Genomic DNA, 57,413 nt, shown 5'->3' with positions numbered 1-57,413 from the left:
TGTGGGATGCCATGCCGCAGCGGCCGGTGACGCTCAATCTGACCGCGACGGTCGAGGTGGCGACGCCGAATGTGTATGCCGATCAGATCGAGTACATGCACCGGAATCTGGCGCGGCGGGACAGCGTGATCCTCTCGGTGCATCCGCACAATGATCGCGGAACCGGCGTGGCCTGCGCGGAATTGGCGGTGCTGGCCGGGGCGCAGCGCGTGGAGGGCTGTGTATTCGGCAACGGGGAGCGCACCGGCAATGTGGATCTGGCGACCCTCGCCTTGAATCTGCATGCACAGGGCGTGGATCCGATGATCGACTTCTCCGATATCGACGCCGTGCGCGAGACGGTGGAGTTCTGCACCCGCATGCCCGTGCACGACCGGCATCCGTACGCGGGGGATCTGGTGTACACCGCCTTCTCCGGGACCCATCAGGACGCGATCAAGAAGGGCTTCGCCGCGCATACCGCACGGGCGCGGCAGGCGGGCTTGACGGAGCACGAAATCCCTTGGGAGGTGCCATATCTACCGATCGATCCGGCCGACGTGGAACGCTCGTACGAGGCCGTGATCCGGGTGAACTCGCAGTCCGGCAAGAGCGGCATCGCGTACCTGCTGCAATCGGAGTTCGGGCTGGAGCTGCCGCGCGAGTGGCAGATCGATTTCGCCCGGCGCGTGCAGCGGCACACCGACCGGACCGGCGCGGAAGTGTCGGCGGCGGAGCTGTGGGAGCTGTTCACCACCGCCTACGCATTGGACCGGAATCGGATTACCTTGCGGGAGCTGGGCATTCCCGAGGAGGTGGTGGTCGCGGTGCTGGCGGCGGGCGATCGCACCCGCCCGCTGAGCGCGACCACCGCCTGACCCATCGACGCCGCCGCGCACGCCGATGGCGCGGCGGCGCTCTCGAAATACCTACGCGGGCTTGTCGCCCTTGGACGGCGCATCTCCTTCGGCATAGCCGCCGCCTGCTGCTGACCACCCGCCCACGGCCGACTGCTCACCAATCGCCGACTACTCGCCCGCGGCGGACTGCTCGCCCGCGGTCGGCTTCTCACCCGCGGCGGACTGCTCCCCCTCCGTCGATTTCTCACCCGCGGTCGGTTTCACGCCGCCGCCAGTCGATTGCTCGCTGCCGGTCGGGCCAGAACGCTCGCCCAGTTGCCGCTCGAGGTCGTGGACCCGGTCTTCGAGCAATCGGACCCGTTCGAGCAGCGCGACCACGGCGGCGGAGACCGGTACCTGGTGGGTGTGCTCCGGGGCGCCTTCGGGCGTGATCCCGAGTAGGGCCATGACCTGTGGGCGTAGCCGCTTGGCATCCGCGCCGAGTTTGACCAGCACCTGTGCCGCCACGCCTTCGCCCTCCCGGCTCGCGGCCAGCAGGATGTGTTCCGGGCCGATGTAGTTGTGGCTCAGCGCGATCGCCTCGCGCAGCGACAGTTCCAGGACCTTCTTGGCCCGGGGAGTGAACGGGATATGACCCTCGGGCGCTCTTTCACCACGGCCGATGATCGCCTCGACCTCGGCGCGCACGGTGCCGAGGTCGAGGCCGAGCTCGGTCAGCGCCCGGGTGGCGAGGGTGTCGTCGCGCAGCAGGCCGAGCAGCAGATGTTCGGTGCCGATGTAGTTGTGGGTGAGTCCGCGGGCTTCTTCCTGTGCCAGCACGATCACCCGCCGGGCGGTATCGGTGAACCGTTCGAACATTGAACCCCCTACGGAAACACGGTATTCACGTCCACGGTAGCCCTGTCACGGCCGTCAGGCGGGCAGATCCAAGCGCGGTGCGCGGGGGCTGCGGCGGTACGTCGAGACAGCGGGTGAATCCGGCAGCCACAGCCGCCAGGGACGGTCCGCGGCCAGGCTCACCCCGACACGCGGGCCGACGGAGACGGCGGCCGGATCGGTGATTTCGGGGCCGAGCTCGAGGCGGATGGGCGAGGCCGGGTCGAAGAGTTGAGTTCCGTAGTCGCCCAAGGTGATCGCGAGGGCACTGCCGACATTGCCGGGCCCCTTGCCGAGATCGGCATCGGTCCGTGCGGCGGGCGCGGACTTCGTCGTGGCCCGCGATGATCTCGCCCGCCCGGACGAGTACCGCGCTGGCGATGCCGTCGGGCCCGCTGGTGACATTCACGCAGGTGTGCATGCCGTAACTCTGGTAGACGTACAGCACCCCGGGCGGTCCGAACATGACGGCATTGCGCGCCGTACGGCCGCGACCGGAGTGTGCGGCCGGATCGTGCCAAGGACCGGCCGGGTCACCGCCATAGGCTTCGACCTCGACGATCCGCATGCCGACCGAACCGGACCACAGCGTCGCGCCGAGCAGTCGGCGGGCGGCGGCCAGTGGTTCGACGGCAAGCAATTCGGCACTCACGGGACCCCATTGTTCCGGACGGTGGCGACAGCCCGCCGGAGAGCTAGGAGTCGGCGGGCGGGCGGACACCGCTGAGCTTGTCCGGATTGACCTGGAAGCGAATGTTCTCGATATGGCCGTCGCGAATGTCGTAGGTGAGCGTGCCGACGAGGTAGTCGCCGATGACGCCGATAATGCCGAGTTCGCCATTGATGACGGCCGGTTCCAAACGGATACCGGCGGAGACCGGTTTGGTCATGACGCCGAGCATCCAGCGCGCCACATGGTCGGGACCGTGCAGCGGGCGGCGGGCCGCGGTGACCTTGCCGCCGCCGTCGTTCCACAGCGTGACCTCGGGGGCCAGGATTTCCATGAGCGCGTTGAGGTCGCCGCCGTGGCAGGCGGCCATGAACTTCTCGGTGACCTCCCGGCGCGCGGCGTCGTCCGCGTCGAAGCGCGGGCGGCGGGATTGCACGTGATTGCGGGCGCGGTGCGCGAGCTGGCGAACGGTGGCTTCGGGGCGGTCCAGGAAGCCGCCGATCTCGGCGTGCGAGTAGCCGAATACCTCCCGCAGGACGAAGACGGCCCGATCGACGGGCGTGAGGGTTTCCAGCACCACCAGCATGGCCGTGGAGACGGTATCGGCCATTTCGGTCTCCTCGGCGGCGTTCGGCGCGGTGAGCAGTGGTTCGGGAAGCCAGGGGCCGACGTAGGTTTCGCGGGTGGCCCGGGCGGAGGTGAGGCGGTTGAGGGCGAGGTTGGTGACGGTGCGGACCAGGTAGGACTTGGGGTGCTGGACCGAATCCTGGTCGACGGCATGCCATTTCAGCCAGGCGTCCTGGAGGATGTCCTCGGCATCGGCGACACTGCCCAGCATTTGATAGGCGGTGCTGAAGAGCAGGCGGCGGTGTTCGACGAAGGGGTCGATGGCGTGGGTCTGATCCTGCATGGGATTCATACCTACCGGTATTTCGAGGGTGGTACCACCGAACGGCCGGATCTCCGCTCGGGATGATCCGGCCGCCGGATTCGGCTCACGCGGTGGCAGGGGTGGCCCGGCCGCCATTGGTCAGCTTGACGGGGAGCTTCACGATCTTGCTCATCTTGTAGGCCAGCGGCGGGGTGCTGCTGACCGACTCCTTGTAGGCGACGGCGGCCTTGCCTTTGAGATAGAACCGGGTAGGGCTGTCATCGGCCTCGGTGAACTGGATGACCGCATCCTTGCGACCCAGGCTCACCGGCTGGTGGAAGTAGCCGATGCGGAAGGGCTTGACCCGCTTGCCCTTCAGCAGCCGGGTGACGGTCGCCGCGGCGTAGGCGGCCGAGGCCACCCCGGTCTGGCAGGTGCCGTGGACCTGGCCCCACGCCTGCCGGATGAGCGCCGCATCGCCGACGGCGTGGATCTCCGGGTGCGACACCGAGCGCAGGGTGGGGTCGGTGATGACGAGACCCTGTGCGTCGGTGGCGATTCCGGCCTGCGCGGCCAGCGCGGGGACCTTGACGCCGGTGGTCCACAGGGTCAGATCCGAGGCGACGAGTTCACCGGTGTCCAGGCGCACCGCGTCGGGCAGCACCTTGGCGACCTTCACGCCGATCCTGCGCACCACGCCGAGCCGGTCGAAGACGCGGTGCATATGGGCGCGGGCCTTGTCGCCCATCATCGAACCGGGTTCGCCCGCGCTGATCAGGGTGACGGTCAGGCCCGGGTGCGCCTCGGCGATCTCGGCCGCGGCTTCGATGCCGGTGAGCCCGCCGCCGCAGACAGTCACGGTCCCGCCGTGCGCGGCGATCTCGGTGAGCCGCTGCGAGAAGCGGTGCGCCAGACGGGGATCGTTGAGCGTCCACGCGTGATCGGCCGCGCCGGGAACGAGGCCGGTGTCGGTGGCGCTGCCGAGGGCGTAGATCAGCCGGTCGTAGCGCAGGTCCGCGCCGGTGTCGAGGGTGACGGTGCGGGCGGCGGCGTCGATGGCGGTGGCGGCGGCCTGGCGGAAATCGACGCCCGAACCCTCGAGGAGGGTCGGGATATCGTAATTGGCCAGTTCCTGCCCGGCGGCCACCTGATGCATGCGCAGCCGCTCGGTGAAACGCGGCGAGGGGTTCACCAGGGTGATGCGGGTGTTCATCGTGCGGGTGTCCCGGGCCAGGTAGGTGGCGGCCAGCATGCCGGTGTATCCCGCGCCGAGGATGACGATCTCGTGGGTGTCGGTGGTGTTCATGGTGTGCTCCGAGGGGCTTGTCCCGTTGTGGTCAACCATGGGACAGGACAGCCCCGCCGAACGTGACAACCCACGCTGTGACCTGGAACACGCTGGAATCTTCGATGCTCGTTCGCGGTTGGCATTATCGGCGGCCGCGCCCCGGCCTGCGAAAACTTCCGATTGAACGAGGTGTCATGGCTGTCGAGGTCGAGATCTGGACCGATATCAACTGCCCGTTCTGCTACCTGGGCAAGCGGCGTTTCGAGGAGGCCCTCGCGGCGTTCCCGCATCGCGAGCAGGTGCGGGTGGTGCACAAGTCCTTCGAGCTCGATCCGACCCTGCCCAAGGATCTGAGTGCGCCGGTGACCCCGCATATCGCGGAGAAGTACGGCATCAGCGAGGCGCAGGCCGCGGCCAATGAGCGCGGGCTCGGCGCGCAGGCCGAAGCCATGGGACTGACGTACCAGACTTCCGGGCGCGATTTCGGCAACAGCTTCGATATTCATCGGCTGCTGCACTTCGCGCTGGAGCAGGGCAAGCAGGAAGCCATGCTGGACGCCCTATACGCGGCGAACTTGGCCGAGGAACAGGCGCTGTTCGGTAATGCCGAGCGCCTCGTGCGGGTGGCGGTGAATGCGGGATTCGACGAGGTCGCCGTGCGCGCGGTGCTCGATGATCCGAATGCCTACGCCGATGCCGTCCGCGGCGATGAGGCCGATGCCGCGCGGCTCGGTGCGCGCGGCGTGCCGTTCTTCGTGCTCGACGGGCCGGATGTGGGAGACCTGGACGCCGTTCTTTTCCATGATGCGGGCGCTGAGGTCGATCAGGCCCTGGGTGTTGCTGCGGGCGGGGGATCGTTTCAGGGTGCAGTTGATGAACAGGGCGCGGAGGTCGGAGAAATCTGTCATGGCTTCACAGTTTCTGCTTTCGATGCCGGTCGTGGTGTCGATCGACGGATATTGGCCGCAACGAGCAGCCAGATCACGGCCAGGGCGATGACCAGGCCGGACAGGTAGGGGCGGTCGAGAATGGTGGGGTTGCCGGGGATGGCTCCGGCGCGGCCGAGCACGGGGACCGCGAGGAACAGCAGGGCGACCGTGCACACCGCGCCGCAGGCCACCGAGGCCTGCCACGCGGGCGGGATAAGCCGCCGCGCGGTGACGCCCAGGGCGGCGCACAGTGGTGCGAAAACCGCGTCGTGCACCAGGATTCCGGCCGCCAACCAGAGGGCGACGGACATCAGGTCGCGGGTGCTCATCTCGAGCAGCAGTGTGACGCCGTAACCGGCGAGTCCGACGCCGGATGCGATCAGCAGGATTCGGGCTGTGGTCATGACAGCACCTCGATGGTCGAGAGCCATTTGGTTTGCAGCACACCCGGGCGGTTGGGGGCGATGAGGCGGCAGGGATAGCCGTGGTCGAGATTCAGCTCCTCGCCATTGAGCCGCAGGGCGATGAGGGTGGACGCGTCGACGGCGTGCCGCTGCGGCAGCACCGAGGTGCGATAGAGGCCGCCGGACTCCAGGGATTCGAAACGCACGTCGCCGCCTGGGTATTCGCCGACCGCCGCCAGCAGATCCCTTAGCCGGACCCCGGACCAGCACGCCGTGGCGCTCCACCCTTCGACGCAGGCGATCGGGAGGACGGACTCGGTCTGCGGGAGGGCTGCCAGCTCGGCACGGCTGAATTCCCTTCGCACGTCCCCGATCCGGACGGCGAGACGGTATCCGGCGGCGCGCGCCTTCTCCCCCACCCCGGCATCGGCGGCGGTGCGGTTCACCGGATGACCCTGCGGCCCTTCACCACTGCGGGGCGCCAGTACGGCCGCCCACCGCAGGAACGGCACGGTCTGCCCGGCCACCGCGAGACCGGCCACCGCGGCGGCGAGGCCCGTGGCGGTGAGCACGGCCCGGCGTGAAATACCGTTCCCGGACCCGTGATCGGCAGCCGCGTCCGGCTCCGCCCTGGTCAGAGCGGCGCGCACGATCGGCAGCTTCACGGCCAGGTGAACGGCCAGCGCACCGAAGGCGACATACGCCATGGCGTAATGCGTCGTGGTGAAGAAGAACTTCCACGGGTAGTACTGGGCGATATTGAACAGCCCCGTGACGAGCTGGAAGATCACCGACCCCACCAGCACGGCAATCGATCCCCGCTCCAGCATCCGCAGCGGATTGCCGATCAACGGCTTGGCGAACAACCGCGGATACACCGACCACAGCTTCACCAGCAGCAGCGGAATCGCCACCACACCCGAAATCACATGCGCGCCTTGCGTGACGCGATACAGCCACACCGGACGTGCGGGCCAGACGAACCAGCCCGGCGGATGCTGAATCCAATGACTGATCAAACCGGTCACGAAGCAGATGGCAATGGCGATGCCCAACGCGATACCCACGCGGGCAGCGACAGCGGGACCTCTTGCCGGGGATACTCGCTCGGCAATCGGTGCGGGCAGCATGGTCATGAGGGAACCGGCGTCTTCGTGGCGTGCAACTGGCGGAAGGCGGTGGCGAAGCGACCGTGCGACCGGCCCGCCACGGCCAGGGCATCGTCATAGGTGTCCACATCGCTGAGGATCGGCAGCCGGTGCACCCGGAAACCGCAGCGGCGCACCGCTGCTCGCGTGAGCTCACCGGTGCGAGCGGTCGACATGGGCACCTCGGCGAGCAGCCGGGCAGGACGCGGATCGGTGAGGCCCAACGCCCACCAGCCACCGTCGACCGCGGGCCCGAGCACCGCGTCGCCTGTGGTGAGCAGACGCGAGGCCGAGTGCGCCAGCAGTTCCGGCCCCGCCTGCGGGGTGTCCATGCCGATCTGGAGCACCGGCAATCCGCGGCGGGCGGCGTCTGCATGCGCATTGGCCAGGCGTTCACCGAAGGTGTTCCCGCGCTGGGGAATCACAATGAAGTCACGCAACGCCTCGGCGAGCGCATCGGGCTCCTCGGCATCCGCCAGCTCGCCGGTCCACGCGACTATCCGTTCGGCGGTACCGCTGGCCCGCACCGCCGCCAGAGTGTCCAGCAGCGCCGCGGCGGCGAGGCGGGCGGCATCACGCGGCGAAAGAGGCGGAGTCAACCGGGTTTTCGCGAAACCCGCGATGGGAGCTTTCGCGATCACCAGCAGCGTGGCGGGAAGAACGGTACTCATCGGACGCTCCAGAAGTCTTTGGCGGCCTTGATGGTTCCGCGTAGTGATCCCGAGACCTTGGATGCGCCATGGGTTCTCGGGCGGTAGGTGATGTCGCGTTCGACCAGGCGCCAGCCGGATTTCGCGGCGGCGACCAGCAGTTCCAGGGGGTAGCCGGAGCGGCGGTGGAGGGGGCCCAGGGCCAGGAGGCGGGTGCGGTGGGTGACGCGCATGGCGGCTATGTCGTGGACGGCCAGGCCGTAGTGGCGGCGGAGGCGGGCGGCGGCGGCCGACGACCATGTCGATGTGGGGAGCGAGTTCGGCTACGAGCGCGGGCAATTCGCGGGGGTCCATGGATCCGTCGCCGTCCAGGACCGCCACCACGGTGGTGCGGGCGGCGGCCACACCCGCTTGCACGGCACTGCCGTAGCCGGGGACGGGTTCGGCGACGACGGTGACTCCGGCGGCGCGGGCCACGGCGGCGGTGGCGTCGGCGGAACCGTTGTCCACCACGATCACCCGATAGCCGGGTGGGATTGCCGAAAGTACGCCGGGAAGCGCGCCCGCTTCGTCCCGGCACGGGATGACGACGGTGACTCCGGGTTCCTCGTTCGAATCGGTCACGGTTAGACCGTAGGGCCGGGGCGGCCGGAAAGACCCGTAGCGACCGGTGACGAAAGTATGACGGGAGCTGGACCGACGCTCATTCCGGGCGGGTTCCGGCCGGTCCGCGGCCTAGGCTGGAGCCCGTGCGGAATGCTCCCGTCCTGACCCGTCCGCGCCTCGATCTACGGCGCGCCGACCTGTACTGCGCGGCGGGGGCGGTGGCGCTGCTCGCGACCGCATTCCTGGTGCCGCTAATCATGAGCGAACAGGCCCGGGGCCGGTTGTATGCCGGGGCGGCACCGATATTCGGCGAGTGGCTGCCGCACGCCGGGTGGGGCACCATCCCGGCGTTCGTCATCGCCGTGCTCGTCGTGCGTTTCGGGCCGGAGCTCGCGCGACGGCTGCCCTGGCGGCGGCTGCTGCTCGTCACCTGGCTGACGGCGGTCGCGTGGGCCTTCGCGCTCGCCATGGTGGACGGCTGGCAGCGCGGGTTCGCGGGGCGGCTCATCACCCGCGACGAGTACCTCGCCGAAGTCGGCGGGGTCGCCGACATCGGGGAGATGCTGCACGGATTCTGCGGCCGCATCCTGGATTTCCAGCCGGATTCGTGGACCACGCATGTGTCCGGGCATCCGCCGGGCGCGCTGTTGACCTTCGTGGCGCTGGATCGAATCGGGCTCGGCGGGGGCGCGTGGGCCGGACTGCTCTGCCTGCTGGCCGGATGCAGTGCGGCGGTCGCCGTTGCGGTGGCGGTGCGAGCGCTCGGCGCGGAGGAAAGAGCCCGTGCCGCACTACCTTTCCTCGTGCTGGCACCGGCGGCGATCTGGCTGGCGGTCTCTGCGGACGCGCTGTTCGCGGGTGTGACCGCATGGGCCGTCGCACTGCTGGCACTGGCGACTCGGCTCCGACGGAACTGGGTGGCGCAGGCCCTCGCCTCCGGGCTGCTCTTCGGGTTCGGGCTGTTCCTAAGTTACGGCATGGTACTCATGGCGGTGCCCGCGGCCGCGGTCCTGGTGGCGCGGTCACTGCGACCCGCCGTGCCCGCGCTGATCGGCGTCGCACTGGTCGTGCTGACCTTCAAGGCGGCGGGATTCTGGTGGCTGGATGGGTATCACCTAGTGGTGGAGCGGTACTACCAGGGCATCGCCAGCGAGCGCCCCTACTCGTACTGGGTGTGGGCCAACCTCGCGGCCACACTGTGCGCCGTCGGCCTAGCCGCGGCGGCCGCACTGCACCGGGTCCTCGGCGGCCTACGGTTCGAACTCCTCCGGGAAGCGGCGTGGGGCCTGCGGATTGGCGCGCTGCGTGGAGCGGCGCGAGATACGCCGATGGGCCCACAGTCGCGAGCAGCACACGACACGCCAGTCGGCGCGCAGTTGGGGGCAACGCACGACACGACAGTCAGCGCGCAGTCAGGGGCAGCGCGAGACAGGCCGATCGGCGCGCAATTGCGGGCAGTGCACGACAGACCAGTCAGCGCACAGGCCGGAACAGCGCAGGACGCGACAGTCGGCGCGCGGTTGGGTGCAGCGCGGGACGCGGTGGTTGGCGCGCGGTTGGGGGCGGCGCGGGACGCGGTGGTCGGCGCGGGGTCGCTTGCGATTCACGGTGGGCGTGGGTGGCGGACATGGTTCGTTCGCAGCGGGTTTCGTGGCTGGTCTGGGCTTGCGGAGTGGCGGGGGGCGGTGGATCCGGCTGCGGTGGTGGCCGGGGCGGGGGTCGTGGCGCTGCTGCTGGCGGATCTGAGTGGGCTCAGTAAGGCGGAGACGGAACGGATCTGGTTGCCGTTCGCGGTGTGGGTGCTGGCGGGGACGGGGCTGCTGCCGGGCCGGGCGGTGCGGGGTTGGCTTATGGTGCAGGCGGGTGGGGCATTGCTACTGGTTCATTTCATACTCACGAATTGGTGACTCACATGCGCATTCTGGTGGCCGATGACGATCCGGTGGTCCGTGAGGTGGTGCGGCGGTATCTGGAGCGGGACGGGCTCGAGGTGGTCGAGACCGCTGACGGGCCCGCCACGGCGGCGGTGCTGGAGCGCAATGACATCGCGCTCGCGGTGCTGGATGTGATGATGCCCGCGCCGGACGGGATCGAGTTGTGCCGTCGGGTGCGGTCGGGGCCGCATCCGGATATGCCGATCATTCTGCTCACCGCGCTCGGCGAGGAGGACGATCGGGTGATCGGATTGCAGGCGGGCGCGGACGATTACGTGACCAAGCCGTTCAGTCCGCGGGAGCTTGCGCTGCGGGTCGCCTCGGTGCTGCGTCGGGCGAATCCGGCGGCGGTCACCGCCGAGGAGGTGCTCAGCGGCGGCAGTGTCGAATTGCGCCGGGCCGCGCGGACGGTGACCGTCGCGGGGGCACCGGTGGAGCTGACCGCGCGCGAATTCGATCTGCTGGCCTTCCTGCTGGCCAATCAGCGCCGCGTGTTCAGCCGGGAGGAACTGCTCGCCCAGGTGTGGGGGTGGAGCTTCGGCGATCTGTCGACGGTGACCGTGCACATCAAACGCCTGCGCGCCAAACTGGGCACGGCGCATCGCATCGATACCGTGTGGGGCCGCGGATACGCCTGGGGCCGTACCGATTCCGAGGGCGTCTCCCATGAATGACATCCCGAATCTCATCGGCTACGCGCTGCTCGGCTCGCTGCCAGTGGTGGCGGTGGGGGCAATCCTGCTGCGGTTCACCCGCAACCGGGCGATGACCACGAGTATGCCCGTGCTGGTGCTGATTCCGACCGTGGCCACCCTCACCGGCGTGATCGCGACGAGCGGTCTCATGTTCACCGGCGAATTCGCCAAGATCGCGGTGGTACTGAGCGTGGTCACAGCGGTCACGGTGCCCGCCGCCATCCTGCTTGGCCGGGCGCAGGCACGAAAAACGGTGTGGGAGCGGCGGATGCTGGAGAAGGAGCGCGCCGCCGAACGATCCCGCCGCGAGCTGGTCACCTGGGTCAGCCATGATCTGCGCACCCCGCTCGCCGGTATCCGCGCCATGGGCGAGGCGCTCTCCGACGGCGTGGTCGACAATCCGGAGGATGTGGAGCGCTACGCGAATCAGATTGTGCGGGAGACCAATCGGCTCTCCGATATGGTGGACGACCTGTTCGAGATGTCGAAGATCAACTCCGGCACCATGAGGCTGAAGCTGGAACCCATCGATCTGCGCGAGATCGTCGACGAGGTGCTCGGCGCCTACCGTCCGGCGGCCGACCGCGCGGATATCGCCATTGCCGCCCGCCAGCCCTGGAGCCGAATCCTGGTGTCGGGCAGCGATGCCGCACTGACCCGGGTGCTGACGAATCTGGTGGCGAACGCACTCGCGCACACCCCGCCCGGCGGGCGCATCGACATCTCCACCGGCACCGACAATGACCAGGCCTGGATCCGCGTGGACGACACCGGTCCGGGCATCGCCGAGGTGGACCTGCGCCGAATCTTCGAGGTCGCCTACCGCGGCACCGCGGCCCGCTCCCCCGCCGCCGCGGGCCTGGGCAGCAGCAGCGGAATGGGCCTGGCCATTGCCGCCGGTCTCATGGAGGCCCATCACGGCAGCATCAGCGCCGAGAACCTCACCCAGGGCACGCGATTCCAGATCCGCCTGCCGGTACTGCCGGTCGCGTAGGCGCCGACGGCATCAGCGCCAGGTGGGCGCTCCGGTCGCGACCGCGGCGCGCAATGGGGCGGTGGCGAATTCGGTCAAGCCCTTGGACGGGTCGATCGCGGCCGCGAATCCCAGTTCCCGCCTTGCCTTTTCCGGACTGGCCACGATGTGCCGGACGTCCCCCGCGCGGTATTCGCCGGTGATCACCGGATCCTTGCCCGCGCTCGCCGCCGCCAGGATGACCGCGACCTCGCCGATGGTGATGGGGTCGCCGGAGGCGATGTTCAGCGGCGTGAAAGCATCGAGGGGCTGTTCCAGCGCCGCGATATTGGCGGCCGCGATATCGCGCACATGGACGAAATCCCGCGCCTGGCGGCCGTCCTCGAAGACCCGGGGTGCACGGCCTGCCTCCAGCGCCGAGCGGAAGATGGCGGCCACGCCGGAATATGGTGTGTCCCTGGGCATATCGTCACCATAGACATTGTGATAGCGCAGCGCGGTGACGGTCGAATCGGTGGCGGTGGCCCAGGCCGCGGCGTAATGCTCCTGCGCGACCTTGCTCGCCGCGTAGAGACTGCGGGGTCGCAGCGGCGCGGTCTCGTCGATGGTGGCCCAGCCGAGCGGGTCGCCGGTGGGGCCGCGGTGATCGAAGAGGCCGCGGTCCAGATCCGCGCGCGACCGCGGGCCCGGTACGAAATCCGCTGGTGCGTCCCGGTATCGGCCTTCGCCGTAGACGACCATGGAGGAGGCCAGCACCAGATGGCGGCAGCCCGCGCGATCCATGGCGGCCAGCAGGACCGCGGTGCCCAGATCATTGTGCGAGGCATAGGCGGGCGCATCCTGGGCGCTGACCCCCGCGCCGACCACCGCCGCCTGATGGCAGACCGCGTCGATACCGCGAAGCCGGGCGTCGAGGGCGTCGGGATCGCGGACGTCCACCCGATCCACGCCGTCCGGCGGGCTCGCGTCGGGTCCGTGAGCGGCCGCGAGCATCAGATCCACGGCCAGGACCTCGTGCCCGGCGGCGGCGAGGGCGCGGCGAATGTGGGAGCCGATGAAACCGGCGGCGCCGGTCAGCAGTACGCGCATGGCGTCGATTCTGGGCGCGGTCGCCGTGATTCGCGCGCCTCGCGGCGGCGTGGCGCGCGACCGTCAGACTTTGGTCATCCCTGTGGCCGATATGTCACCCGGTGGGGCGGCGGCCGACGCGGGCCGCGAAGCGGGAGCGGTTGGTGTACCGGCCGCCCTCCCCGGCGCGGATGGTGATCACGTCGTCGGCGATCACGAAGGCGTAGGCGATGACGATCAGGACAGCCAGCTGACCCCAGGCCACCCAGATGACCCCGATGGGCGCCGTGGCCAGGACTGCCAGTGCGGCCACCAGTTTCAGCCAGGCTCGGGGCAGGTTCAGCGACAGCCGGAAGGCGAACTGGCCCAGGAAGTACAGGGCCACGCCGCCGGAGAGGGCCAGAGCGGCCGCGGTGGAGGCGGATTCATTGCCGTGGGCAATGGTCATGCTGATACCCGCGGCGGTCATGACGACTCCCACCAGCAGCACGTAGAGCGAATAGCCGTACGCCAGCACGCTGGGTCGTATCCGATCCGGTACGGACAGCGCCGCCAGGGCGTGTTCGCCGTGTTCGTCGTCGTGGCCGAAATACGCCCACCACAGCACGTAGACCAGCGTGAGCCCCAGGGCGACCATGGCGATCAGACCGACCGTAATCTCCCGGCCCGCCAGCCCCGCGCCGATGGCCACCACCGATTCGCCCAGCGCGACAATGATCACCAGGCCGTGGCGTTCACAGAAATGGCTGACGCGCACCACGAACCCGCCGGTATCGACCAGATACGGCGAGCTGACCTCGACGGCGAAGGCGAGCGTCCACAGCAGGTAGCGCGGCCAGCCGTGAATGAACCCGCCCGCCAGCACCAATCCCGCCGCCAGCGCGTTGGTCGGGCCGATCGCGCGGATCGCCCGGACCGAGGACTCGCCGCCGGACACCGCGAACAGGACCGTGTGCACGGTATTGACCAGGACATAGCCGACACCGAACGCCACACCGGAGCCTTCGAAGGCGCCCGGAATCGCCAAGGCGATGACGAAGAAGCCGAACATGCCGATGAGCAGCAGCGTGCGGCGCATGGAATTGTCCGGCGCCACCTCGTTGGTCAGCCACACATAGCCGGTGTACATCCACCAGATGAGGCCGAACATGAGCGCCACCTGACCGAGGGCGGTCCAGCCGGGGTGGTGGGTGAAGGAGTGCGTCAGCGCCGTCATGGTGAATACGAAGACGAGGTCGAAGAACAGCTCGAGAGTGGAGGCGCGGAGTTGGCCGCCTTCGGCGCGATCATCGGCTTCGCCGGGGGTGTTGCTGGTCACGGAGGTGAGCGTAGAGGTGAATCGGGCAAATCGCGGTACCGAGCGGCCGGTTTCGAGCGAGATTCTCACTGGGCGGAATTTCGTGACACAGGGCTGCCCGCCCGCCGCGACGGAGTCCGGAGGGGGTGCGGCTCAGGGACATCTCGGGGTCGGGGTGGGGTGCGGGATCGGGGCGCTCCTGGATGTGGCGGCGGCCGGTGATTTCCTACCGTTTGCGCCATGGTGGCAGTACGGCGAATAGCGCTGGGTATCACGGTGTTTCTGGTGGCGGCGGGCCTCTTGATCGGCGGCGGCGCGGTGTGGGTGTACAACTCGGCCGAGGTGTCCACGGTCGGCGCGGTGGATTTCACCAACGAGCTGAGCATTCCGCCCTTGGCGGATTCGGTGGTCGAGGCGGACGGCACGCGGGTGTTCCGGCTCGACATGCGTTCGGGGCAGCGGGAATTCCGGCCGGGGCAGGTGACCGAGACCTGGGGGTTCAATGGCGATTACCTCGGGCCGACGCTGCGGGCGCGGCGCGGGGAGAAGGTGCGGGTGCAGATCGGCAATGGTCTCGACGAGGCTTCGACGGTGCACTGGCACGGGATGCACGTGCCCGCGGCCATGGACGGCGGGCCGCATCAGATGGTGGAGCCGGGTGCGACCTGGACTCCGGAATGGACGGTGAACCAACCGGCGGCCAGCCTCTGGTATCACCCGCATCCGCACGGTAAGACCGAAACTCATGTGCAGCGCGGGCTGGCCGGGGTGTTCCTGCTCGACGACGATATCGCCGACGCGTTGCCGCTGCCGCGCACATACGGGGTGGACGATCTGCCGATCATCGTGCAGGACGTGCAGTTTCGCGGTTCGCGATTCGATACCGCGCACAAGATGTTCCGCGATATCGGCTTCCTCGGGGAGCAGACCATGGTCAATGGGACGCTCGCGCCGTATCGGAACGTCGGCGATGAGCTCGTCCGGTTGCGGCTGCTGAATGCTTCTCCCGCAAGGATTTTCAACTTCGGCTTCGCCGATGATCGATCGTTCGCGCTGATCGGCACCGATGGCGGTCTGCTGGACCAGCCGGTTCAGCTCGATCGGCTCCAGCTGTCGCCCGGTGAGCGGGCCGAGATCGTGGTCCGCATGCGGGCCGGTGAGCGAGTGGTGTTGCGCGGCAACCCCATCGACGCGGGAATGGACTTCTGGAATCAGCGGTTCAGCGGCGGTGACGACCGGTTCGACATCCTCGAACTGCGGGCCGCCGATACGCTGCGGCCCTCGCCCGCGCTGCCGTCCGAGCTGGTCGCCTCCGAACTGCCGAAGGCCGCGGATTCAGTGCGCGAGCGCCCGTTCGATCTGCAGTTCGCGCAGATCAACGGTCAGGAAATGGATATGAACCGGATCGACGCCACGATCACGCGGGGCAGTACCGAGACCTGGGTCGTGCGCAACAACGACGGGATGCCGCACAACTTCCACGTGCACGATGTGCAGTCCGCCGTCGCCGAGGTGGACGGCGGGGCGCCGCCGCCGGAATTGCGCGGGCCGAAGGACACCGTGTTCCTGGCGCCGGGCAGCACCGTGCGGCTGGTGGTGCGCTTCGACGGGCCCGCCGATCCGAATACGCCGTACATGTATCACTGTCATCTGCTCTGGCACGAGGACCTGGGCATGATGGGCCAATTCGTGGTCGTGGAACCCGGTGGTCAGGCCGGTACGCCGCCGATGCAGCACGCCGGTCACTGATCGGTTCCGCTCCTCCGACCCGCCGCGTGTGAGGACGACACGCGGCGGGTCTTGCGCTGTGCGCCGCCGAAGCGCAGAATTCATCACGTAGTGAATTCAACACTCGATGAATTGAGGGTGATCGTGACCGCGCCCAGCTCACCGCCCGCCATTGCCATCGACCACCTCGAGGTGCACCGCGGCGGGCGACAGGTTCTGCGAGACATTTCCCTGACCGTGCCGAGAGGCAGCATTACCGGTCTGCTCGGGCCGTCCGGCTGCGGGAAGACCACGCTCATGCGGTGCATGGTCGGCACCCAGCTCATCGAATCGGGCTCGGTGCAGGTGCTCGGCGAAGAGGCCGGAGCACCCGGGCTGCGGCGGCGGGTCGGCTATGTGACCCAGGCGCCCAGCATCTACGACGATCTCACCGTCACCGACAATGTCGCGTATTTCGGTGCGCTGTACGGGTGTTCGTACGAGGATGTCGAAACCGCCATTGCCGCCGTGGGATTGAGCAGCCACGCGGGCAATCGCGGCAACCAGCTCTCCGGCGGGCAGCGCACGCGCGCCTCCCTGGCCTGCGCCTTGGTGGCCGATCCCGAGCTGCTCGTTCTGGACGAGCCGACCGTCGGCCTGGACCCGGTGCTGCGCGCCGATCTGTGGGAGCAGTTCCACGAATTGGCCCGCGGCGGGCGCACTTTGATCGTGTCCAGCCATGTCATGGACGAGGCCGAGCACTGCGACAAGCTCCTGCTCATGCGCGAGGGCCACCTGCTGGCCCAGCTCAGTCCCGACGAATTGCGTTCCGGCACCGGAGAATTCAGCCTGGAGAACGCCTTCCTCGCGCTCATCCGGATGGGAGAAGAACTGTGAGCACCGAGACCCTGACCCGCCCCGCCAGACCGAAGCCGCTGCGCTGCTACGCCGCCACCACCGTGCGCATCCTCAAACAGCTGCGCGCCGACCATCGCACGGTCGCCATGATTCTCGTGGTCCCCGCGGTCCTCATGACCCTGCTCTACTTCATCTACCAGAACTACCCCACCATGCCGGGCGCGATCCCCTTGTTCGACCGCGTCGGCATCACCATGTTGGGCATCCTGCCCTTCGTCGTCATGTTCCTCATCACCGCCATTGCCATGCAGCGCGAACGGGTTTCGGGGACCCTGGAGCGGCTCATGACCACTCCCCTGTCCAAGTTCGATCTGCTCGCCGGTTATGGCACCGCCTTCTCCGTCGCCGCGACCGGCCAGGCCACCATCGCCTGTCTGGTGGCGTTCTGGCTCCTGGATCTGGAATCCGCGGGCAGCCCACTGCTGGTGGTGCTCATCGCGGTGGTCGACGCCATTCTCGGGGTGGCGCTGGGCCTACTGGCAAGCGCCTTCGCCCGCACCGAATTCCAAGCCGTCCAGTTCATGCCGGTAATCGTGGTTCCCCAACTGTTCCTGTGCGGTCTCCTGGTACCCCGCGCCCAACTCCCGGGCTGGCTGGAAGCAACTTCCAACGTCCTCCCGCTCTCCTACGCGGTCGACGCCCTCCAACAGGTGTCCACCCACACCGGCGCAACCGGCCAAATGTGGCGCGACCTCGCCATCGTGGCCGGATTCGCCATTGTCGCACTGGCTCTCGGCGCGGCCACCCTCCGGAGGCGAACCGCGTGACGGCGGATACCAGCGGGCGCAGCGGGCGCAGGCCCGGCCAATCCGGCACCCGGACGGCGATTCTGGACGCCGCCCGGGCCCGGTTCGCGGAGGTCGGATTCGACAAGGCCTCGATCCGATCGATAGCGCGGGCCGCGGGCGTGGACCCCGCCCTGGTCCACCACTACTTCGGCAATAAGAAGGAACTCTTCAGCGCCGCGATCGAACTCCCCATAGACCCCGACTTCGTCCTGAAACAGGTCGCCGCCGCCCCCCTCCACGAACTCGGCGAAACCATAGTCCGAACCGTGGTCGGCGTCTGGGACTCCCCCATCGGCGTCCCCGCCGTCGCCGCATTCCGCACCCTCCTCGGCAGCGGCGACCCAGCCCTGGCCCGAGCCTTCCTCCTCGAAATCGTCCTGAAAGACGTTCAGATCCGAGTCGATTCCCCCCGGGGCACAGGCCGCAAACGAGCGGTCCTGGCCGCCTCCCAACTGGCCGGTCTCCTGGTCACCCGCAAAATGCTCCAACTCGAGCCCCTGGCCTCCATGCCCATCGACGAACTCACCGCCACCGTGGGCCCCACCCTCCAGCGCTACCTCACCGGCGACCTGCCGATCGACTGACCGGGGGCCGCCTCGGCGGTGGCCGGGTTCGGGTTCAGCCCTGAGCGGTGAAGGAGATGTGCTCGAGGTCGGTGGCCGGGCGGGCTTCGTCGGCCAGGAGGACCGGGATTCCGTTGTCGATGGGGTAGGCGAGGTGGAGGCGCGGGTTGTAGAGCACACTGTCGCCGTTCTCGTCGCGCACGAGTTGCAGGGGGCCCTTGTCCTGGGGGCAGGCGAGCAGGGTGAGCAGGGTGGCGTCCAGGGTTTCCTCCGACATGACCTTCAACCTACCGGGCCGTGGCGGAGGGCTGGGAATCGTGTGCGTCGCGCCGGAAGGAGATGTGGCGGTGGCCGAAGAAGGTGACCACCGCGACCAGGCCCATGACCGCGACGGCGGCCGGTTCCTCGGGGGCGTGGAAGACCGAGACCACGAATTGCAACAGGACCATGTTGAGGACCATGCCGACGGAGTTCACACCGACGAAGGCGATGAAATCGCGCACGACCTGGCCGCGCACGCGGAACACCAGCGTGCGATGCAGCACGAAGGCGATCACGATGCTGATGGTGTAGGCCAGCACCACCGACAGCGCCGCGGCGATGTCCTTGGAGACGGAACCATCCAGGATCTTCAGCCACATAATGGTCAGGGCCATGCCCATAACCGTGTTGAAGCCGCCGACCAGCGCATAGGCGACCTCTTGCCGCCGCACCAGCCGCAGCAGCGGGCCGGGCGGCAGGTCGGCCGGGACCGCGCCGCCGGAGACCGGTCCCGGTGCGGGAGCGTTCACGAGGCGCTACCTACCAATTCGCGGTCGGGCGAACCGTTCTCGTCCGCCGTGACCGGTGCGCCCGTGCCACGGCGGCGGGAGCGGATCCAGAGCCACTGGAGCACGGCCACACCGGCCAGACCGGCCGCGGCGGCGGCGATGCCGATCTTCCAGCCCGGCGGGCGCCAGCTCACCTCGAGTTCGGCATTGGTGGTGCCCGCCGGAATGTCCACGGCGACGAAGGAATTCGCGACCATGGTGAAGGGGATGGTGTTGCCGTTCAAGGTGACGCGGTAGCCGGGCCAGCCCAGGCGGGCCAGGGTGAGGCGGCCGCCGGATTCGGAGGTGACGCGGACCCGGCTGGTTTCGTCGGTTTCGCCGAGGGAGGTGGCGGTGACATCGTGGGCGTCGCCGATGCGGCCGTTCACGGTGGAAACGAGGCCGTTGTCGCGTTCGAGGACCCAGATGTACTTCTCGTGGCCGGGTACGCCGACGAAATGCCAGCCTTCGGGGGCGGGCTGGTTGCCCGCGTCGGGGAACATGGCCTTCTGCAGGACGACCCGGTCGATGAGCATCAGATCGACCAGGGTGCGACCGGTGGTCGGTTCGGGGGCGAACATGCGGCGGTAGGCGTCGGGGCAGACGCTGCCGTCCCAGCGCATGCACAGCATTTCACCGAAGTAGAAGTGCCCGTTGGGCGTATAGCCGTTGACATAGTTCAGCTCGAGGTCCTTGGCGTAGTTACCCCACACCAGCGAACCGTACGCGCCGCGCAGGCTCTTGTCGGCGGGCTGCACCAAACCGCGATCGCTCAGTTGCAGCGTCGTGCCGGTGTCGAACTTCGGGAACACTTCCCGGGCCTCCTGCCGATTGGCGGGCAGATCCCAGGACATGATGTCCGGATTCGCCCCGAGCACCTGGAAATACGCGATGGGGAACATGGCGCCGATGGTCAGCAGCACCGCCGCCGCCGTGCCCTTGGTGCGGCCCAGATACACCACACCGGCCACCAGCGCGCCCACCACGACCGCGGACAGCACATGCCACACGACATCGTGCGGATCGGCGGAGAAGGTGCGCACCCACAGCAGCAGGATGAGCACGCCCGCCGCGATACCGCGCTTGCGCCACTCGCCGACCGTGCCGAAGCGCCCCAGCAGCACGCACACCAGCACCAGCAGACCCAGCGCCAGCATGGGCAGCACACGCGCGGGCCAGCGCAGCGGGCCGATGGTGCCGGGCCCGGCGGTCCACATGAGCATCATGATGGCGAAGAGCGCGATGGAGACGAGTTCCTTCCAATGCTCGCGCGCCGCACGCCAATCCACGAAGGCCAGCGCCGGAATCAGGAACCAGGCGATATAGACCATGGGCAGCGGCTGCACATAGCCCCACCAGGAGCTGAACGCGGGCAGCGTGCTGGGCAGGCTGGCATTCAGCGATTCCGACCACGGCACGGTGAGGAATTGGTCGTTATTGATCTGCGCGGTGCCGCGCCAGCTCACCTTGGCCGACAGCATGCTGGGCAGGAAGGTGAGCAGCCCGGCCAGACCCGCGCACAGGGCGGCGGCGGTCAGCTTGGTCAGCGGCAGCCAGGCCGCCTTGCCGCGCAGCACCAGCTCGCCGACCGCCACGGCGACCAGCATGAGCGCGGCCTCCACGGCCGGGAACACGTACTGCACCGAGATGGCCAGGTACAGGTAGACGAAAACCGGAATCGGCCCGCTCTGCCCGCGGACATAGCGCACTGAGGAGGCCCAGGCGTGGATCATCCACGCGGTGCCGGTCATGGCGGTGGCCCAGCTGGCCGAATCGAAGAACAGGAAGAAACCGCTGAACAGGAAGGCGACACCGGCGGCCGCGGCCCATTCGGGGCGGCTGCCGTAGGCCAGGCAGACGCGGTACACGCCGAGCGCGGCGATGATGGCGAAGACCAGCTTCACGATGGTCGCGTAGACCGCGAGGTTGGGCACCGAGGGCGCGATCAGATCGATCAGCAGCTGCGGCGGATTGAAAAGGCCCGCTTCCTCATTGGTGTAATTGCCCGACATCCACTGCTCCGGCGCCAGCAGCGGGAAATGCCCGTCGCGGAAGGCGCGGCCGAACATGACCCACAGTCCGGTGTACTGGGATTCGGTGTCATCGGTGAAGAAGTGGCGGGGATTGGCCAGCACTACCGCGAGATAGCCGAGTGCCACACCGATCGCGGTAATGACTCCCCAGCGGATTCTCTCTCGCCTCGCCGAGCGCTCCCGGGGCTCGGAATCGGTGGACTCGGCCACCTTCGAAACTGCACTTTCCACCACGAGTTCCAGACCCTACAGGGACGCGCCGGACGATGGCATGGGCCCGCCGATTGCGCGCGCCGCGCCGGACGCGAGCATGATGTGATGATGACCCGCCGAGCCGATTGCCGCGACCTGCACCGTGTTAGAGTTTCCCGCGGCTCGGGCTCTGGTTTTCTGCGAGGAGTTCCGGCACGCACCGTCCTCGAAAGTCGATTGAGCTGACGCCGATTCCGTCCGAACGCACGTACCGGTCCGAAGCGACCGCGTCGAGCGAATACCGCGGCCCCAACGGGCAGACGCGGACGCACGCCGTTTCCGTGGTCGTCCCCGTGTATCGGGGCGAGAATACGATCGGCCCACTGGTTGCCGAGTTGGACAAATTGGGCGGGCCGATGGTCACGCCGGGCGGCGCGGCCTACTGGGTGGACGAGATCATCCTGGTGCACGATCACGGGCCGGATCGCTCCGATGTGGTCTTGCAGGAGCTCGCCGAGACCTACCCGCAGGTGCGGGTGGTGTGGATGAGCCGCAACTTCGGGCAAGACGCCGCCACCATCGCCGGTATGGCCGCCGCGCGCGGCGACTGGACCGTCACCATGGACGAGGACGGGCAGCACGATCCGGCGTTCATCAGCGACTTCCTGGACGCGGCGCTGAACCAGCGCGCCGATCTGGTGTACTCCAAGCCCACCAACACCCGCCCGCACGGGTTCCTGCGCAATATCACCTCGCGCGGCGCCAAGATCGTCCTCGCCACGGTGTTCGCCTTCCCGGACTCCACCCGCTTCGAGAGCTACCGGCTGATCCGCGGCGATATCGCGCGCCAGCTGGCGGAGGTCGCCTCCAACGGCGTGTACCTGGACGTCGCGCTGACCTGGGTGGTCGGCGAGGTCGCGCAGGTGCCGGTACAGTTGCGCGCCGAGGGCCGCGAGGAGTCCGGGTACAACTACCGGCGGCTGTTCTCGCTGTTCTGGAAGATGGTGCTGTGCAGCGGAACTCGCGGCCTGCGGCTGGTGAGCCTGCTCGGCGTCTCCATCGCCCTGGGCGGCGGCGTCATGGCCGGATGGGTGGTGTGGCACGCGCTCACCGACAGCGGCGGCGATCCGGAGGGCTGGGCGTCACTGATGATGGTGCTGCTGCTCTGCTCCGGCGCGATCTTGTTCTCCCTCGGCCTGATCGCCGAGTATCTCGGGGTGGCCCTGCACGTGCTCGTCGGCAAACCGCTGTATCTGACGGTGGATTCGCCGACGCCGCGCCCGGAGCAGCCCCGCCGGTATCAGCACAGCGACGAGGGGAATCGACCCGAGTGAGCACGGACCGCATCATCTTCAGCCGCCCGTTCCGCGCGCAGAACGAACTGGCGAACGTTGGGGCGGTGCTGTCCTCGGATCACAGTCACGGTGACGGCCCGTTCACCGCGGCCGCCACCGCCAAACTGCGCGAGATCACCGCCGCGCCGTACGCGCTGCTGACCACCTCGTGCACGCATGCGCTCGAAATGGCCGGGCTGCTCCTGGAACTCGGGCCCGACGACGAAGTGATCGTGCCCAGCTTCGCCTTCACCTCCACCGCGACCGCCATGGCCCTGCGCGGGGCGACGGTGGTGTTCGCCGATATCGACCTGGAGACCGGCAATATCGATCCGGAGTCGGTGGCCGCGGCCATCACGCCCAAGGCCAAGGCCGTGGTGATCATCCACTACGGCGGCGTCGGCGCGGATATGGAACGCCTGCAGCAGCTCGCGGACGCGCACGGCCTGGCGCTCATCGAGGACAATGCCCACGGCCTGGGCGGCCGGTGGCGCGGCCGCCTGCTCGGCACCATCGGCACCGTCGGCGCGCTCAGCTTCCACGACACCAAGAACGTGCACTGCGGTGAGGGCGGCGCGCTGCTGCTCACCTATGAAATCCTCATGGGCCGAGCGGAAATCATGCGCGAGAAGGGCACCGACCGGGCGCGCTTCCTGCGCGGCGCGGTGGACAAGTACTCCTGGCAGGACATCGGCTCCAGCTACCTGCCCAGCGAACTCAATGCCGCCGTCCTGGACGCCCAGCTCGAGGAGTTCGACACCATCCAGGCCAACCGGCACCGCGTGTGGGACACCTACGCCGCCGGTCTCCCGGAATGGGCGGCCCGCAACGACGTCCGCCTCATGACCGTCCCCGCGGATCGCGACCACACCGCGCACCTCTACTACCTGCGCGTCCCCACCGAATCCCGCCGCGACGACCTCATCGCCCACCTTGCGGCCCACGGGATCTCGGCCCCGTTCCACTACGTCCCCCTCGACTCCAGTCCGGCGGGCCTCAAACTCGGCCGCACCCCACCCCCTGCGCCCGCAGCGCCGAATTCTCCGGAACCGTTGTGCGCCTGCCCTTGTGGCCCGGACTCACCGAGGAACAGCTCACCCGCGTGCTCGACGGCGTCACCGGCTTCACCGTCTGATTTCCCCACCAGAGCGCATCACGGCTCGTTGCCCTCGCCGCCGCTGGATCGCACCGGGCGGGGGTTGGCGACTCCCTGGCAAATGGCTGTGATCTCAGGGGCTATAGTTGCGCTATGCAACACCCACCTGGGCGGTGGTCTGCCGAGCTCGTCGCGGTGCACGACGCGCTGACGCAGATCGTCCGCGAGATCATCGCGGGGCGTCCCGCTGCCGAGGGGCTGCCGTCGTTCGCGCAGCAGGCGGCACTGTCGTATATCGGCCGGAATCCGGGCTGCCGGGCCACCGAGATCGCCGAGGCGTTCGGCGTGCATCGGTCGACGGTGTCGCGGCAGCTGCGGTCATGTGCCGACGCGGGCTGGGTGGAGGCCGGGGAGGGCAGCCTGCACGCCGGGTACCCATTGACCCTGTCCGCCGCCGGGCGTGCCGTGCTCGCCGCGGCCACCGGACACGACCTCGCTCAGCTCGACGAGCGCACGGCCGACTGGACTCCCGGCGAGATCGCCGACTTCGCCCACGCGCTTCAGCGCTTCCGTCATACCGATCCGACCATTGGAGACGATCATGCGTGAGTTCGCCGCAGCGACCACCTTCACCATTGCCGAGGACGAGACCATCGTCGGTTCGGTCTATCAGCAGGCCGACCAGGCTCCCGAGCGCGTACTGTTCTCCCGGCCCATCGGGGAACAGTGGGTCGATGTCGACGCCGCGGAGTTCGCGCGGCTGGTTTCCGCGGTCGCCAAGGGGCTGATCGCCAATGGCATTCAGCAGGGCGATCGGGTCGTGCTGCTGTCGGCGACCCGGTTCGAGTGGTCGCTGCTCGATTTCGCCATCTGGGCGGCGGGGGCGGTGACCGTGCCGGTCTACGATTCGTCCTCCGCCGACCAGGTGCGGTGGATTCTCGAGGATTCCGGGGCGGCGCTCGCGGTGGTGGAGACGGCGCGGCACAAGGAACTGCTCACCGACGCCCCGGAGACGCTGCGGCGGACCCTGGTCATCGACGACGGGGCCGAAGCGGTCCTGATCGCCGACGGCGCCGACACTCCCGACGAGGCGCTGCGCGAGCGGCTCGACGGGTTGCGCGCCGACGGCCTCGCCTCACTGGTCTACACCTCCGGCACCACCGGCCGCCCCAAAGGCTGCATGCTCACCCACCGCAATCTGCTCTCGGAAGTGCGCGGCATCCTGAAGGCCAGCATAGGCGACGTCGCCAAGCCCGGGCAGCGCATGCTCACCTTCCTGCCGCTGGCGCACGTGCTGGCCCGCGCGGTGTCGCTGGCCGCGCTGGAAGGCGGCATGACCCAGGCGCATTGGGCGGACTTCAAGACCATTACCGGGCAGTTCACCCGCTTCCGCCCGCACACCATTCTCGGCGTGCCGCGCGTCTTCGAGAAGGTGCGCGACGGTGCGTACAAGAAGGCGGCCGACGGCGGTGCGATCAAGGGCGCGATCTTCCGATTCGCCGAGCGCACCGCCATCCGGTGGAGTGAAAGCATGGACCGCACAGGCGGATTCACGCACCGGCCGAGCATGCTCCTACGCCTGCAGCACGCGCTCTGCGACCGCCTGGTGTACGCGCCGCTGCGCGCGGCGCTGGGCGGCCACTGCGAGTTCGCCATCTCCGGCGGCGGCGCGCTCGCGCCCCGGCTGGGCCATTTCTTCCGCGGTGTCGGCGTGCCGATCTACGAGGGCTACGGAATGACCGAGTCCACCGCGGCCCACTGCGTCAATGTGCCCGGCTCGATCAAGGTCGGCACGGTGGGACAACCGCTGGGCGGCAATGCCGTTCGCATTGCCGAGGACGGCGAGATCGAGCTCGCGGGCGGCGTGGTCTTCGCCGGATACTGGCGCAATGAGCAGGCCACCGCCGCGGCCATGCACGACGGCTGGCTCCGCACCGGCGATCTCGGCGCCCTCGACGCAGACGGCTTCCTCTCCATTACCGGCCGCAAGAAGGACATCCTCGTCACCGCGGGCGGCAAGAACGTCTCCCCCGGCCCGATGGAAGACCTCATCCGTTCGCACACGCTGATCTCGCAAGCGGTCGTGGTGGGCGACGGCCGGTCCTTCATCACCGCGCTGATCACCATCGACCACGAGGCATTCACGGCCTGGAAGGCCGCCAATGGCAAGCCGTCCACCGCGACCATCGCCGAACTCCGCGACGACGCGGCCCTCCGCGCCGAGGTCCAGCGCGCCATCGACGACGCCAACAGCACCGTCTCCCACGCCGAGTCGATCAAGAAGTACGCCATCCTGGACCGTGACCTCACCGAGGAATCCGGCGAACTGACCGCCACCCTCAAGGTGAAGCGCCACGTGATCGCCGAACGCTTCGCCGACGCGATCGAGGGCATGTACCGCAACTGAGTCATCGAAGGCGCTGCGGCACAGTCGGTGCCGCAGTCATTCGACTGATTCGCCGGGGGGGTGGCCGGGTTCGTAATTTCATTGGCATGAAAGCCATTCGATTCACCACTTACGGCGGCCCGGCCGTCCTCGAACTCGCCGACATCGCGACCCCCGCGCCGGGCCCGGGCGAAGCGCTCATCCGCGTCGCCGCCACGACGTTCAACCCGGTCGACGCCGCCATCCGGGCGGGCTTCCTGCGGCAGGAATTCCCGCTGACGCTGCCGCACATCCCCGGCATCGATGTCAGCGGCGTCGTGACCGCAGTCGGCCCCGGAGTCGACCACGCACTCGTCTCGACCGCGGTCGTGGCGTTCCTGCCGATGAACGCACCCGGCGCCGCCGCCGAGTACGTCGTCGCCCCGGCGCACCTGCTCGCGCCCGCCCCGAGTTCGGTCTCGCTAGTCGACGCCGCCGCACTCCCCTCGGCCGAGCTGACCGCATGGCAGGCGCTGGTCGAGTACGCGGGCGTGCACGCGGGCTCGCGCGTGCTCGTCAATGGGGCCGGTGGCGGTGTCGGCGGATTCACCGTCGGCCTCGCCAAACATTTCGGCGCGCACGTCATCGCCACCGCGAGCCCGCGCAGCCGAGACGCGATCCGCGCCGCGGGCGCCGACGAGATCATCGACTACACCCGCACACCGGTCGCCGAGGCGATCCACGAACCGGTCGACATCGTCATCAACCTCGTCCGCAACTCCGACGCCGACCTGGCAGCTCTCCGCGAACACATCATTGACGGCGGCGCACTGGTCTCGACTACCACTCCGGCCCACCCCGACCCCGGCCGAAAGGTGCGCGCCGACAACATCTTCGTCCGCAGCGACGCCCACCAGCTCGCAAACCTGACGTCCCTGGTCGACCGTGGCGCCCTCCGCCTGGACGTGAGCAACCGTTACCCGCTCACCGACCTCCCCCACGTCCACACCCTCGGCGAACGCGGCGCACTGCGCGGCAAGACCGTCATCCAGATCGCCGACTGACCCGTCATCGCCCACCCCGACGCTTGGTGGTACATCCATAACATTTGCGTGGTATGTTCGTATCATCAAGCTAGGAGGGGAACCATGCCGAAGATCGGGCGATTCACCAGTGCGGCAGCGGAAGCGACATTTCTGAGCGTCTACGACTCCGTGGCCGCGACATGGCCGGTGCCATCGACCAATGTCGATGTCGAAACGTCCTTCGGGACAACACGAGTGCGCAAATCCGGAGAGGGCGAGGGCGCGCCGATCATGCTGCTGCCGGGCATCGGCGGCAATGGTCAGGCATGGCATCGGTTTATCGAAGCGTTCGCCCGCGACCACGTCGTGTACACGCCGGACATCATCGGCTGGGCCGGGCGCTGCGTACAGACCTCGCCCCTAAGCGACACCGCCGACATCGCGAAGTGGATGACCCAGGTCCTCGACGGGCTCGGCGTCGACCGCGTCCACCTGGCCGGAAACTCCTTGGGCGCCTGGCTCGCCGGTGCCGTAGCCGTGCACAACTCCGAACGCCTCGAAACCCTGACCATGTTCGAGCCCAGCGCGTCCACCTTCGCCAAACCGCAATGGCGTCTTCTTCTCAAATTCCTCATGGCGGGCCTGCGGCCGACCCCCGACCGCATGCGAATGTTCAACAAGTGGCTCATGCCCGGCGCGGACCTCACCGACGAGGAGTTCGCACTCGCCATGGCGGCCTTGAAGTTCCGCATGGCGATGCCCTGGGACCGCCCCTTCACCGACACCCAACTCTCGGCCATCACCGCACCCACCCTGATCCTCTTCGGCGCCGAAACGGTAGTCGCCAACCCCGAACTCGCTGCATCCCGCGCCCGCACCCACATCCCATCGGCCGAAGTAGACATCGGCCACGACCTCCTCTGGGCGAACCCCCACGAGGTGATCCCCCGCTTCCTGAATTTCGTCGACATCCACGACCGCGCCCGAGCGTGAACCACGCGAGAACGCGGAAAGCGGAAGGCCCCCAACGCTTCGGCGTTGGGGGCCTTCCGGGGTGTGTCAGGGATTGCGCGCGATCAGCGGAAGATGGTCATGTACCACAGGCCGTCGGTGCCCTGGTCGCAGCGCCACTGCCAGCCGTCCTCGCCGCGCAGCTGGACGCCGCCCGCTTCGAAGCTGCCGCCGTTGCCGTCGGCGGCGCAGGCCTCGACGGTGGCGTAGTTGCCGTCGACCTTCAGCTCTTCGGCATTGGCGGGGGCGGCGACCAGGGCGACCGCGCCCAGTGCGATGGCGGACGCGCCCAGAGCCTTCTTCACGATCGACATAAGGTGGTTCCTCTCATTCGGGTGGGTCTCTGCGACCCGCTTGAGAGCCATTCCACCGTGTCGATCGTGACCGTTTCGTGAACGTGTTCCAGCGAGTGAAAACCCGCCGGTCAGAGGGACAAACGCTGGGCGAGGTCGGGCGTCAGGTCCTCGTAGGTCTCCGATTCGCGGTTGTACCACCAGGTTCGGTCGCCGGGCTGCGGGCGGCCCGCGGCCTGGACGGCACGGGTGGAGGGGCGGAAGGTGGAGCTGCGGGGGATGTCGTCGACGACGTAGACGAGATCGGGGCGCTGGTCGGGGGCCAGGGCGCGCACGGCCTCGGTGACATCCTTGGACTCCAGGCGCAGGCCCGCGCGGATGCTCACCGCGGCCACCGCGAGGGTGCGGTCACCGGCCGGAAGCCCGTACGCCACTTCCATATCCACGGCCGTGATGTCATTGAGGATGTCGACGATGGGCTGGGTGAAGACCGGGCCGCGCGGGGTGTGGATGACGGTGTCGCGGCGGTCCATGAGCCAGTAGTCGCCCTCGCTGTCGCGGCGGAAGAGGTTCTCCGTCGGCATCCAGGCGTCACCGGGGGCGAAGACGCCGCGCAGGCCGCCCGCGGACAGGTCGACGGTATCGGTGGTGGTGCCGATCAGCAGCCCCACTTCGTTGTCCGCGCAGCGACGCGCGAAACCCGAGTCCTCGACCAGGATTTCGTCGGTGGTCGGGTCGTAGGCGATGAGTTCGACCTTGGCGGTGCCGGGCACCGGCCGCCCCTTGCTGCCCATCTTGGCGCCGAGCACATTGGCCAGCACCACATCTCCCTCGATGGAGGCGTAGAACTCGAGCACGCGCGCGGGATCGAAACGCTCCTGCGTCCGCCGCCACAGTCCCGCGGGCATACCGGAGCCGATGAACAGCCGGATCGGATGCGGGTGACCATTGGGGAAGGTGTCGGCATCGAGGATGTCGCGCAACATGGTCCAGGTGTAGGTGACCACGGTGACGCCGTAGCGGTGCACCTCCGCGGCGAACTGCGCGGGATCCAGTGAGCGGGCCAGCGCGATCCGGCTGCCGCCCGCCACCGCGCCGCCCAGGCTCACTAGTAGTCCGGAGGAATGGTGCAGCGGCGCAAGGCAGTACACGGTATCGCGCCGCCCCAGATCGGCGGCGGAGGCGGTGCCGAAGGCGGACAGCGCCCAGCGGTGATTGGTGACGTGCTTGACGTCGAACCGGTCACCGGTGCCGGTCACCAGAATGAAGGCCAGCTCGCGCGCCAGGCCCGGATTCGGGCGATACCAGGCGGGCAGCGTCACCCGCGCGGGATCGATCTGCTCGAGATCGGTGACATCGCAGCCCGGCGGAATATCCAGCCCGCGTGATTCCCCGCCGCCGAGCACCAGCACCCGCGTCCCGGTGGCGGCCGCGGCCCGCAGGTTCTCCGGATCGGCGATGAGCAGCTTGGTGCCGGTCAGCTCGACCACCTTGGGCAGTTCGCTGCCCGGCGCCAGCAGCACCGCCACCGCGCCCAGCCGCGACAGGGCGGCAATGGCGGCCAGGGCGCTGGGCCGGGTCTCCATGACCACGCCCACCCGGGTGGCCGGGCGCACGCCGACGGAGATGAGACCGCGCACCACATTGTCGATGCGCTGATTGACCGCCGCCTGGGTGTGCACGCGATCCTCGAACAGGAACAGATCCTGGTTCGGGCTCCGCCGCGCCTGCTCGGCCAGCAAGCGGCCCAGGGAGATTCGGGTATGCGGCTGGATCATGCCGAGCCGGGTCAACCGCGGCAGCGCGCGGGCCGCCTCCCCGGTCAGCTCGACGGTGCCGCGCAGCGTCTGCCCAGCCACGCCCTCCACGGCCTTGCCCAGTCCGGCCCCGGCCTCCGCGAGACTGCCGAGGGCGTGCACGGCGCGGGTGAACGCCGAACTGGGACGCTTGCGCGCCACGTGATCGTTCATGAGCTCGATGTCCTCGGGCAGCTCACCGCGCCCGCTCAGCCAGTTCACCCATTCGCACACCAGCGGCCACGTCTGCCGCGTCGCGGTGGAACCGGAGACCAGCCCGAAATGCCCTGCCACCAAAGAGGCTTCGTACACCTCGGCATGCGGCGCGGCGCGGCGGATGACACGCACGGCGGCGGGCTGGCCGATATCGTCGACCTCGCCGACGAAGGCCAGGATCGGGCACCGGATCTCCGCCAGCGAGATGACCTGGTCGCGGATGACGAACCCGCCCAGCATCATTCGATTGTGCTTGACGAACTGCTGCAGCAGATCGGTGAGCGCGGGCCCCGGATACCCCAGCCAGCCTTCGGCTTCCAGGAATCGGCGCTGCCGCTCCCGGGGCAGCAGCGCCTCGCGGTCGTGCAGCTGGCGCAGGAAGTCCAGGCGGGCCTTGGCGGTCTTGACCGGATCCAGGGCCTGGAAGCCAAGCCGCACCATGGAATCGGTGATCGGCAACCGGTTGAGCACATGATCGCTGAGGAAGTCGGCCATATCGGAGGCCAGCCCGTGCGGCAGCCCGAACGGCATGCCCGCGACGGCGTCGACCGGGCTGCCGAAGGTGACAATGGACTCCACGCCCTTGCCGAAGCGGTAGGCGGCGGTCTGATAGGCGAACAGCCCGCCCTGGGAGTACCCCATCAGATGCACGCCGCGGCCGGTGAGCTCGTTGACGGTGTCGACGGCGCTGCTGACCGCCAGCACATGGTCGGCCAGATCGCGATCCCAGCCGCCCTCCTCGACGGCGGGCGAGCCGAAATCGACCACCCAGCAGTCGATTCCGGCGCGCTGCAGAATGCCGACCGCACCGTCCTCGCCGTTCACGTCCCAGATCTCGGCGGTGACCATGATCGGCGGCACCAGCAGTACGACCGGGCGGTCGGCGCCCGCGGCGTCCGGGAAGTAATGGCGCAGCCGGTACATGCGCTTACGTTCGACGATCTCGTACGGCGAGGATTCGATGTCGTGAACCAGTCCCCCGAACCGGATCACCTCGAGCCCGTTCTGCGCGGTCGCCATCAGACGCTGCATCGGCCCGACAACGGACTTCGTATTGAATTTCACGGCTTTGCTCCCAGACCTACCCTGCTCGTGACCTGCGCTATCCGCCCCAACGCGGCCTGACGAGCTTCCCATAGGGTCAGCCTACTGCGCTGCGCTTGTGACCAGCACCATGCGGGCTATCTCCCGGCCGACCGCCCGGACTGCCGCCGATCGAATCCGACCGGTCGGAAATTGGTGTGAACCTGCGAACGCCATCGGGCGCCTGACGGAAACCCGGTCCACGTGCGTGTCATACCGAACGGTTTCGAAAATGGCGGGAAGCGCTGCCAGGACGGCGAACCTCCGGCCATCGCAACACTGGTGCGCCAGTCATTCTGTTTATGCGGTTTCGCTGCGATTCACAACGTTGCGACCTACCATCGGTATCGCTGGAACGCACTGTCGCGCTTGTTCTTTCACTCAAATCATCAGTTTTCGCAGGCCAAATCCGGCCTGCTGTATCGACGTGGACTCCACCGCTTTCGCTGTGCGGTGACCCTTCGAGGTGAGGACCGCAGCATGACCATCGAATTGCCCACCCAGACAACTACAAACGGCCAACGGAAAACCCTCAGCACCACGGCCGCTCACCAGCTGGCGCACACCACCAAATCCGAACCCCAGATGCAGGGCATCAGCTCCCGCTGGCTGACCCGCAGCCTGCCGTGGATACAGGTGAAGGGCGGTATCTACCGAGTCAACCGCCGACTCACCCATACCGTCGGCAATGGCGAGGTGGAATTCATCATCGACGGCCCGCACGCCCGGGTCATTCCGCTGGAATTGCAAGAACTGCCCGAATTGCGCGGATTCGAGGACGAAGAGGCGCTGTCGGCCCTCGCCCAGCGTTTCGAACAGCGCGATCTGGCGCCGGGCACGGTGGTCGCCGAATTCGGCAACCCCATGGATCAGGTCATGCTGATCGTGCACGGCAAACTGTCGAAGATCGGCACCGGCGAATACGGTGAGACCACCAAACTCGGCATGCTGGCCGGGGGCGATTACTTCGGCGACGAAATGCTGACCGAGGCATCCGGTTTCTGGCCGGTCACCGTCAAGGCCGTCACGCCCGTGACCATGCTGGTGCTCAGTCGGCAAACCCTCGACGAGGTGACCGAGAACATACCGGCCCTGCAACAGCATCTGGAAGCCGTCGCGGGCGCGCCCACCCGGCCGCAGAACAAATACGGTGAAGCCGAAATCGTGGTCTCCTCGGGCCACTCCGGCGAACCCATGCTCGACGGCACCTTCGTCGACTACGACGAGCGACCCCGCGAATACGAGCTCGGCCTGGCGCAGTCGGTACTGCGCGTGCACACCCGCGTCGCCGATCTGTTCAACGATCCGATGGATCAGATCGAACAGCAGCTGCGGCTGACCATCGAGGCCATGTACGAGCGGCGCGAATTCGACCTGGTGAACAATCCGGACTTCGGGCTGCTGCACAACTGCGATCTCAAACAGCGCATCTACTCCGAATCCGGCGCGCCCACCCCGGACGATATGGACGAACTGCTGTCCATGCGGCGCAGCACCAAACTGTTCCTGGCCCACCCCAAGGCCATTGCCGCCTTCGGCCGGGAATGCAACAAGCGCGGCCTCTACCCGGACCCGGTCGAGATCGACGGCCACCGCGTGCACGCCTGGCGCGGCGTGCCGATCTTCCCGTGCGGCAAGATCCCGGTCAGCGACACCCAGACCACCTCCATTCTCGCCATGCGCACCGGCGAGAAGGATCAGGGCGTCATCGGCCTGCACCAGATCGGCATTCCGGACGAGTACGAGCCCAGCCTCAACGTCCGCTTCAAGGGCATCGACGATCAGTCGATCATCTCCTACCTGGTCAGCTGCTACTACTCCGCTGCCGTCCTGGTCCCCGATGCGCTCGGCATTCTCGACAATGTGCTGGTCGCCCGGCAGTCCGACTGATCGGAGCACACCATGTCGGTGCTCTCTCGCGCCGCCGCGCCGCCCGCCACCCACGAGGTGGCGGCGGCCGTCGCGGAGCTACTGAAGAATTTCGACCCCACCGTGCCGGTCGCTCTCACCCTCCCGGAGAGTGTGGAAGCCCCAGCGCCACTGGATGATCCGCGCCTCGGCGAATCCGACGCCGCCGAAGTGCACACACCCAAGCGGCTCATCGGGCCCAGCGGGCTGGGCGCCGCCAGCCTGCTGGTCAACCTGCCCTCACCCGCAGACATCGCCGCTGCCGCGCGGGCCGCCACGCCCGTGGTCGCGGCGAACGACGCCCCGCGACCGTCCGGTCCTCGCACCAACGGGTCGGGTGCCGCGACCCAGGGTCCGCCAACCCGACCCGAGTCGTCCCGTACGGCCGCACCACCGGCCGTCGGTGCGGAAACGGCCGGTCCGCCTTCGCGAATCGTGGCGGCCCCCAGCGGTTTCGCAGCTCCGACGGCGTTGCTGCGCGGACTCCGCCCAGTGGCCCCCGGTGCGGTGGAACCGAGCCTGGGGGCGGGTCGCGCCGCGCCGCCCGCACCTCCGGCGGCCGAGGCTCCTGCGGTGGGCGGCACTCGCGCGGTAGGTGTTCCGTCCTCGATCACAGCTACGCCGGAGGCGGCGAGTGCCGCCGATATCGCGGCTCTCGCAACGGATCCCGAGGAGGCCGTGGAGGCGGCTGCCGCGGTAGCGCAAGCGGTGCCGACCGCATTGGCCGCTGACCCCGTTCGAGAGTCCCCGGAGCGTCGGATCTCACCGGGGCCCACTGGTATCGGGACCGCGTCGATGCGACGGCGGAGGGCGGCGGGGCAGGCCATTCCGCCGCTGTACTGTCCGCCACCGGTGCGGGACGATCCGGTGCTGGCGGAGGCGGTGAACGAGGGGATCATCGCCTGGGCCGAAGAGATCGGGCTGTACGAAGGGCGGCTGGATGATCTGCGCAAGGCCGACTTCGGTCGGTTGATCATGCTGGCGCATCCGGACAGCGACGATGCGGATCAGCTGCTGGCGGTCGCCAAGTGCGCGGTTACCGAGTGGTCGGTGGACGACTACTACTGCGAGGAGGACGCCAGCGATATCGCGCCGGACGGATCCAAGTCCACTGCCGAGGCCGAGCTGGGTCCACGGCTGGAATTGGCTGCGGCGGCAATGGATCCCGTGCATCTTCCGGTGCGGTACCAGGTGCAGGTGGAGGAGGCCATGCAGAACGATCCGATTCTGCGGGCCTTCCGGACCTCCTTCCAGCATCTGTCGCAGTTCGCCTCGCCCACCCAGGTGGCGCGTTTGCGGACCGAGATCGCGGGCTGGTTCATCGCGCTCGGCGCGGAGGCCGGATGGCGGGCCGCGGGGCGGATGCCGCCGGTGTGGGAGTACCTGCTCAATCGGCAGCCGCACAGTTTCCTGCCGTGCATGGCTCCCCTGGACGCGGTGGGCGGGTATGAGCTGCCCGCCCCGGAGTACACCGATCCGCGGGTGCGGCGGGTGGTGACCACGGCCGCGCTGGCCAGTCAGATGGTGAACGACCTGTATTCCATGGCACGCGAAGACCTTTCCAATGGCCGCGAGTTCAATCTGCCGACCGTGCTGGCGGCGGAGGAGCAGTGCTCACGGCGGGAAGCGGTGGAGCGGACCGCCGAGGTGCACGACGAACTGGTGCATCGCTTCGAAGCCGAAGCGGGCGCGCTCGCCGCCACCGGATCACCTGAATTGCGCCGTTTCCTGGGCAGGTTGTGGGCATGGATGGGCGGCAATCGCGCCTGGCATGCCGACAGCCGCCGATACAACGACTAATCGAGAGGATTTACCGCCATGACCGTGCTCGAGCCTCAGACCGAACCCGATGGTGTCCTGCGCACCGAATATCAGAAATCGGTTGCCGCGTACTGGAACAACAATCCCAACGATGATCGTGTCAACACCAAGCTCGGTGAGGTGGACGGGCTCTACCACCATCACTACGGCATCGGCGCACCCGATCTGTCGGTGCTGGAAGGGCCGGAGGACACCCGGCAGGAGCGGCTGGTCAAGGAATTGCACCGACTGGAGACCGCACAGGCCGACGCGCTGCTCGACCAGCTCGGCGATGTGCGCCCCGGCGATCAGCTCATGGACGGCGGTTCCGGGCGCGGCGGCACCAGCTTCATGGCCAATCAGCGATTCGGCTGCCGGGTGGACGGCGTCACCATCTCCGAATACCAGGTCGGCTTCGCCAATGATCAAGCCCGGGAACGCGGCGTCTCGGAGAAGGTCCGGTTCCACTTCAAGAATATGCTCGACACCGGTTTCGACTCGGGTTCCAAGCGCGGCATCTGGACCAATGAAACCACCATGTACGTGGACCTTTTCGAACTCTTCGCCGAGTTCTCCCGTCTGCTCGAACCCGGCGGCCGCTACGTCTGCATCACCGGCTGCTCGAACGACGTCTTCGGCGCTCGCTCGGCCTCCGTGAGCTGGATCGACGCCCACTACGGCTGCAATATCCACCCCCGCAGTGAGTACTTCAAGGCTCTGGCCGCCAATAACCTGGTCCCCGTCGCCGTCCGCGATCTGACGCCCGACACCATCCCCTACTGGGAGCTGCGCACCCACTCCGAACTGGCCACCGGCGTGGAAAAACCCTTCCTGACCTCGTACAAGGAGGGCAGCTTCCAATACCTCATGATCACCGCCGATAAGGTGGGTAGGTGACCGGCCCCCCCACCGCATCCGACGCCACCCCGGCGATCGACCGTGAAACCCTGCTCGTCGAGCTCGTGGACGAGCAGGGCCACGCCGCCGGATCCCTCTCGGTAGCGGCGGCCCACACGGCCCCCGGCCGCCTCCACCGAGCCTTCTCGGTCCTCCTCTTCAACCCCGACGGCCAGGTCCTCCTGCAACAGCGAGCCGGAGTCAAGACCCGCTTCCCCCTCCTGTGGACCAACACCTGCTGCGGCCACCCGGCCCCCGGCCAATCCGTGGTCGACGCCGCGGCCATTCGCCTCCACGAGGAACTCGGCCTGGCCGCCGACCTCACCGAAATCGGCGCCTTCACCTACCAGGCTTCGGACCCGAGCACCGGCCGCGTCGAATTCGAATTCGACCACGTCCTCATCGGCCACCTCGCCGACGCCACGCCCCACCCGAACCCCGATGAGGTGGAAACCATCTCGTGGGTGCACCCGGAAACCCTCCCCGCCGAGATCGACACCGCCCCCGACCGCTACACCCCCTGGCTGAGCGGCGTCCTCGCCACCATCACCGCCCACCGGTCGAGTTCCGCGACCAACGGGACCAACGGCTCACCCCGCTGATCGACCGTCTTCTTTGCTGGACGTGTGATCACAAGGAACTGGTGGCGGCATTTCGCTAGTAGCCACCGCCACCAGTTCCCGGTCGATGATGTTTCAGAGTTCAGTCCCATGGCCGGGGCGACCGAATGGTGACATGCTGGCTGCCGTGGCGGCTTTCGATCGCGCGACCGATTCCGGGCGTTTGGATTATCAACTGATGCTCCGCTCCCCGGTTCGGCTGACCCACAGCCGCACCCGGCTGGACTCGACCGTCGAATGGCTACGTCGGCACGGCTATACGGTGCTGACCGTCGACGCCTCATGGTTGATCACGCCGCACATGTTTCGCGACCTGGGTTCGGCTCTGGGATATATCTGCCACGACCAATGGCACTGCCTGGGTGAAGCTTTCGACGAGGCCCTGGTCGATGTCCGGGCTCGATCGACGGGCTTCGTCTTGGTCCTGACCAGCTTCGACGTCTTCGCCACCGCCCAGCGAGACGACGCCCACACGCTGCTCGAGGTTGTCGCCGAACGAGCCTGGTCGGCAGCACTACTCGGCGGGCGGCTGCTCTGCTTGGTGCAGTCGGACAAACCTGGCCTGGAACTGCGGCGCATCGGAATGTGGGCTCCGAACTGGTTCGATCCGCCAACGGCTGGTTAGGGATTGGCGGCGAGTTGGTTCGCGAAGATTTCGTTGCCGAGGGCGTGGGCTTGGTTCAGGTCCAGGATCGTACCGCCGAGGTCGGGGTAGGCGGCTGCGGGTCAAGGGCCGGGAGCTCCGTCAGGAGCGGCCCTCGTCGAGCAGCCAGTCGTTGGGCACGAAGAGTTCGAAATGCACGCGGTCGCAGGGGATTCCGGCGGCCAGCAGTTGGGAGCGGGCGGATTGCAGGAAGCCGGGGCCGCCGCAGAGGTAATAGTCGGCGTCGGCGGGCAGGTCTACTTCGGCGAGGTCGAGGTAGCCGTGGTCGTCGTCGCGGTACCACCAGCGGAAGTAGGAGTCGGGCAGGGCGGCGCACAGGGCGGTGACCCGGTCGCGGAGGGGATGGTCGGCGGCGGAGCGGTCGGCGTGCAGGAAAACCGTTCGGCGGGGCGAGGTTTCGGCGGACAGGTATTCGAGGATGCTCGCCATGGGGGTGATGCCGATGCCCGCGGAAATGAGGACCAGGGGTGTGGTGGCGGTGGTGTCGATGGTGAGATCGCCGAAGGGGAGGGTGATCTGGAGGCGGTCGCCGGTGTCGATGGTGTCGTGCAGCCAGGAGGAGACTTCGCCTTCGGGGCTGCCCGCTTCGGCGGGCACCCGGCGCACGGCGAAGGCCAGGCGATCGGGGCGGGCGCGGTCGATCAGGCTGTATTGGCGGAGCTGGCGGGCACCGTCGGGGAGGTCGGCGCCGACCGAGATGTATTGGCCGGGAAGTCCTTCCGGTAGCGGGGTGGCCGGGTCCATAGATTCGACGACGAAGACGGCGACGCCCGAGGGGTCGTCGATCCGCTGCACGACCATGGCGTCGCGGAAGACATCGCCCGCGGCGACACCGGCCTGCTCGTACAGGCCCGCCTCGAAATCGATGAGTGTGGTGGCCATGAGCCAGTAGACGCGGTCCCAGGCGGCGGCGATGTCGGGGGTGACCGTGTCCGCGCCGAGCACCTCCACGATTGCGGCGAACAGATGCTCGTGCACGATGCGGTATTCCGCGGCGGTGACCCCCAGCGAGGCGTGCTTGTGGCCGATGCGGGACAACAGTTCCCGGGGATGCGGCAGCGCCGGATCGATGAGGTGCGCGGCGAAGACAGCGATGGACGCCGCGAGGGCGCGCTGCTGGGCGCCCTGGGCCTGGTTGCCGCGATTGAAGCGGTCGCGCAGGAGGTCCGGATGGGCCGCGAACATCTTCTGATAGAAGAGCGGGGTGATCCGGTCGATGTGCGCGGCGACGAGGGGCAGGGTCGCGCCGATCACCGCGGCGTGCTCGGGCTCCAGCTCCGGAATGGTGTCGAGGGCGGCATCCTGTGCGAGCGTCATTGCTATCTCCTAATCGTTGACCAAGGTGGCCGCCGGGAAGGCCGGCATATGCAGCAGCTCGATGGTTCGGGGGGTCACCAGATCGGCCAGGATGTAGCGATCGAGTTCGGAATAGAACGCATCCTGCGCGGTGGCGAGAATGCCCCGCAAACGGCAGGCACCCGCCAATGGGCACGGATTGTCGCCAACGCATTCGATGACTTCGCTATCGCCTTCGAGTTTGCGGACGATGGTGCCGATGGTGGTGGTGCGACCGGCGTCGGTGAGGAAGATGCCGCCGGTGCGACCGCGCTGCGAGGCCACGTAGCCGAGATCGGCGAGCTTGGAGACCGCCTTGGCCACATAGTTCTCGGAGGCATTGACCTGTCGTGCAATGAGTTTGGCGGTGACGCGCTCCTCGGCGCCGCTGCTGACGGCCAGCCGCATGAGCGCACGCAGTCCGAGATCGGTGAACCGTGAGAGCTGCATGACTCCCACGGTACTTATTCCGACTGAGAAACGCTTATTTAGAGCCTGTGCTTTCAAATACGCATTCGCATGCGGATTATGTAGCCTCCGTCACATTTACAGAATCACCGGACAGCCGCTTCCGCAAATCACCAGCTAAACCGTAGTAGACGACCAGTGCCAGCCCACAGCCGATGAACCAGCTGTACTGCGCGGCGGTGTACATCCCGGGCAGATCCTTGGCCAGTACCGGGAACACCGCGAAGGCCGCGCCCACGGCCGTGGCGATGACCGCCACCGGATTCACGCCCTTGCGGTACCAGTAGCTTCCGCTCTCCGACATGGTGAACAGATCGTCCACCACGATGGTGCGATTGCGCACCAGGTAGTAGTCGGCGATGAGCACGCCGAACAGCGGCCCGATGAAGGCGCCCAGCACTTCGAGGGTGTAGTGGATGACCTCCGGATTGTTGTACAGATTCCACGGCGTGATGAGCACCGATCCGACCGCCGCGATCATCCCGCCCATGCGCCAGCTGATCCGCTGCGGGCCGACATGGGAGAAGTCGAAGGCCGGGGAGATGAAGTTGGCCACGATATTGATGCCGATGGTGGCGATGGTGAAGGTCAACGCCCCCAACACGATCGCGAAGGTGGAGTCGATGCGGGCCACCGTCTCCACCGGATCGGTAATGAGTTCGCCGTACACCGGCACCGTGAGCGAGGCGGTGATCACCACCAGCAGCGAGAAGGCGAGGAAGTTGACCGGCAGCCCGAGCAGATTGCCGCGCCGCACCGCCGCCATGGACTTGCTGTAGCGGGAGAAGTCGCCGAAATTGAGCATGGGCCCACAGAAGTAGGACACCACCAGCGCGATCGCCCCCAGCATGACCGGAATCGATTCCCAGCCGGTCAATGTCACCGCGCCCAGCTCGAAATCGATGGCGCCCCAACCGGCTTTCCAGATCAGATACCCGCACAGCGCGAACATGACGACATACACCGCGGGACCGCAGAAGTCGATGAACTTGCGAATCGATTCCATCCCGCGCCAGAACACCGCGGCCTGCACCACCCACAGCACCAGATAGGCGCACCAGCCCAGCAGCGACAGCCCGAGGAAGCCGTAGTCCGCCGTGACCGCATAGGGCGCGAGCCCCGGAAACAGCTTGACGGCCACCACGATCAGCGCCGACGAGGCGAGATAGGTCTGAATCCCGTACCAGGCCACCGCGATCAGTCCGCAAATAATGGCCGGAACATTCGCGCCGATCACCCCGAAGGCGCTGCGGCACATGACCGGATACGGCACCCCCGCCCGCTGACTGGGCGCGGCGACGAGATTGCACAGGAAGTACACGATGGTGATGCCGATGAGCAGGGCCGCCAGCACCTGCCACCCGGCCAGTCCGAGCGCGAACAGGCTGCCCGCGGTGACATATCCGCCGACGCTGTGCACATCCGACATCCAGAAGGCGAATATATTGTATGTGCCCCAACGCTGTTCGCGTAGCGGGGCCAGATCCGCATTGGTGAGAAGCGGGTCGTACTCTGAGTCAGGCGGCGCCGCTGTCGCGGGCGTGACGATATCGGTCATTGCGCATCCGATCCGAGGTCCGAGGGTGGATCGGCTCACGGTAGGAACAGGCCGTTGCCCCGGCATTGCACCGCCATTGCCCGGTCATTGCGCTATCGATATATCCGGCGCCGCCAGCAGGCCGTCCTGCTCCGGCAAGGTGGCGATGACCTGTTCGAGTCGCACATGATGCCGTCGCGCGATGGACAGCAGCCGGTCCACGTCACGATCCAGGAAGGCGTCCAGCATGAGATTGTGATCGCCGTGCAGCCGTTCCCGATCGGCCTGGGACACGTGCACCATGGATTGCACGGGTTCGGTTACATTCCAGGCGGATTCGAGCATGTGCACCAGCCGGAACAGCCGCGACGGCCGGGTCAGCGCGAGGTGGAAGGTGCGCGAATGCCGTTGGTAGGCAACCGGATCGGCATCGCGAATGGCGTGTTCGAGCAGATCGTTGGCCTCGATGAGCGCGGACCGGTCGGCGGCGGTGGCCTGGCGGGCGGCCGTGGCGAGGGCGGCCTCCTCCAGGGTCTGCCGCACAATGTACATTTCGCGCAGCTCGGCGGCGGTCAGCTGGGCGACGGCGTATCCGGCGCGCTGTTCGTGGGTGACGAGACCCTCCCCCACCAGCGTCTTGAGCGCGTCGCGCACCGGGATATGGCTGACGCCGAACAGTTCGGCGATCTCGCGCAGCGGTATCACCGTCCCCGGCGGCGCGGCGCCGTCGAGTATGACCCGCCGCAGTTCACCCAGGATGATCTGCGGCCGGCCCGGTTGATCGACCACCAGGGTGGCCAGTAAGGCGGAGCGTCTGCGTACGGGCATAGCGCCACGGTAGGGGCCGAGTGTTCGGTTTCTCGGTCGGCCGTGTCACAACCAGGAAACACCTTTCACCGCATGGACGCGCTCACCTTGCCCACGCCGGTGGTGATTCCGGGGCCGAAACAGCCCATCACCATCTCCGGCGTCATCATCTCGTATTCGGCCACGACCTTGGCCCAGGTGCCTTCCCCGAGGCCGGACACGACCTGCAACGGCCCGACCGTGGGTTGCGACATGCCCACCGGCCACGGCCCCCACAGTCGGCTGAACTCCCCGTTCGACCAGGTGATATCGACGGTGATCGGACCGTCGGCCGGGTGCATGCAGTCCGAGGCCGCAATGTGCACGCCGGTGAAGGTGCCGCCGGTGATTCCCGGCCATCCGACGCAGTCCCAGAGCTTGCCGACGGAGAGGAAGGTCAGCACCCGGGGACTCATGCCGATGGCCCCGTCGACGGCGGTCCACCGGAAGTCCCCGCCCCCGCACCAGCTCGACGGCGGCTCCTCCGCCTGTTCCGAGGACCCGCTGTCCGGCCGCTCCGGCTCCTCGGCCGCGGCCACCGGGATACCCAGCGCCGCACCACACGCCAGGCAAACCCCCAGCGCTACCAGCGCTTTCACAGCTTTGACGCGCACTGCCTCTGCTTTGACGCGCACTGCCTCCGGCACAGCTCGCCTCCGAGGTGGTCGAGGTGAAGCACGTGGATGGGTCGATTCGCCTGATTTGTCCAGACCCTAAACCGCGCCGCCCCCGCCTCCCGGCTCGCCACGCCGTATCCGGAGTCAGCGTTTGGTGGCCGCCCTGGCTTGTTTGATGGTTTCCCAGGGAATCGACGGCCGCGGCAGATTGCGGCGGCGCAGATAGGCCGTGGCGGTGCGACTGCTGGTCCGGATCATGCGAATGAGCTGGGCGGGCGAACCGGCATTGTCGTCCACCGTGGCCGGGGTGAAAACGATTGTGCCGTCCCCGGTTTCGATGGTCCCCCGGGCGAGCACCGATTTCATGTTCCAGCCCTGGTCGTCATGGAAATGCGCCAGCAGCGCGGCGGGTCCGTCGACGGCGTCGAACCATGCGGGCCGGTCGATCACCAGGGCGTCGCCCTCGAGCCGCGGGCGGCACCGCAGGTCCACCGGATACCCGGCCGGATCGTCGGCGCTGAGCACCACGCCGTCGCTGAAGCGGCCCAGGGCCGTGAGCAGTTCTTCGGACAGGGTCGTCACAGGATCACCTCCCGAGGGTCGGCGGTCATATCGCGGCCGGGCCACCAGCGCACCCGGATGGGCGTGACATGAATCTTGAGGCGCATGTAGTACCACCAGAACAGCCGTTTGGTGATCGGATCCGAGCCGACGCCCTTGGGCTGGGCGGTCCACACCTTTGCCCACTGACGCTCCAATTCGTCGTCCCAGGTAATGATCTCGGAGACCCGCGCATCACCCTGGACCAGCACGACGGGCGGATCGGCCAGTCCGCTGGCGGTGGGATTGGAGTACAGCAGCGCCACCTTCGGATTGCGCCGGGCGTGGAAGGCCTTGTGCGGCACGCCGATTCCGGTGCTCACCAGGATATCCCCGCGCTCGGGCAGCCACAGCGGCGCGACCGGGACGGTCACCGGCGTGCGATCACGGGCGTGGGTGGACAGTTCCGCGGTGAAGAACCGGTCCAGGACGGCGGTCACCTCCGCGGGCAATGCGGGTGATTTGGTCACGCTTCACCATCGCGCCGTCTGCCGCCCGGCGCAACCGACCGGGCGGTGCGCCCACCGCGCGCGACAGGCGGGTTACCACCTGGCAGCATGGCCCGCATGGATCTGATCGCGCGGATCGAGGCGGCAGCGACCCTGCTGGCACCGGTCATTCGACGTACCCCTGTCGTAGCGTCCCGAGTACTCGCCGAACGTACCGGCCACGAGGTCTGGCTCAAGTGCGAGAATTTGCAGCGAACCGGCTCGTTCAAGCCCCGCGGGGCCTACAACCGGATTGCCAATCTGCCCGAGGCCGAACGCCTGCGCGGCGTGGTGGCGGCCAGCGCGGGCAATCACGCCCAGGGCGTGGCCTGGGCGGCGACCTCGCTCGGCATCGAATCCACGGTCTTCATGCCGGTCGGCGCGGCGCTGCCGAAACTGGTGGCCACCAAGGCCTATGGCGCGACCGTGCATCAGGTCGGCGACACCATCGACGAATCTCTCACCAAGGCAAGGGATTTCGCGGCACACACCGGGGCGACGCTGGTGCACCCGTTCGATCATCCCGATATCGTGGCCGGGCAGGCGACGGTGGCGCTGGAAATCCTGGAGCAGTTGCCCGAGGTGGGCACCGTGATCGCGCCGACCGGGGGCGGCGGACTACTGGCCGGGGTGGCGGCGACCTTGGCGATCCTGGCCCCGCAGGTGCGCGTCATCGGCGTACAGGCCGCCGACGCGGCCGCCTGGCCCGCCTCCCTCGCCGCCGGTAAACCGGTCCGGCTGGAGCAGATGGCCACCATGGCCGACGGTATCGCGGTCGGCCTGCCCGGCGAGGTGCCCTTCGACCACATCGTGGAGACCGCGCCAACCATTGTCACCGTCGACGAGGACGCGCTCTCGCGCGCCTTGCTGCTGTGCATGGAACGCACCAAGCTCATTGTCGAACCCGCAGGCGCGGCGGGCGTCGCGGCCCTGATGTCTTGCCTCCCCGAGGAATTGGAGCTGCGCGGACCGGTCTGCGCCATTCTGTCCGGCGGCAATATCGATCCGCTGCTGCTGACCCGGGTCATCGGCCACGGCCTCAGCGCCGCGGGTCGGTACATGGCGGCCCGCATCACCATTTCCGATCGCCCCGGCAGCCTGAGCCGATTGCTCGCCGAACTCGGCCGCACCGGCGCGAGCGTCCTCGATGTCGTCCATTCCCGGACCGGGGCGTGGCTGGCCATCGACGAGGTCGAGGTGCTGCTGACCCTGGAAACCCGCGGCCCGGTCCACCGCGACGAGGTGCTGACCGCCCTCGCCGATGTCGGATACGTGGTCCGCGTCGAGGACTGACCCACCCGGGCGCGCCGGTTGATCCCGGCGCGCCGAGCGGCCCCGCGCCGGTCGGAGCCGCCTTCTCAATTGCATGTATACATTCGCATGTGTTGATGCTATGGTCGGAGCATGACCACAGCAGTGAACGAATCGGGCCACGGCTCCTTCGGCGCGCGCCTGGAAATGCTCTTCGCCATCGGCTCCGGCATCACCTATGCGGGCGGTATGGCGGCGCGGTATCTCCTCGACGCCCCGTCCTGGGTGGCCACCGCACTGTTCGCCGCCACCTATCTGCTGGGTGGCTTCTTCACCGTCCGCACCGCCGTCGCGACCGTGCGCCGGGGCCGCTTCGAGGTGGACTTCCTCATGCTGGTCGCCGCCGCCGGTGCGGCCGCGGTCGGCAAGTGGGCTGAGGGTTCGGTGCTGCTGTTCCTGTTCAGCCTCGGTCACGCGCTCGAGGAGTACGCCATGAGCCGCGCCCAGCGGTCCATTGCGGCGCTGGCCGAGCTCGCACCGCGCACCGCGCTGGTGCGGCGCGGTCCCGAGCGGGTCGACGAGGTGGACATCGACGCTCTCGAGATCGGCAATACCGTTGTGGTGCTGCCGAATTCGCGACTGAGCGCGGACGGGATCGTGGTCACCGGGGTCAGCGCCATCGACGAATCCTCGGTCACCGGCGAGAGCATGCCGGTGGAGAAACAGCCCGCCGTCGACCCGCGCGCCCTGCTGAACTCGAAAGCGACGCTGCCGGAAGCGAATCGGGTGTTCGCGGGCACGCTCAACGGGTCCGGAGTCCTCGAAGTCCTGGTCACCAGCCGGGCGGCCGACTCCACCCTGGCCCGGGTCATCGCCATGGTCCGCGACGCCGATACCCAGAAGTCGCCCACCCAGCGTTTCATCGACCGCTTCCAGCTCGTCTATGTGCCCGCCGTCCTGGTGGGCGTGCTGGGCGTCATCGCCTTCGGCGTCCTCGCGCTCTCGGAACCCTTTGCGGACAGCTTCTATCGCGCCATGGTCGTGCTGGTGGCGGCCAGCCCGTGCGCACTGGCCATCGCCACCCCCAGCGCCGTGCTGGCCGGGGTCGCCCGCGCGGCCCAGGCGGGCGTGCTGGCCAAGGGCGGCGGGCCGCTGGAGTCACTGGGCCGGATCCGGTCCATCGCCTTCGACAAGACCGGGACTCTCACCTGGGGGCAGCCGCGCGTCACCGATGTCGTTCCGGCCCGGCCGGAGCTGCGGGACGAGCTGATCACCACCCTGGTCGCCGTCGAATCCTTCAGCGACCATCCGCTGGCGGCCGCCATCACCCGCGACCTCTCCCCCGAAACGCCCGTCGGCGTGGAATCCGCCGCCACACAGGTCAATTCGGTCACCGGGCGCGGTGTCACCGCCCTGGTCGACGGCCGCGCCACCGAGATCGGCAACCTCACCATGTTCGCCGAACTCGATCCGGACGGCGTGCCCTCCGCGATCGCCGAGGCCGTGGACCGGCTGCACGACGCCGGTCGCACCACCATGATCGTCCGCCGGGCCGGGGTGTATCTCGGCGTCGTCGGCGTCATGGACACACCGCGCGCCGAGGCCGGACCCGTCATCGAAAAGCTTAGCGCCCTGGGCATTACCGATATGGTCGTTATCTCCAGCGACAACCAGCGCGTCGCCGACGCCGTGGCCGACGGGCTCGGCCTGGACGCGGCCCACGGCGGCCTGCTCCCCGAGGACAAGGTCGATATGATCGGCCGCCTGCGCGCGCACGGCGGCACAGCCATGGTCGGCGACGGCGTCAACGACGCACCCGCCATGGTCAACTCCTCGGTCGGAATCGCCATGGGCGCCAGCGGATCAGCCGTCGCCCTGGAAACCGCCGACGTCGCCCTCATGACCGACGATATCGGCCGCCTGCCGTTCGCGGTGGCCCTGAGCCGCCGCACCGCCGCCATCATCCGCCAGAACCTCGTCGTGGCCTTGCTCATTGTCGCGGCGCTGGTCCCCGCCACCCTGATGGGCCTGCCCATCGGCCCGGCGGTCTTCGTGCACGAGGGCTCCACCCTGCTCGTGGTCGCGAATGCACTGCGCCTGCTGCGCTTCCGGCGCGGCGCCGAACACGCGGGCATCGAACACGAATCCCGCCCGGCCTGAGCACCGCCCGGCCTCGGTCTAGTGCGCGCCGCTGAGCTCCAGTGCGAGCACCCCGGCGATCACCAGGCCGATGCCGCCCACCTGCACCAGCGTCAGATGCTCGTCGAGGAACAGGGTGCCGATGATCGCCACCGCGACCACGCCGACCGCCGACCAGATGCCGTAGGCGACGCCCACGGGCATACCGCGTTTCAATGCCTGCGACAGGAAGTAGAACGCCGCCCCGTACCCGAGCACCACGATGATGGAGGGCACCAGCTTGCTGAAGCCCTCCGAGATCTTCAGCGAGACGGTCGCCGTGACTTCACACGCAATCGCCAATCCGAGCAGCAGCAAGCTCATTGCCGGAGAATAACCGGCCCTCCGGTACGGTCCGCCGACCGGTGTGACCACCGCCGGAAAAAATAGGGTGCACACCCGGCCGGGTTGTGCATATAGTGGTCGGCATGTGGATGCAGCTGTTCATTTAAGCCTCTTCGTCGTTCGCACACGACTTTTCGGCCGTCAGCGCCGACTCCCGCCGCTCTGCGGCATTTCCGATCTCGACCGGCCACCCCGGTGAGTCGGTCCACGCATCCCTGAGGAGGACTCATGCCTGACCAGCATTCGAATCCCGATTTCCAGTCCAGCGACTCTGCCGATCGTCCGCTGTCGCGACGTGAGCGCCGAGGCAAGACCGCCAAGCAGCAGCAGCCGATCGGCGGCAAGGTGCACGACCGCGGACGGAGTTCCGTCCCGGTCATGAAGCACCAGAACTCCCGTAGAGGCTGATGGAAACGCCTGTGGCGTCCCCGCATCGGGGACGCCACAGGCGGTTATCGATCTATCGAACGTCGGCCTAGCGGGCTCAGCTCAGCCAGGTGCGCTGTTCGGCGGCGGTGGCGCGGACTTCCTCGAGTTGCTTGGCGACCTGCACACCGGCGGTGCCGCCGCGAGCATTGCGGGAGGCGATGGAGCCCTGCACGGTCAGCACCTCGCGCACGGCCGGGGTGAGGGCCGGGTCGACGGCGGCGAACTCGTCGTCGGTGAGTTCGTCCAGGCCGACGCCGCGGGCCTCGGCGGCGCGCACGCAGCCACCGGCCGCCTCATGGGCGACGCGGAACGGAACACCCTGGCGGACGAGCCATTCGGCAATGTCGGTGGCGAGGGTGAATCCGGCCGGGGCCAGCTCGGCCATGCGGTCGATGTGGAAGGTGAGGGTGGAGACCAGGCCCGCGATGGCGGGCAGCAGCAGTTCCAGCTGTGCGACCGAATCGAAGACGGGTTCCTTGTCCTCTTGCAGGTCGCGGTTGTAGGCCAGCGGCTGCGCCTTGAGCGTGGCGAGCAGGCCGGTGAGGTTGCCGATGAGGCGGCCCGCCTTGCCGCGGGTCAGCTCGGAGACGTCCGGGTTCTTCTTCTGCGGCATGATCGAGGAGCCGGTGGACCAGGCGTCGGCCAGGGTGATGTAGCCGAATTCCGGTGTGCTCCAGATGATCACCTCCTCCGCCATGCGGGAGAGGTCGACGGCGACCATGGCCAGTACGAAGGCGGCCTCGGCGGCGAAATCGCGGGAAGAGGTGGCGTCGATGGAGTTCGCGGCCGCGGCGTCGAAATTCAGTTCGGCGGCAATGGCTTCCGGATCCAGGCCGAGCGAGGAACCGGCCAGCGCGCCGGAACCGTAGGGCGAGATCGCGGCGCGCTTGTCGAAATCACGCAGCCGGTCGATATCGCGCAGCAGCGGATGCGCGTGCGCGAGCAGGTGATGCGCCAACAGCACCGGCTGGGCGGCCTGCAAGTGAGTCTTGCCCGGCATCACCGCATCCGGATGTGCCGCGGCCTGGGCGACCAGGGAGTCGACGACATCGAGGATACCGGCGGCCACACGGCGCACGCCGTCCCGCAGCCACATGCGGAACAGGGTGGCCACCTGGTCGTTTCGCGACCGCCCCGCGCGGAGCCGCCCGCCGAGCTCGGTGCCGACCCGTTCGATCAACCTGCGTTCGAGCGCACCGTGCACATCCTCATCGGATTCGGCGGGACCGAACGCACCGGAGGCGACATCGGCGGCCAGCCGGTCGAGTCCGTCCAGCATGCCCTCGAGATCGCCCGCCGAGAGCAGTCCGGCCTTGTGCAGCACCCGCGCATGGGCTTTGGAGGCGCGAATGTCGTACGGCGCGAGCACCCAGTCGAAATGCGTGGACTTGCTCAGCGCCGCCATGGCCGCGGCCGGACCGGAGGCGAATCGCCCGCCCCACAGCGCGCCCTCATTGGTGCCGTGCTGCTCGGTCATTCGATGCTCTCCTGTTCCTCGAGGTCTCGCGGTGGCTACCCGCTATTGCACCAGTCGGCTCGCGCCGGACGCCCGGCCGGGTTGCCCACCCCTCGTGCGGGGCAGCCCTGCCGAAGCCGCGCAGGCCGAGCGGCCCGCCGGAAACACCTGGATTCCGGCGGGCCGCTGGCTCGGGTCGCGCAGTGAAAGGTGCTGCTACTTCTTGCTGTTCAGATCGCGGCGCGCGGCGACCTTGGACGACAGGCCGTGGATCTGCACGAAGCCCTTGGCGAGGGACTGGTCGAAGGTGTCGCCCTCGTCGTAGGTGGCGAGGTTGAAGTCGTAGAGCGACTCGTCGGAGCGACGGCCGTTGACGACCACATTGCCGCCGTGCAGCACCATGCGGACATCACCGGAGACGTGCTGCTGGGTCTCGGCCACGAAGGCGTCCAGGGCCCGCTTCAGCGGCGAGAACCACAGGCCGTCGTACACCAGCTCGCCCCAGCGCTGCTCGACCTGCCGCTTGTACCGGCCCAGTTCGCGCTCGACGGTGACGGCTTCCATCTCCTGGTGCGCGGCAATGAGCGCGATGGCGCCCGGGGCCTCGTAGATCTCGCGGCTCTTGATGCCCACCAGGCGGTCTTCGACCATGTCGAGACGGCCCACGCCCTGGCGTCCGGCCCGCTTGTTCATCTCGGTGATGGCCTCGAGCATGGTGACCGAGCGGCCGTCGATGGCGACCGGCACGCCCTTGTCGAAGGTGACGATGAGCTCGTCGGGGGCCTCGAAGTTGACGGTCGGGTCCACGGTGTAGTCGTAGACGTCCTTGGTCGGGGCGTTCCACAGGTCCTCGAGGAAGCCGGTCTCGACGGCGCGGCCCCACAGGTTCTGGTCGATGGAGAACGGCGACTTCTTGGAGACATTGATGGGCAGGTTGTTCTGCCCGGCGAACTCGATGGCCTTCTCACGGGTCCAAGCGTAGTCGCGGACCGGGGCGATGACCTTCAGATCCGGCGCCAGCGCGCCGATGCCGACCTCGAAGCGGACCTGGTCGTTGCCCTTGCCGGTGCAACCGTGCGAGACGGTGTCGGCGCCGTGGTATTCGGCGGCCTCGACCAGGTGCTTGACGATGAGCGGCCGGGAGATGGCCGACACCAGCGGGTAGCGGCCCATGTAGAGCGCATTGGACTGAATGGTCGGCAGGCAGTATTCATTGGCGAACTCGTCGCGGGCGTCCACGACGATGGACTCGACCGCACCGCAATCGAGCGCACGCTGGCGGACGTCGTTCATGTCCTCGCCGCCCTGTCCCAGATCGATGGCGACCGCGACGACCTCCGCGCCGGTCTCCTGACCGATCCAGCTGATGGCGACAGAGGTGTCCAGCCCGCCGGAGTAGGCGAGTACGACGCGCTTGGTCATAGTCCGTGTGCTCCTCGATTAGTACGTACAGGTCTGCGTTACCCGCCTCGGCGGGACTCCGCGGCCGCTCCGGTGCGCCGCTCGCGTCCCGCACCCTCGTCCTGCAAATGATTATGCATGACGGTGCAATCCCATTCATAACTGGGGTCCCCTACGGAGTGAAGCCGATGTTCAGCGCGTATAGCGGTGTTTCACACCAATGGGGAAGTAGGCCGGATCGCCCGCCGGACGCAGGTCGATGTGCGGGAGCTGGCGGTCCTCGGGGACGTAGTTGGCGTATTCGCTATTGAGACGCAGCAGCTGGGCGCGGATGGACTCCGCGATGGCCTGGGCGCGCGCCTCGGTCGCGGAGTGGCCCGGCGCGAGTTCGACGGTGATCTCGAGGCGGTGGTCGAGATCGCTGCCCTCGATGACGGTGAGGACGAACTTGCCGGTCACCCAGGCGCTGATCGGGTGCTGTTCCAAGCCGATGGCCACATTCTCCGGGTAGACGTTCGCGCCGAAGATGGAGACGTTGTGGAAGGTGCGCCCGAAGACATAGACGAACGGGAGATGGGGGCGGGAATCAGCGGGGACCGGATAGCCGCGTTCCCGGCAGAACTCCAGCATGCGGGCGTGCGGGATGAGGCCGCCGTGGTCGGCGATGTGATAGCGGATGAGCGGGACGCCGCCGTCGGAGGTGAAAAGCAGGGTGCCGTCCACGGTTTCGAAGTAGCGGTCGGCCGGGTCGTACTGCAGCAGGGTGGGCAGCCGGGGTTCGCCGAACAGGTCGCGGGCGGCGGCGGGATCCGCGGCCAGCAGTCGGCGGATGCGGACGGTCAGGGGCGTCTCATTGGCGAGAACGCCGCCGTCGGCCGTGCCGTAGAGGGAGGCCACGTCGCGGCCGGGGTCCAGTCCGGCGCGACCGGCCAGCAGGGTGCGCCACTGCTCACTGAACACCTCACCGGCGGCGACCAGTTTCACCGCGTACCGGGCCCAGTCGATGCCCTCGCGCAGTCCGGTGTCGATCACGTCCTTGAGGAAGGGCGGGTAGCCCAGCAACACCACTTGGTCGAAGTGGCGGCCGAGTTCGGGTATCACGCGCAGGATTTCGGCCTTGTTGTTGCCGGGGGCGACGACGGTCAGCGGCAGGCTGTCCGCCAGTCGTCGCAGGCACGACAGCGTGTACAGACCGCCGACCCAGGTGCCGAGCGGGAAGCAGACGACCGCCAGGGTGCGGCGCAGGCGGGCGCCGAAGGCGTCCACCAGGACCTGTTCGAAGCGGCGGGTGGAGGCGCTCTCATCGGCGCTGGTGCGCGGCCAGAAGGTCGGCGTGCCAGTCGATCCCGAGGAGACGGCGATCATGTCGCAGGACGGCAGCTCCCCGCCGCGGCAGCGCTCGGGCAGCGAATACTGCTGGTGGTAGTTGGCCTTGGTGGTCAGCGGGAGTTGCCGGAACGCGGCCATGCCGCCGATCGCGTCCGGATCGATGCCCTTGTCGGCCAGGAACAATCGATAGGCGGGCACGGTGTCGGCTGTCCGCCGGAACAGTTCCAGTACCGATTTGCAGGTTTCCGATTCCATGGCCACCTCGGCCTTCATGCGCATGCCCTGCTGCTGCCCGAAAATGCTGCCTTCCGTTCTCCCGAACCTATGCAACCTCGTTCAAGGCGCTGTCGGGTTCCTGCTTCACGGAGGCTGCTTGCCCGTCAACAGTACCGTTTGTGGGTAGAGGCGGAGAACTCTCCACAGGCTGACACCGAGGAACTCCCGGCGTATTCAGATGATCTAGATTCGTCGCTGCATTGACGTCGCGGTGATGACGGGTACCGCAAGACTTGCAGGCCCACTCCCGGACATCGAGTGTCATGCGCTGCTTGGTTTTCGCACCGCACGCACTGCACATCTTGGAACTGGCGAACCAGCGCTCAGCGACAACCAGCGTCCGCCCGGCGAGGGCAGTCTTGTACTCGAGTTGACGACGGAACTCATAGAACCCCGCCTCCAGCACAGACTTCGCCAGATGGCGATTACGAGCCATTCCGCGGACGTTCAAGTTCTCGATAGCGATCGAGTCGTAGGTCTCCACGAGCTTACTGGTGAGTTTGTGAATCCAATCACTGCGCGTGTCAGCGATTTTCGCGTGCAGATTCGCGAGCCGGCGACGTGCCTTCGCTCTGTTCGCGGAGCCGCTCTGCTTGCGGCTCAACGCTTGCTGGGCGCGTTTCAGCTTCCGCTCTGCCTTCCGGAGCGCACGCGGAGTCTGCAGCAGGTCCCCGTCTTGGGTGACGAACTCACGGACCCCGACATCAACGCCAACTGTTCGCCCGGTCGCGGGCAGCTTCGGGGGTTCGGTGGTGTCGATCGTCAACGCTGCGAACCACTCCCCGGCACGACGGGAAACAGTGACCGTCTGAATGGCGCCATCGAAGCGTGGCAGCTCCGACATCATGATCCAGCCGACGTTCGGGATACGGAGTCGATTCCCGCTCACGGCGAAGTTCCCGGACGACAGCTTGAACGAGTCCTTAAACCCCTTCTTCTTGAACTTCGGGTACTTTGCCCGACAGCTGCAGAAGTTGTCGAACGCGCGCCCAAGGTTAATCAGCGCCTCCTGCGGCGCGCACTTGGTGGACTCCAGCATCCACGGGAACTGCTCTCGTTTCAGCGAATTCAAGACACGGCGGACCTCCAACTGGTTGGGAGGTTTCTCTCGTTCGCCAGCCTTGTACCTCTCGTACTCGGACTGCCACCACGCCAGCCCCCAGTTCCAGGCAAACCGTGCGCACCCGGCCGCGCGGGCGAGTCCGCTGGCCTGCACATTGTCCGGTTCCAGGCGAATCTTATGGCTGCGCAGCACGCCTCAGAACCTCCCTCCGATGGGCCATGCCAGCTCACTGCTCGGCTTTCCCTGTGACCGGAATCAGCCGCGAGGGGAACTGTATTCGTCCCTTTCGCAGATACATTCGATTCAGCACACACCGGTCCATACTCTCCCGATAGGCCCGCTTCACCGGCGTGCCACGATTCCAGCACCCGACATGAATCCGGAATTAGCAGAAAACTGAACTCCCTTCTGCCACGGGTCATCCGCTGTTTCGCTACCCGGCAGATCATCCGGCCACCCAGGTTCCGCGACCTTCCCGGCCGCGCCTGCCTCGCCACCGCGATAATGTCCCCAAAAGCCCTATCGATGGATGCACCGTGACTTCGACTATCGACAAGCAGCCTTCGTCGTTCGCCGGACAGTCCCATCCGGCATTATGTCGACGACGGCGCCGACGTAAACAGCGCTGAGCGCCACGACGTTTCATTCGGGGTACCGAAGGGATGCGGCGGATCGAACAGTGCCGCTCTCCGATTCCGCGCTGAGCGGCTATGCCAGTTTCGGAATGACCTCGGTCGCAATGCGTTCGAAGACGGCCGGATCGTTGTCGAAGACGGTGCCGGGTTCGGGCCAGTGCACCACCAGCTCGGTGATGCCCAGTTCCTCGTAGCGCCCGGCGATATCGGCGAAGGCGTCGACGGAAGCGAGCGGATTCTCCGGGGTGAAACCGGAGACATACACGCGCTCGATGGTGTCGAGATCCCGGTCGATGGCGTCGCACGCCTCGGTCAGCGCGTCGAGCTGACCGTCGATCAGCGGCGCGACGGCCGCCGCGTCATTGCCGAAGGGGCAGGTCACCCAGCCCTCACCGTAGGCAGCGGCCAGGCGCATGCCGCGCCGACCTCCGGCGGCGATGACGAAGGGCAGGCGCGGGCGCTGCACGCAGCCGGGAATCATGCGGGCCTCGTCGGCGGCGTAGTACGTGCCCCGATAGGTCGTGACGGACTGGGTCAGCAGCCGATCCAGCAGCGAGACGAATTCGGCGAAGCGGTCGGCCCGTTCGCGCGGCGACCAGGGTTCGCCGCCCAGCACTGTCGCATCCAATCCCGGGCTGCCCGCGCCGATTCCGGCGGTCACGCGGCCGTCGGAGATTTCGTCCAGGGTCATCAATTCCTTGGCGAGGGTGACCGGATGCCGGAAATTCGGGGAGGTGATCATGGTGCCGAGCCGGATGGTTCCGGTATTCGTGGCGGCGGCGGTCAAACTCGGAATCGCACCGTACCAAGGGCGGTTCTCGAAACCCTCGAAGGCAATGTGGTCGTAGCTGTATGCCGCGTGAAATCCCAGCTCCTCGGCCCGCCGCCAGATGTCGGCGGACTGTCGCCAGGGGTGGATCGGCAGGATCACACAGCTGACTTTCACGCGTCACCTTCCGATCAGATACGGCCTCGCCAGAATCAATGCGAAACCTATCACCGCGGCCCCGAAATACACCGGAAGCAAATGGATGAAGGCCGTGTAGTGAATGACGAAATGCACGATGAGCGCACTCGCCGAACCGGCCAGGCCCGCGCTCAGCAGCGACCAGAACACCCACGCCTCGCCCCGCCGCCAGCCCCACAGGCCGATCAGCAGGATGGCGACTCCGGTGGACATGAGCGCGCCGCCGAATCCGGCGCGGTCGTGGGCGATGAACGGCAGCAACCGGTCATTGGCGGCCCGCAGCGTCTCGGCGTCGGTCTCCAGGAAGGTCAGATCCGTGGGCACGAACACATCGGTCAGGCCGACCGTGGAGATGACGATGCCGCCGAAGATGACGCCCGCGCCCATGGCCACGATCAGCAACTGCCCCACCAGCGCTCGCCGCCGGATCGTCTCGGCCGCCTCCGGGAGGACTCGCCACCGGGGCGGTCCGAGGGGCCGCCGCACCGCCAGCACGTACATCGGGAACAGCACCACCGCGGCGAAGGTGTGCAAGGGCTCCACGAACCCGATCACCAGGAAGTAGAACAGGGTCGGAAAACCGACCAGCCCCGACAGCAGCAGGGCATTGCGCGCCCACGCCCGGCCGACCCGCATACCGCCCCACGCCAGCCCGCAGTACAGGATCCCGATGGCGATCATATTGCCCGCCATGGTGATTCGATCGTGCTGTAGGAAATGCACCAGATGGTGGTTGATGGCGTGCAGCCCGGCCACATCGGTGCCGAGGTAGTTCCGGTCGTACCAGAGCAGGACGGGTCCCAGGGTGATCGCACCGGCCCCGAGGCCCGCCACGATCATCCCCGCGCCCACCAGCAGCCCCCAGAACCATCCGGGCCACCGCCTGGGATCGAATCCGACATCCCATAATCCGGGTGCGCCGGGCTCGGTCACCGCAGCCGCTTCGATCACCCGCTGGAACCAGCTCGGACCCGCCGCCACCAGCACCGTCGGTTCCGCCAGCACGGTGGTCGCCGGATCCCGCAGCGCCGCCACCGCATTCGCGATATCCGGCTCGCTCAGATGGATCCGATCGGCCCGCTCCCCCACCACCACTTCGTCCACCGCATCACCCAGCAGCGCCCCCACCGCGGGGTCGTCCACCCGCGCCGCCACCCGGCACTCCCGGCCGCGCGCCGCCTCCCGCACCACCTCTACATCCTCGGCCGTTACCGGCCCGATCTCGACAATGCTCGCCCCCTGCACCGGCATCACCCGCACCGCGTCCCGCGCGACGCCGACCGGTACGGCGATCCCGAATCGCCCCGCCCACTCCGGCGGCCCCTCCGGATGATCGAACACCCGCCGGACCACCGCACCACCCTTGGGCAACCCGATCAGCACGGACAAGAACCGCAAGGCCCCCAACTGCGCTCGCAGCTCCCCCACGACAGCATTCGCGACCGGCTTCAGCGGGTGATACGTCCAATCAGGCACGCCCCCATCGTCACACGCGCACCCCAGCTGACCACCCGTTATCTCGACCACACGCCGCACAATTTTCCGGACAGATCGCCCACATCCCCCAGTTCCCCGCGCTCCCCCGCCACCCCTGTGTCACCCTGATCATGTCCCCAGGTTCCAACCGAAGGATCCCGCCATGATTCCACTTCTCGCCCAACAAGTTTCAACTCTGGCCGGTGACGTGCGCACCATCGGCCGCGACATCCTCGCCGTAGGCCAGGCCGCCGTCCAACTAGCCCAGGACATCATCTCGATAGCCACCCCGGACAGCGTCCCCGGCCCGGGCACCGGCCCCAACCCCGGCGCGGGCGCACCGCCCGCGCAGTATCCGCTGAACTGACCCGCACCGCCCGGCGGCCGGATCACTCCGGCCGCGGGTACCCCTTGCGCGCATCCGCTTCCCGAATTTCCTTCAACTCGGCCCGCGACAGCGTGTAGATCACCAATTCCGGATCCCGCCCTGCCTCGACCACCCGCCGCCCATCCGGATGCCACACCCCGCTGCCGCCACACGACTCCCATCCGGGCCCGTTCCCCGCATGATTGGCCGCGACCGCGTACATCCGGTTGTCCATGGCCCGCGCCCCGAGATGCAGATCGATCCGCCGCACCTCATCCATCGTGTACAAACTCGAAGCCAGATACACATGCGCCCCCGCGGCCGCCGCCTCCTGCGCATGCCCGGGCACCCCGGCGTCATAGCAAATCGCGAGCCCCACCCGCCAGCCGCCAACCTCCACCAGCCCCACCTCGCCACCGGGTTCGAACACCCCGTGCTCACCCCCGTGCAGATACGGCTGCCGTACACCGTGATCCGCCCGCCCGGCTCACAAACCAGCGACGCCAGCAACCGCTTCCCCTCCGCAGTCCGAACCGCCGCCCCCACCACGGTCGTAATCGCCACCCGCCGCAGCGGTTCCAACCGCGAATCGTCAACGGTCACCCACAGCGCCGAATCATCCAGCTGCGTCAGGTCGTACCCCACCAGCGAAAGCTCCGGAAACACAACAAGTTCCGCCCCGTCGGCAGCCGCCTTCCCGGCCCATTCCACCGCCAGCCCAACATTCCGCCCGATATCCCCGACCACCGATGCCGTCTGCGCCGCCGCAACCCTCAAGGTCTCCATGACCGCAACGCTATCCGATCGAACAACTCCCAGCAGCCGAGACGACACCGACGAAAAGTGCTCAGAAGCCGACGACCACGGCAGCCACGAACGAATTCCATTCAGCACGTTCGAATATCAGGGCTGCGCCGCCGCGATCCTGCGAGTCACGCACGCCGACATTGCCCTTGGAAAGGAAGGCAACCTCGACACACTCC

At 67.8% G+C, this 57,413-nt stretch carries 53 protein-coding genes and 4 pseudogenes (2 of these 57 running past the window's edge); 24 read left to right on the top strand and 33 right to left on the bottom strand.

The genetic code is table 11. The annotated features are described in order from the left end of the window. Positions 1-857: the 3' portion of a 2-isopropylmalate synthase gene (locus tag NC4_RS36745; RefSeq protein ID WP_084530137.1), read on the top strand. It extends 586 nt beyond the left edge of the window; 857 of the gene's 1,443 nt are visible here — the last part of the coding sequence; the start codon falls outside the window, past its left edge; the stop codon is at positions 855-857. Between the two features lie 150 nt (positions 858-1,007). Here NC4_RS36745 and NC4_RS45330 read toward each other — a convergent pair whose 3' ends face one another. The 4 genes and pseudogenes from NC4_RS45330 to NC4_RS36725 all read right to left on the bottom strand — a co-directional run bounded on the left by NC4_RS45330 (position 1,008) and on the right by NC4_RS36725 (position 4,562). Continuing rightward, entirely contained in the window at positions 1,008-1,697 is a 690-nt protein-coding gene (locus NC4_RS45330; protein ID WP_067548510.1) for a Clp protease N-terminal domain-containing protein, read from the bottom strand. 54 nt (positions 1,698-1,751) lie between these two features. Then, positions 1,752-2,367, bottom strand: a pseudogene (locus NC4_RS36735) (DNA-3-methyladenine glycosylase). Between the two features lie 43 nt (positions 2,368-2,410). Then, positions 2,411-3,295, bottom strand: a complete 885-nt coding sequence (locus tag NC4_RS36730) for an RNA polymerase sigma-70 factor (protein WP_067548565.1) — start codon at positions 3,293-3,295, stop codon at positions 2,411-2,413. Positions 3,296-3,380: 85 nt separating this feature from the next. Then, on the bottom strand, positions 3,381-4,562 hold the full coding sequence (locus NC4_RS36725; RefSeq protein WP_084530136.1) for an NAD(P)/FAD-dependent oxidoreductase: 1,182 nt from the start codon (positions 4,560-4,562) through the stop codon (positions 3,381-3,383). 176 nt (positions 4,563-4,738) lie between these two features. Here NC4_RS36725 and NC4_RS36720 point away from each other — a divergent pair, with 176 nt between their 5' ends. Then, positions 4,739-5,560, top strand: a complete 822-nt coding sequence (locus NC4_RS36720; protein ID WP_084530135.1) for a DsbA family oxidoreductase — start codon at positions 4,739-4,741, stop codon at positions 5,558-5,560. Here NC4_RS36720 and NC4_RS36715 read toward each other — a convergent pair. From NC4_RS36715 to NC4_RS45250, 5 genes and pseudogenes are all read right to left on the bottom strand, one after another. Further along, complete coding sequence (locus NC4_RS36715; RefSeq protein ID WP_067548504.1) at positions 5,449-5,877, bottom strand: hypothetical protein; 429 nt, start codon at positions 5,875-5,877, stop codon at positions 5,449-5,451. The two genes, NC4_RS36720 and NC4_RS36715, sit on opposite strands and share 112 nt — an antisense overlap. Continuing rightward, on the bottom strand, positions 5,874-7,007 hold the full coding sequence (locus tag NC4_RS36710) for a molybdopterin-dependent oxidoreductase (RefSeq protein ID WP_157555449.1): 1,134 nt from the start codon (positions 7,005-7,007) through the stop codon (positions 5,874-5,876). The genes NC4_RS36715 and NC4_RS36710 overlap by 4 nt, the downstream gene beginning before the upstream one ends. A gap of 2 nt (positions 7,008-7,009) precedes the next feature. Next, on the bottom strand, positions 7,010-7,696 hold the full coding sequence (locus NC4_RS36705; protein WP_067548498.1) for a TIGR04282 family arsenosugar biosynthesis glycosyltransferase: 687 nt from the start codon (positions 7,694-7,696) through the stop codon (positions 7,010-7,012). Continuing rightward, a complete protein-coding gene (locus tag NC4_RS45255; protein WP_439957590.1) occupies positions 7,693-7,908 on the bottom strand; it encodes a hypothetical protein in 216 nt (71 codons plus the stop codon). The genes NC4_RS36705 and NC4_RS45255 overlap by 4 nt, the downstream gene beginning before the upstream one ends. Positions 7,909-7,948: 40 nt before the next feature. Next, positions 7,949-8,299, bottom strand: a pseudogene (locus NC4_RS45250) (glycosyltransferase); the annotation flags it as partial. A 125-nt stretch (positions 8,300-8,424) separates the two neighbouring features. On the opposite strand from NC4_RS45250, the gene NC4_RS43755 reads away from it, so the two are divergent. The 3 genes from NC4_RS43755 to NC4_RS36685 are packed head-to-tail and all read left to right on the top strand — an operon-like array spanning position 8,425 to position 11,904. Beyond that, the gene (locus NC4_RS43755; RefSeq protein WP_245722182.1) at positions 8,425-10,188 is read left to right on the top strand and encodes a hypothetical protein; all 1,764 of its coding nucleotides are present in this window, start codon (positions 8,425-8,427) and stop codon (positions 10,186-10,188) included. Between the two features lie 5 nt (positions 10,189-10,193). Then, positions 10,194-10,889 (top strand): response regulator transcription factor, encoded by a 696-nt coding sequence (locus tag NC4_RS36690; protein WP_067548495.1) that lies wholly within the window; start codon positions 10,194-10,196, stop codon positions 10,887-10,889. Then, positions 10,882-11,904, top strand: coding sequence for a sensor histidine kinase (locus NC4_RS36685; protein ID WP_067548492.1), 1,023 nt, complete (start codon positions 10,882-10,884; stop codon positions 11,902-11,904). The genes NC4_RS36690 and NC4_RS36685 overlap by 8 nt, the downstream gene beginning before the upstream one ends. A gap of 12 nt (positions 11,905-11,916) precedes the next feature. Here the strand turns inward: NC4_RS36685 and NC4_RS36680 are convergent, their stop codons facing one another. After that, a complete protein-coding gene (locus NC4_RS36680; RefSeq protein WP_067548489.1) occupies positions 11,917-12,972 on the bottom strand; it encodes an NAD-dependent epimerase/dehydratase family protein in 1,056 nt (351 codons plus the stop codon). 94 nt (positions 12,973-13,066) lie between these two features. Then, positions 13,067-14,269 carry a low temperature requirement protein A gene (locus NC4_RS36675; RefSeq protein ID WP_067548561.1) on the bottom strand — a complete coding sequence of 401 codons (1,203 nt, stop codon included), beginning with the start codon at positions 14,267-14,269 and terminating at the stop codon, positions 13,067-13,069. 219 nt (positions 14,270-14,488) lie between these two features. Here NC4_RS36675 and NC4_RS36670 point away from each other — a divergent pair, with 219 nt between their 5' ends. From NC4_RS36670 to NC4_RS36655, 4 genes are all read left to right on the top strand, one after another. Beyond that, the gene (locus tag NC4_RS36670; protein ID WP_067548485.1) at positions 14,489-15,997 is read left to right on the top strand and encodes a multicopper oxidase family protein; all 1,509 of its coding nucleotides are present in this window, start codon (positions 14,489-14,491) and stop codon (positions 15,995-15,997) included. Positions 15,998-16,120: 123 nt separating this feature from the next. Further along, positions 16,121-16,852, top strand: coding sequence for an ABC transporter ATP-binding protein (locus tag NC4_RS36665; RefSeq protein WP_067548558.1), 732 nt, complete (start codon positions 16,121-16,123; stop codon positions 16,850-16,852). Then, positions 16,849-17,640: an ABC transporter permease gene (locus NC4_RS36660; RefSeq protein WP_245722181.1), complete on the top strand. Its 792-nt coding sequence runs from the start codon at positions 16,849-16,851 to the stop codon at positions 17,638-17,640. The genes NC4_RS36665 and NC4_RS36660 overlap by 4 nt, the downstream gene beginning before the upstream one ends. Beyond that, the gene (locus NC4_RS36655; protein WP_067548482.1) at positions 17,637-18,245 is read left to right on the top strand and encodes a TetR/AcrR family transcriptional regulator; all 609 of its coding nucleotides are present in this window, start codon (positions 17,637-17,639) and stop codon (positions 18,243-18,245) included. The genes NC4_RS36660 and NC4_RS36655 overlap by 4 nt, the downstream gene beginning before the upstream one ends. 34 nt (positions 18,246-18,279) lie before the next feature. Here NC4_RS36655 and NC4_RS36650 read toward each other — a convergent pair whose 3' ends face one another. Genes NC4_RS36650 through NC4_RS36640 form a run of 3 tightly spaced genes read right to left on the bottom strand, consistent with a single transcriptional unit; the run spans position 18,280 to position 21,192 of the window. Then, positions 18,280-18,501, bottom strand: a complete 222-nt coding sequence (locus NC4_RS36650; protein WP_067548552.1) for a Trm112 family protein — start codon at positions 18,499-18,501, stop codon at positions 18,280-18,282. 10 nt (positions 18,502-18,511) lie between these two features. Then, complete coding sequence (locus NC4_RS36645) at positions 18,512-19,015, bottom strand: GtrA family protein (RefSeq protein WP_067548479.1); 504 nt, start codon at positions 19,013-19,015, stop codon at positions 18,512-18,514. After that, positions 19,012-21,192 (bottom strand): hypothetical protein, encoded by a 2,181-nt coding sequence (locus NC4_RS36640; protein WP_245722180.1) that lies wholly within the window; start codon positions 21,190-21,192, stop codon positions 19,012-19,014. The genes NC4_RS36645 and NC4_RS36640 overlap by 4 nt, the downstream gene beginning before the upstream one ends. Positions 21,193-21,599: 407 nt before the next feature. Between NC4_RS36640 and NC4_RS36635 the strand changes: the two genes are divergently transcribed. The 6 genes and pseudogenes from NC4_RS36635 (at position 21,600) to NC4_RS36610 (ending at position 28,071) form a co-directional block, all read left to right on the top strand. After that, a complete protein-coding gene (locus NC4_RS36635; RefSeq protein ID WP_067548476.1) occupies positions 21,600-22,592 on the top strand; it encodes a glycosyltransferase in 993 nt (330 codons plus the stop codon). Continuing rightward, positions 22,589-23,727: pseudogene (gene rffA / locus NC4_RS36630) on the top strand (dTDP-4-amino-4,6-dideoxygalactose transaminase). The gene NC4_RS36635 and the pseudogene rffA overlap by 4 nt, the downstream one beginning before the upstream one ends. A 114-nt stretch (positions 23,728-23,841) precedes the next feature. Then, positions 23,842-24,297, top strand: a complete 456-nt coding sequence (locus tag NC4_RS36625; protein WP_067548473.1) for a MarR family winged helix-turn-helix transcriptional regulator — start codon at positions 23,842-23,844, stop codon at positions 24,295-24,297. Beyond that, positions 24,290-26,095 (top strand): AMP-dependent synthetase/ligase, encoded by a 1,806-nt coding sequence (locus tag NC4_RS36620; protein WP_067548470.1) that lies wholly within the window; start codon positions 24,290-24,292, stop codon positions 26,093-26,095. The genes NC4_RS36625 and NC4_RS36620 overlap by 8 nt, the downstream gene beginning before the upstream one ends. Positions 26,096-26,181: 86 nt before the next feature. Continuing rightward, on the top strand, positions 26,182-27,117 hold the full coding sequence (locus NC4_RS36615; protein ID WP_067548467.1) for an NADP-dependent oxidoreductase: 936 nt from the start codon (positions 26,182-26,184) through the stop codon (positions 27,115-27,117). A gap of 84 nt (positions 27,118-27,201) precedes the next feature. Beyond that, the gene (locus NC4_RS36610) at positions 27,202-28,071 is read left to right on the top strand and encodes an alpha/beta fold hydrolase (protein ID WP_067548464.1); all 870 of its coding nucleotides are present in this window, start codon (positions 27,202-27,204) and stop codon (positions 28,069-28,071) included. Between the two features lie 83 nt (positions 28,072-28,154). Here the strand turns inward: NC4_RS36610 and NC4_RS36605 are convergent, their stop codons facing one another. Next, a complete protein-coding gene (locus NC4_RS36605) occupies positions 28,155-28,403 on the bottom strand; it encodes a hypothetical protein (protein WP_067548461.1) in 249 nt (82 codons plus the stop codon). 110 nt (positions 28,404-28,513) lie between these two features. Continuing rightward, positions 28,514-31,459, bottom strand: coding sequence for an AMP-binding protein (locus tag NC4_RS36600; protein ID WP_245722179.1), 2,946 nt, complete (start codon positions 31,457-31,459; stop codon positions 28,514-28,516). Positions 31,460-31,957: 498 nt separating this feature from the next. On the opposite strand from NC4_RS36600, the gene NC4_RS36595 reads away from it, so the two are divergent. From NC4_RS36595 to NC4_RS36575, 5 genes are all read left to right on the top strand, one after another. Then, on the top strand, positions 31,958-33,367 hold the full coding sequence (locus NC4_RS36595; protein WP_067548456.1) for a family 2B encapsulin nanocompartment shell protein: 1,410 nt from the start codon (positions 31,958-31,960) through the stop codon (positions 33,365-33,367). Positions 33,368-33,379: 12 nt separating this feature from the next. Further along, positions 33,380-35,185 carry a family 2 encapsulin nanocompartment cargo protein terpene cyclase gene (locus NC4_RS36590; protein ID WP_245722178.1) on the top strand — a complete coding sequence of 602 codons (1,806 nt, stop codon included), beginning with the start codon at positions 33,380-33,382 and terminating at the stop codon, positions 35,183-35,185. 18 nt (positions 35,186-35,203) lie between these two features. Beyond that, positions 35,204-36,082 (top strand): geranyl diphosphate 2-C-methyltransferase, encoded by an 879-nt coding sequence (locus NC4_RS36585; protein ID WP_067548452.1) that lies wholly within the window; start codon positions 35,204-35,206, stop codon positions 36,080-36,082. Then, entirely contained in the window at positions 36,079-36,684 is a 606-nt protein-coding gene (gene idi, locus NC4_RS36580; protein WP_245722177.1) for an isopentenyl-diphosphate Delta-isomerase, read from the top strand. The genes NC4_RS36585 and idi overlap by 4 nt, the downstream gene beginning before the upstream one ends. A gap of 196 nt (positions 36,685-36,880) precedes the next feature. After that, entirely contained in the window at positions 36,881-37,327 is a 447-nt protein-coding gene (locus NC4_RS36575) for a barstar family protein (protein WP_157555445.1), read from the top strand. Between the two features lie 120 nt (positions 37,328-37,447). Here NC4_RS36575 and NC4_RS36570 read toward each other — a convergent pair whose 3' ends face one another. From NC4_RS36570 to NC4_RS36540, 7 genes are all read right to left on the bottom strand, one after another. Continuing rightward, positions 37,448-38,683, bottom strand: coding sequence for a globin domain-containing protein (locus NC4_RS36570; protein WP_067548448.1), 1,236 nt, complete (start codon positions 38,681-38,683; stop codon positions 37,448-37,450). Between the two features lie 9 nt (positions 38,684-38,692). Further along, complete coding sequence (locus NC4_RS36565) at positions 38,693-39,151, bottom strand: RrF2 family transcriptional regulator (protein ID WP_067548445.1); 459 nt, start codon at positions 39,149-39,151, stop codon at positions 38,693-38,695. Positions 39,152-39,227: 76 nt separating this feature from the next. Beyond that, complete coding sequence (locus tag NC4_RS36560) at positions 39,228-40,727, bottom strand: NCS1 family nucleobase:cation symporter-1 (protein WP_067548441.1); 1,500 nt, start codon at positions 40,725-40,727, stop codon at positions 39,228-39,230. Positions 40,728-40,811: 84 nt separating this feature from the next. Beyond that, positions 40,812-41,534 carry a GntR family transcriptional regulator gene (locus NC4_RS36555; RefSeq protein ID WP_067548438.1) on the bottom strand — a complete coding sequence of 241 codons (723 nt, stop codon included), beginning with the start codon at positions 41,532-41,534 and terminating at the stop codon, positions 40,812-40,814. A 65-nt stretch (positions 41,535-41,599) separates the two neighbouring features. Then, the gene (locus NC4_RS36550; RefSeq protein ID WP_067548435.1) at positions 41,600-42,166 is read right to left on the bottom strand and encodes a hypothetical protein; all 567 of its coding nucleotides are present in this window, start codon (positions 42,164-42,166) and stop codon (positions 41,600-41,602) included. A gap of 147 nt (positions 42,167-42,313) precedes the next feature. Beyond that, a complete protein-coding gene (locus NC4_RS36545; RefSeq protein WP_067548432.1) occupies positions 42,314-42,751 on the bottom strand; it encodes a hypothetical protein in 438 nt (145 codons plus the stop codon). Further along, positions 42,748-43,239, bottom strand: coding sequence for a pyridoxamine 5'-phosphate oxidase family protein (locus tag NC4_RS36540; protein ID WP_084530129.1), 492 nt, complete (start codon positions 43,237-43,239; stop codon positions 42,748-42,750). The genes NC4_RS36545 and NC4_RS36540 overlap by 4 nt, the downstream gene beginning before the upstream one ends. Before the next feature lie 96 nt (positions 43,240-43,335). On the opposite strand from NC4_RS36540, the gene ilvA reads away from it, so the two are divergent. Both ilvA and NC4_RS36530 read left to right on the top strand, forming a co-directional pair. Then, on the top strand, positions 43,336-44,550 hold the full coding sequence (gene ilvA, locus NC4_RS36535; RefSeq protein ID WP_157555444.1) for a threonine ammonia-lyase: 1,215 nt from the start codon (positions 43,336-43,338) through the stop codon (positions 44,548-44,550). A 111-nt stretch (positions 44,551-44,661) separates the two neighbouring features. After that, a complete protein-coding gene (locus NC4_RS36530; RefSeq protein WP_067548427.1) occupies positions 44,662-46,668 on the top strand; it encodes a heavy metal translocating P-type ATPase in 2,007 nt (668 codons plus the stop codon). 18 nt (positions 46,669-46,686) lie between these two features. Here the strand turns inward: NC4_RS36530 and NC4_RS36525 are convergent, their stop codons facing one another. Continuing rightward, complete coding sequence (locus NC4_RS36525; protein ID WP_067548424.1) at positions 46,687-47,010, bottom strand: DMT family transporter; 324 nt, start codon at positions 47,008-47,010, stop codon at positions 46,687-46,689. A 249-nt stretch (positions 47,011-47,259) separates the two neighbouring features. Between NC4_RS36525 and NC4_RS40825 the strand changes: the two genes are divergently transcribed. Then, positions 47,260-47,439, top strand: coding sequence for a hypothetical protein (locus tag NC4_RS40825; protein ID WP_157555443.1), 180 nt, complete (start codon positions 47,260-47,262; stop codon positions 47,437-47,439). Between the two features lie 76 nt (positions 47,440-47,515). Here the strand turns inward: NC4_RS40825 and argH are convergent, their stop codons facing one another. The 6 genes from argH to NC4_RS36495 form a co-directional block, all read right to left on the bottom strand. After that, positions 47,516-48,937 carry an argininosuccinate lyase gene (gene argH, locus NC4_RS36520; RefSeq protein WP_067548421.1) on the bottom strand — a complete coding sequence of 474 codons (1,422 nt, stop codon included), beginning with the start codon at positions 48,935-48,937 and terminating at the stop codon, positions 47,516-47,518. A 195-nt stretch (positions 48,938-49,132) separates the two neighbouring features. Beyond that, complete coding sequence (locus NC4_RS36515; RefSeq protein ID WP_067548418.1) at positions 49,133-50,338, bottom strand: argininosuccinate synthase; 1,206 nt, start codon at positions 50,336-50,338, stop codon at positions 49,133-49,135. 171 nt (positions 50,339-50,509) lie between these two features. Further along, the gene (locus tag NC4_RS36510) at positions 50,510-51,925 is read right to left on the bottom strand and encodes a phenylacetate--CoA ligase family protein (RefSeq protein WP_067548415.1); all 1,416 of its coding nucleotides are present in this window, start codon (positions 51,923-51,925) and stop codon (positions 50,510-50,512) included. A gap of 43 nt (positions 51,926-51,968) precedes the next feature. Continuing rightward, the gene (locus NC4_RS36505; RefSeq protein WP_157555442.1) at positions 51,969-53,177 is read right to left on the bottom strand and encodes an RNA-guided endonuclease InsQ/TnpB family protein; all 1,209 of its coding nucleotides are present in this window, start codon (positions 53,175-53,177) and stop codon (positions 51,969-51,971) included. A gap of 516 nt (positions 53,178-53,693) precedes the next feature. Further along, positions 53,694-54,566, bottom strand: a complete 873-nt coding sequence (locus NC4_RS36500; RefSeq protein ID WP_084530128.1) for an LLM class flavin-dependent oxidoreductase — start codon at positions 54,564-54,566, stop codon at positions 53,694-53,696. Between the two features lie 3 nt (positions 54,567-54,569). Then, positions 54,570-56,063 carry a hypothetical protein gene (locus tag NC4_RS36495; protein WP_067548410.1) on the bottom strand — a complete coding sequence of 498 codons (1,494 nt, stop codon included), beginning with the start codon at positions 56,061-56,063 and terminating at the stop codon, positions 54,570-54,572. A gap of 163 nt (positions 56,064-56,226) precedes the next feature. On the opposite strand from NC4_RS36495, the gene NC4_RS36490 reads away from it, so the two are divergent. Next, complete coding sequence (locus tag NC4_RS36490; RefSeq protein WP_067548407.1) at positions 56,227-56,430, top strand: hypothetical protein; 204 nt, start codon at positions 56,227-56,229, stop codon at positions 56,428-56,430. A 22-nt stretch (positions 56,431-56,452) separates the two neighbouring features. On the opposite strand, the gene NC4_RS41285 is transcribed toward NC4_RS36490, so the two are convergent. From NC4_RS41285 to NC4_RS39730, 3 genes and pseudogenes are all read right to left on the bottom strand, one after another. After that, positions 56,453-56,860, bottom strand: coding sequence for a carbon-nitrogen hydrolase family protein (locus tag NC4_RS41285; protein ID WP_067548404.1), 408 nt, complete (start codon positions 56,858-56,860; stop codon positions 56,453-56,455). 188 nt (positions 56,861-57,048) lie between these two features. Then, positions 57,049-57,216: pseudogene (locus NC4_RS44985) on the bottom strand (nitrilase-related carbon-nitrogen hydrolase); the annotation flags it as partial. A 61-nt stretch (positions 57,217-57,277) separates the two neighbouring features. Continuing rightward, positions 57,278-57,413 carry the 3' portion of a DUF397 domain-containing protein gene (locus NC4_RS39730; protein WP_084530126.1) on the bottom strand. It continues 59 nt past the right edge of the window, so only the last 136 of its 195 coding nucleotides appear in the window; its start codon lies beyond the right edge, outside the window — the gene reads right to left on this strand; it ends in the stop codon at positions 57,278-57,280.

It is taken from the genome of Nocardia crassostreae (genome assembly GCF_001613405.1).
GTDB lineage: Bacteria > Actinomycetota > Actinomycetes > Mycobacteriales > Mycobacteriaceae > Nocardia > Nocardia crassostreae.
The sequence above is the reverse complement of the archived record's forward strand: the minus strand, read 5'-3'. Positions and strand labels throughout refer to the sequence as shown.

Bases quoted from the DNA above. Each gene is read 5' to 3' on its own strand.
- NC4_RS36595 (WP_067548456.1), top strand. From the start codon at position 31,958: ATGACCATCGAATTGCCCACCCAGACAACTACAAACGGCCAACGGAAA.
- NC4_RS40825 (WP_157555443.1), top strand. From the start codon at position 47,260: ATGCCTGACCAGCATTCGAATCCCGATTTCCAGTCCAGCGACTCTGCC.
- NC4_RS36620 (WP_067548470.1), top strand. From the start codon at position 24,290: ATGCGTGAGTTCGCCGCAGCGACCACCTTCACCATTGCCGAGGACGAG.
- argH (WP_067548421.1), bottom strand. From the start codon at position 48,937: ATGACCGAGCAGCACGGCACCAATGAGGGCGCGCTGTGGGGCGGGCGA.
- NC4_RS36615 (WP_067548467.1), top strand. From the start codon at position 26,182: ATGAAAGCCATTCGATTCACCACTTACGGCGGCCCGGCCGTCCTCGAA.
- NC4_RS36525 (WP_067548424.1), bottom strand. From the start codon at position 47,010: ATGAGCTTGCTGCTGCTCGGATTGGCGATTGCGTGTGAAGTCACGGCG.
- NC4_RS45330 (WP_067548510.1), bottom strand. From the start codon at position 1,697: ATGTTCGAACGGTTCACCGATACCGCCCGGCGGGTGATCGTGCTGGCA.
- NC4_RS36530 (WP_067548427.1), top strand. From the start codon at position 44,662: ATGACCACAGCAGTGAACGAATCGGGCCACGGCTCCTTCGGCGCGCGC.
- NC4_RS36515 (WP_067548418.1), bottom strand. From the start codon at position 50,338: ATGACCAAGCGCGTCGTACTCGCCTACTCCGGCGGGCTGGACACCTCT.
- NC4_RS36680 (WP_067548489.1), bottom strand. From the start codon at position 12,972: ATGCGCGTACTGCTGACCGGCGCCGCCGGTTTCATCGGCTCCCACATT.
- NC4_RS36715 (WP_067548504.1), bottom strand. From the start codon at position 5,877: ATGACCACAGCCCGAATCCTGCTGATCGCATCCGGCGTCGGACTCGCC.
- NC4_RS36590 (WP_245722178.1), top strand. From the start codon at position 33,380: ATGTCGGTGCTCTCTCGCGCCGCCGCGCCGCCCGCCACCCACGAGGTG.
- NC4_RS36565 (WP_067548445.1), bottom strand. From the start codon at position 39,151: ATGCAGCTCTCACGGTTCACCGATCTCGGACTGCGTGCGCTCATGCGG.
- NC4_RS36685 (WP_067548492.1), top strand. From the start codon at position 10,882: ATGAATGACATCCCGAATCTCATCGGCTACGCGCTGCTCGGCTCGCTG.
- ilvA (WP_157555444.1), top strand. From the start codon at position 43,336: ATGGATCTGATCGCGCGGATCGAGGCGGCAGCGACCCTGCTGGCACCG.
- NC4_RS36510 (WP_067548415.1), bottom strand. From the start codon at position 51,925: ATGCGCATGAAGGCCGAGGTGGCCATGGAATCGGAAACCTGCAAATCG.
- NC4_RS36725 (WP_084530136.1), bottom strand. From the start codon at position 4,562: ATGAACACCACCGACACCCACGAGATCGTCATCCTCGGCGCGGGATAC.
- NC4_RS36490 (WP_067548407.1), top strand. From the start codon at position 56,227: ATGATTCCACTTCTCGCCCAACAAGTTTCAACTCTGGCCGGTGACGTG.
- NC4_RS36690 (WP_067548495.1), top strand. From the start codon at position 10,194: ATGCGCATTCTGGTGGCCGATGACGATCCGGTGGTCCGTGAGGTGGTG.
- NC4_RS36720 (WP_084530135.1), top strand. From the start codon at position 4,739: ATGGCTGTCGAGGTCGAGATCTGGACCGATATCAACTGCCCGTTCTGC.
- NC4_RS36560 (WP_067548441.1), bottom strand. From the start codon at position 40,727: ATGACCGATATCGTCACGCCCGCGACAGCGGCGCCGCCTGACTCAGAG.
- NC4_RS36585 (WP_067548452.1), top strand. From the start codon at position 35,204: ATGACCGTGCTCGAGCCTCAGACCGAACCCGATGGTGTCCTGCGCACC.
- NC4_RS36605 (WP_067548461.1), bottom strand. From the start codon at position 28,403: ATGTCGATCGTGAAGAAGGCTCTGGGCGCGTCCGCCATCGCACTGGGC.
- NC4_RS36625 (WP_067548473.1), top strand. From the start codon at position 23,842: ATGCAACACCCACCTGGGCGGTGGTCTGCCGAGCTCGTCGCGGTGCAC.
- NC4_RS36610 (WP_067548464.1), top strand. From the start codon at position 27,202: ATGCCGAAGATCGGGCGATTCACCAGTGCGGCAGCGGAAGCGACATTT.
- NC4_RS36670 (WP_067548485.1), top strand. From the start codon at position 14,489: ATGGTGGCAGTACGGCGAATAGCGCTGGGTATCACGGTGTTTCTGGTG.
- NC4_RS45255 (WP_439957590.1), bottom strand. From the start codon at position 7,908: ATGCGCGTCACCCACCGCACCCGCCTCCTGGCCCTGGGCCCCCTCCAC.
- NC4_RS36575 (WP_157555445.1), top strand. From the start codon at position 36,881: ATGCTCCGCTCCCCGGTTCGGCTGACCCACAGCCGCACCCGGCTGGAC.
- NC4_RS36555 (WP_067548438.1), bottom strand. From the start codon at position 41,534: ATGCCCGTACGCAGACGCTCCGCCTTACTGGCCACCCTGGTGGTCGAT.
- NC4_RS36705 (WP_067548498.1), bottom strand. From the start codon at position 7,696: ATGAGTACCGTTCTTCCCGCCACGCTGCTGGTGATCGCGAAAGCTCCC.
- NC4_RS36710 (WP_157555449.1), bottom strand. From the start codon at position 7,007: ATGCTGCCCGCACCGATTGCCGAGCGAGTATCCCCGGCAAGAGGTCCC.
- NC4_RS36730 (WP_067548565.1), bottom strand. From the start codon at position 3,295: ATGCAGGATCAGACCCACGCCATCGACCCCTTCGTCGAACACCGCCGC.
- NC4_RS36570 (WP_067548448.1), bottom strand. From the start codon at position 38,683: ATGACGCTCGCACAGGATGCCGCCCTCGACACCATTCCGGAGCTGGAG.
- NC4_RS36650 (WP_067548552.1), bottom strand. From the start codon at position 18,501: ATGTCGGAGGAAACCCTGGACGCCACCCTGCTCACCCTGCTCGCCTGC.